Origin of the sequence: Shimia abyssi (genome assembly GCF_003014475.1) — a bacterium.
Classification (GTDB): Bacteria; Pseudomonadota; Alphaproteobacteria; order Rhodobacterales; family Rhodobacteraceae; genus Shimia; species Shimia abyssi.
This window is the reverse complement of the sequence record NZ_PYGJ01000005.1, coordinates 110,761-167,257: the sequence shown is the minus strand read 5'-3', so window position 1 is coordinate 167,257 and position 56,497 is coordinate 110,761. Positions and strand designations below refer to the sequence as shown.

The following is a 56,497-nucleotide window of genomic DNA, read 5'->3' as shown; positions in this document are numbered from 1 at the left end:
GCCGCTGTCGATATGAACTTCGATCTGATCCCCAACCGCATCCAGAATGGCTGGTAGGGCGCGGATCGAGCTGAGGGCGCTGTCCAGTTGGCGCCCGCCGTGATTGGAGACGATAATTGCGTCTGCCCCGACATTAAGCGCCTGTCTGGCGTCTTCGGCGTCGAGGATCCCTTTGATGATGAACTTGCCGTCCCACATTTTGCGGAATTTGGCGATCTGTTCCCAGTTCAGGGATTGGTCAAAGGCTTGCGCCGTCCATGAAGACAGTGAGCTGGCATCATCGACGCCTTTGGCGTGGCCGACGATGTTGCCAAAGAACCGGCGCTTGGTGCCCAACATCCCAAGGCCCCATTGCACCTTGGTCATCATGTTGGCGACAGATTTTGGGGTCAGTTTGGGCGGGGCGGAGAGGCCATTTTTTATGTCTTTGTGGCGCTGACCCATCAGTTGCAGGTCGACGGTGATCACGATGGTCGAACAGCCTGCGTCTTTGGCGCGCGCAAACAGGCGGCGCATGAAGTCTTCGTCTCTGAGGGTGTAGACCTGAAACCAATAGGGTTTGGTGGTGTGTTCAGCCACATCCTCGATTGAGCAGATCGACATGGTGGAGAGGGTGAAGGGTACGCCGAATTTTTCGGCGGCGCGGGCGGCTTTTATTTCGCCATCCGCATCTTGCATTCCGGTGAGGCCGACCGGCGCGAGGGCAACCGGCATCGAAACATCTTCACCAATCATTTGTGTGGCAGTAGAGCGGCCCGTCATGTCGACGGCGACACGTTGGCGCAAGTAGATGTCGTCAAAATCCGAGGTGTTTTCGCGAAAGGTTTTTTCGGTCCAGCTGCCGGATTCCGCATAGTCATAGAACATGCGTGGCACGCGGCGTTCATAGATGCGTCTGAGGTCTTCGATGCAGGTGATGGGTGGCATTTGCGGAATTTTCCCTCGATATTGGTTAAGTTCCTTTACCAATGCGGGGGTGTTTTGGCAATATCCGTGATGAAATAAGGGACCCGCCGCGCCGATGGGGCGCAGCGGTGGATTTTGATAGGCGGATCAGATTGTTTCGACCTTGCCGGAATAGACTTCGACAATGTGCTTGTCGGCCGCCGCCGCGAGTGCAGTTATTTCGGTGTTTTGGTCTTCGGAAAGGAGGCCGTTGTCAGGCGCGTTGTTAATGACAGACAATGCCTGATCGCGGGCTTCCTCAAAGGCGCCGCGTCGGTTGCTGGCCTCGTAATCATCGCGGCCCACGCGCTGGAAGATACGCGGCGTGAACTGATCGCGACATCCGGTGACGGTGTGATCAGCGTCAAGGAAATGCCCCCCCACGGCGACGTTCATCATGCCATCGAAATTGAGCGCCTCGTCTGAGATTTCAGGAACACGCAGAAAACGGCGGATCATGGCGCCGATTTCATTGTCGAGTACCGCCTGAACCGGGCTGAACACAGTGGCGCATTCCAGCTGGCCGATGCCACCGAGGATGTCGGCCCCGGAAAGCGCGACGGTTTGCATGAGCATGGCGCGTTCTGCCATGGATTGGTGATCGGCATCCGGGGTATCGGACCCAGAACCGTAAGTGTGCGCCATTAGGCCGTAGCTTTTGCAAAGCTGGATTGAGAGAGAGGCTGCCTGAAGCGCCTCAACGCTGGATTGCAGGGCGCTGCCAGTGCGCATGTCGAGTGCGAACATGAGAGGTGTGGCAATCACGGGCAGGCCGGGCGAGAGCACATGCGCCATGGTGATCATGCCGATGATTTCGGTCACGGCCATGAGTGTGAGAGACGGCGCCGAAAGCGGCGCGGTGCCACCCGCGCTGGGCAGCGAACAGGCGTGCACGGGCACGCCGAATTTGCCACAGGCGATGATCACCTCGGTGTCCATGTATTTGAACTCGAGCGGCGAGAACGAGCAGGTGATCGTGCTGGTCGACGGGTGCGCGCGCAGCTGATCTTCGCCCCCGGCAGCAATGGCGGCGATTTTCAACAGGTAGTCGACGTTTTCCTTTTGGTAGGGCTGCATCCATACATGTTTGTTGGTGTAACCGCTGATGCGGGCATATGAGTGGATGTCTGCCGTAACCTCTGGCACGCCATGCACAAAGGGGTGTGCGATGAACCCAACCTGATCGAGACTGTCTGCAACGGCGGCAATCTCGCCCACTGCTTTCAGGTCCATGTTGCGGTACGAGGCGTCGCGCGGGTCGACATAGCCATGCCCGCCAGTGCCGGTGCGTAAGATGAACCCCTGATCGGCGCGGGGGATCTGCATGTCAAAAGCGCGGGTTTTTCCCGCAAGCGTGGTGGTTTTGGGGGTGGCTGCCAAGGACTCGTGTACGAGGGCGCGGGGCATGCGCAGGCGGCCCGCCTCTGACCCTTCACGTGCGCCTGCCTTGATCAGCGCGGCGTGCGCCTCGGGGTGGACGATCATGACACCGTAGTCTTGGAGAAGGCGCAGAACGCGTTCTTTGAGAAAGGCCATGCGGTCGCTGTCAAGAAAGCCGAACCCGGCGCGGGGGCCGATGACGTGTTCAAGAGAAAAGGCGTCAGCAGACGCGCGGCTGGTGGGTGGGTTTTTGCGACCGCGACGTTTGCGGGGGGTGGTGTCGGTGTGTTGCTCCATCTCATATCCTCCTAAATCGAAAGAAGAGCTGGCACACACCGATTACGCTCACTGCCTGCCGACTTGAGCGAGACAAGGATAGCGGATGGGCGTTGTCGATCAAGGATTATTGCGCAGACAAGCGCGGTTTGGCGTTTACTTAGACCGAGTGCGCGCCGTCTGCGAGGGTTTTCACAAAGGCGAGCACATCGGAAACCGGCTTGCCTGCGCCAATCTGACCGACGATGGCGGAGCCCACCACAGCGCCGTCCGCGACAGAGGCGATGGCGGCGGATTTCTCGGGCGTGTTGATGCCAAAGCCAACAATCACGGGCAGGTCGGTGCTTGATTTGATGCGCGCAACCTCGGGGCCAACATTGGTGGCCTCAGCCTCGCCCGCGCCGGTGATGCCTGTGATCGAGACGTAATAGACAAAGCCGGAGGTGTTTTGCAGGACGGTCGGCAGGCGTTTGTCGTCTGTTGTCGGGGTGGCGAGGCGGATGAAGTTGAGGCCCGCTGCCTGTGCAGGAATGCAAAGTTCGTCGTCTTCCTCGGGGGGGAGGTCGACCACGATCAGACCGTCAATGCCCGCGGCCTTGGCATCGGTCAGGAACGTGTCGACACCGCGGCTGTAGATCGGATTGTAATAACCCATCATCACGATCGGTGTGGTATTGTCGGTCTTGCGGAACTCGGCAGCCAGATCGAGGGTTTTTTGCAGGGTCATACCACCCTCGAGCGCGCGTTGCCCGGCGAGCTGGATTGTGGGGCCGTCGGCCATTGGATCGGTAAAGGGCAGGCCCAATTCGATTACATCGACGCCAGCGTCAGGCAAGCCTTTGACGATCTCAAGCGAGGTGTCGTAGTCCGGGTCACCCGCCATGACATAAGCCACAAAGGCTTTCTTACCGGCGGCCTGAAGCTCTGCGAATTTGGCGTCGATACGTGTCATCGGCGTGTCCCTTTGTCTGCTTTGCCCCCATGTGCCGGAAGCGGCAGGGGAAATCAATCCCGTCGGGACCGCATGGAGCCGAAATCAGAAGGAATGGTGATAGCGCACTGTCAGCGTGTTCACGCCCGGATTGACCGAACTGAGGGCCGCATTGGATTTATGCTGAAACCCGAGCGAGATGGCCGACTTTGGGTTGAAGCGGTATCCAAAGGCGAGAAGGCTACGGAATTCGAGGGTTTGACCGAGATCGTTGTTGGAGCTGCCCTCAAAAAAGGCGCCGGGCATGAAGGTAAGTTCGGCGAACCAGTTTTCGTTGAACTGATACTTGTTCACAAGACCAACACCGAAAAAGACGTTTTCCTCGGAATCTGCGGCAAGCACACCGCCAAGGCCGATCGTGAAATTGCCACGCTGATCAAAAGGTTTGAGATGGTATTCCAAATCAATGGCAGTGGCATCGCTGGCGTTGCCATCTGAGTAATCCGAATATCCAAGTCCGACGATAAATTCCTGACCGGCGGCCTGTGTTGCGAGCAGGGCGGCGGCAAACGTAAGTGCGAGGCGTTTCATATTCTGGTCGATCCGTTCCGCGTAGTGAGTTGTTGCGATATGTGCACAGAAAACGGGTGTAACAAAGAGAATTTCAGTGAATATCACGGAAAGTTAAACAGTGTGGCGAAGAGGTGGGCTATGATTTACCTTAGGTAGAAGGTGGCTCAACTCCAATCATCCAATGGGTGCCAAACCGATCCTGGACCATACCAAAGGCCGGGGCAAAGAAGGTTTGCGCGTACGGCATGGTGATTGTACCGCCCGCTGACAATTGTTCAAAGATGCGCTTGCCCTCTTCGATGGTTGCCACTGGGTGATTGACCGACACGGATTGTTGCGGTGCTGGTTCTGATCCGGGGGGGAGGTCAGAGGCCATGAGGCATGTGTGCTCGCCAACCATGATATGCGAATACATAACCGCATCTGAGGTCGGTAAACCTTCAGATTTGGGCGCGTCTGAATAGCGCAGGATCTGCACTTCGGTTGCGCCAAACAAGTCAGCGTAAAATGTCATTGCGGCCTCGCATGTGCCGTAGAATTTGAGATAGGGAATGAAACTCATGCTTGGTGTCCTCCTTGGCTGAGTTTAACACACCGCTTGCGCGCGCCCCAAACACTGCATATTAGCAGCGCGAGATGTATTCAGGAGGCCGCAATGGGTTTCAAAATGGGGATCGTGGGACTGCCTAATGTGGGCAAGTCGACACTGTTCAACGCGCTGACCAAAACCGCTGCGGCGCAGGCGGCGAATTTTCCGTTCTGCACCATCGAGCCGAATGTCGGTGATGTGGGTGTGCCGGACGCGCGACTGGACAAGCTGGCCGCGATTGCGGCGTCCAAGCAGATCATCCCAACGCGGATGACTTTTGTGGACATTGCCGGGCTGGTCAAGGGTGCGAGCAAAGGCGAGGGGCTGGGCAACCAGTTTCTGGCCAATATCCGCGAAACGGACGCGATTGCCCATGTGCTGCGCTGTTTTGAAGACGGTGACGTGACCCACGTAGATGGGCGCGTTGATCCGGTGGCGGATGCCGAGACCATTGAGACCGAGCTTATGCTGGCCGATATCGAGAGCATCGAGAAGCGGCTTCAGGGGCTGGTGCGCAAGGTGCGCGGCGGTGACAAGGAAGCGCTGTTACAGGAGCGTCTGCTCAAAGAGGCGCTGGCGGTTCTGGAAGAAGGCAAGCCCGCGCGGGTGGTTGAGGTGGACGACGAAGACGCCAAAGCCTGGAAGATGCTGCAACTGTTGACCACAAAGCCGATCCTGTATGTTTGCAACGTAGGTGAAGCCGAGGCGGCAGAGGGCAACGCATTTTCGACGCAAGTGGCCGAAATGGCCGCAGCGCAGGGCAATAGCCACGTGATTATCAGCGCCCAGATCGAAGAAGAGATTAGTCAGCTTGAAGCCGATGAGGCCGAGATGTTCCTGACTGAGATGGGTTTGGAAGAGGCTGGGCTGGACCGTTTGATCCGTGCCGGTTACGAGCTGTTGCATCTGGAAACTTACTTCACGGTTGGTCCCAAAGAGGCGCGTGCCTGGACGATTAAGCAGGGTACGCTGGCCCCGCAGGCCGCAGGCGTCATTCATGGGGATTTTGAAAAAGGATTCATCCGGGCCGAGACCATCGCCTATGACGACTATATCACCTGTAACGGTGAGCAGGGCGCCAAGGAAGCAGGCAAGATGCGGGCGGAAGGCAAGAGTTATCTCGTCAAAGACGGGGATGTGATGCATTTCCTGTTTAATACGTAAATCGCGGCACTGGTTTTGTTTGAAGCGGCTGTGTGCAGGGCACCTTCGTTGATGGGCGTAACGCCCATCTGACAGAGGTGGTTATCCCATGGTCTTTTGCGCGTCGCGTTCCCGGATAGCGAGGACCGAAGAGTAGGTTGAGACCGAATAGGGCACCAGAAAAGTCAGGCAGATTTTGACGATTTGTATATCGGTTACAGAACCGGTCAACACGGCGTCGCCATGGTTTAACATCCCCAATACGATACCAACAACGATCGCCACGCTTGCAGCGCGCCGAACGACGGAACGCCGGCGCGCGATGGCAAAGAAGCCATCTTTGGAAGTGAGATCCATGGTGTTTGGCATCGCGCTGTTCCCGGCTCAGACCCTTTTGACCTGTAATTTGGTTTTAAGGTCTGTACGGCAGAAGGCGTGCAGAAAGCAGGTTTGTTCAGAGATATCCAGCATCTCTTGGGCGGTTTCGTCGCTTTCGCCGGTTTCAAGGTAGACATGGGTCTCGATCGGGTCCGCCTCTCCTGCCTTGCCGGTGCCACCCGAGGCACCGCCGAGTGAGAAATGCGTGTCCTGGACGATGCGATAGTCGGGCAGGTCGAGGTTTAACATCGACACGAAGCGTCCAAACTGGGTCATGAAACAAAAACCGATGCCCGCCGAGATCAGCGTATTGGCGTCTGGTGCGCGGCCGTCTTCGGAGCTGAGAAAGCGGAAGGATGTGCCGTAGGGCGAATACTGCATCTGTTGGATGTCTTTGATCCCATCCTCGCGCAGCACAGCGACGGCGCCGATGTTTAGCCGCCTGTCTTGTTCATCCGATAGAGAGGAACCGCCGGCGGTGGTGCCTTTGACTACATCCTTTTTCGGGGTCTTTCCAACCGGTTGCATCAGTGTGAGTTCCGCCGGAGACGGGATAGACTTGGCAAAGTGGTTGCCGGGGTCGGGGAACAGCGCGCCGTCGAGCTCTGCGACCTTGGCCGTTGGCAGTTCCTGCCCATTCTTGCCCAGTTTGAACAGGCTTTCCAGCTGGCCGCGCATCAGCCCGTTGAGGGGAGAGGCGTAGGTTGCATTGATGAGGAATTCGTTGAGCGCGGCATCGTTGAGATCACAGTCGATCTCGACCTGAAGGTCGATGTTTTCCGCGCCACCAATCATGGTGCGTTTCATCATGGAACCTTGCATGGTGTAGTAATTGTCCTGGATCAGCTTGAGTTTGCGGATTTCGATCCCCTGCAATTTGGCCAATGCGAGGATTTCGTTCATGAAGCTGGCGACCATGCCAGAGGACAGAAAGGCCAGCGGGCAGGGGGCCGCGTCGTGACCGTTGAGATAGGGTCCTTCATCGCTGACCAGGCGCCATGTGTCGCCGGTTTTGGCGGATCGGATCAGCGCCTCCTTTTGAAAGCCCGACAGCGAGCGCACCCATGTACGGAGCGCGTCGCCCTTGCGGTTTTGTGGCGCGTCGATGCCAACCGTGTCGGCATTTGCGACCTTGAAAAAGGGCGGCAGGCCGCTGTTACCGATGATGTTTTCGCCAAGTGTAGCCATGTTGCGTCATCCCGTGTTTCATCGCGCCCCGGATCGGAGCGTTGGTATCGTGGTGTTGATTAAGAGCCATCAGGGCCTGTCTGGCATTGGCCCGATGTTTACGATGTCGTATTTCTCATTCAGTGCCGCCATTTTGGCGTCGTCTTCAAAGTCCGCTTCGTCCATCTGTGCCATTTCTGCGAGGAACTGATCAAACCCAGAGGGTTGATAGATCATCAGCATACGGGCGTGGGTGCATCCGTTGGCCATCATGCAGGCATGGGGCACGCCGGGCGGAACATGCAAACAAGTGCCGGTTGGGGCGGCCATCCAATCGCCATCCACAAAGAAATCCACCGTTCCTTCGAGAATATAGAATGTCTCGGCATGGTGGCGGTGCAGGTGCAGGCCCAACCTGAAATTGGCTTTCAGATTGTCCTCCATCAGTGTGTATTGCCCGCCTGTGTCAGCGGCGGAGACCTTGACAAAGGTATGATCCGCCGACCAGTCGTAATTCGGGCCACCACCCGGCGGAACAAGGGAATAGCGCTGGGCCATGGTCAGAGGTTCACCTTGCCGCCATCGACGTTCAGGGTTTGCCCGGTCATGAAGTCACTGTCGGATGTGACGAGGAACATCAGGGATCCCAGCAGGTCTTCGGGCGTCATTTCGCGCTTGATCGAGCGGGATGCAACCGTTGGGCCGCGCGCTGGATCAAAACCAGCATGGCCTTGAAGCGCCTCGGATTCTGTTAGGCCCGGTGCGATGGCGTTGATCTGGATGTTCTTGTCACCAAGTTCGCGCGCATGGCCGCGGGTCAACGCAATCACCGCGCCCTTGGAGGCGGTGTAGTGCGACAGGCCGGGAGGCCCATAATAAAACGTACCAGAGGCGATGTTCACCACCTTGCCGCCACCTGCGCGCAACATGGCGGGCACAACAGCCTTGGTCGCCTGATGCACGCCGCGTGCATTGACTGTCATCACCTTGTCAAACTCGTCATTGTCGATCTGCATGAACGGCTTTGGCTGCAATGCGGCAAAAATTGAGGCGTTATTGACAAGAATATCAAGGCTTCCGAACTCTTGCTCGGTCGCGGCCACCATGGCGTTCAGATCATCGTCCGAAGTGACATTAACGCTGAGCCCGATGGCAGAGCCGCCATCGGCCTTGATCGCGTTGACAGTATCGGCGGTGTCCAGCACGTCGGTCACAACCACGTTGGCCCCTTCGTTGGCCATATGCTTGGCCATCACCGCGCCAATGCCACGGCCAGCGCCCGTAATGACGGCGGTCTTTCCTTGCAAACGTCCCATGTTGTCCTCCCGGTTCAAATTTCGATTTCAAGAATATTTGCGACTTCGGTCCAGCTTTTGGCACCGTTTTCGCGTAAGTCGTTGGTCAGGTCTTCGGGCACCCAGTCTATCAGGCACTTCTTGAAGTTTGGCAGCGCTTCTATCCGGGCGAACCACTTTTCCACGTTTGGGAGGCGTCCGTTTTCCCACATGCCGCGCATGGACATCATCGCGAGTCGGTTGACATAGGGTGTCATGGCGATGTCTGCGATTGAGAATGTGTTACCGACGAGCCAGTCGTTGCCGCCCTCAAGTGCGGCTTCCATTTTCTGGAGATAGCTGTCGTAGAGTTTTACCTTTTCCGCAGCACCAGGCGCGTCAAACCCAAAGCGCGTGTAGCTGTCTTTGAGGTCTTTCCAGTTTGAAGTCACCGACATGGGCGGTGTAGAGGCGAGGAATTTTTTGACACCTTCCTCACCGAGATTTTTCAGCACGGTATGGCGGTGTGAGCAGACAAAGGTCACGGCGCCACAGGCCGGGTGAAGATCTTCGTCCACGGCTTTGGTCCAATAGCGCGCCTGAGCACGTTCGACCGGGTCGGTGGGGTGTACGCTGGTGTCGGGGGCGAGCTGGTCCAGATATTCGCAGATCACGGTCGAGTCGACGATCACCGTGCCGTCATGCACCAAGGTTGGCACAACGGATTTCGGGTTCAGCTTCTGGTATGCGGGGTCGAACTGCTCTCCTTTGAGGATGTCGATATAGACGCCGTCCCAGTCGAGCCCCTTTTCGGCCATGGCAAACCGCACCTTGGCGGCGCAAACAGACGACCCGTGATGATAAAGTGTAAATGTCATAGCTGCACCGTAACCCATTTCAGTTCTGTCATAGCTTCCATATCGGCGTCTGTGCCTTCGCGACCTACGCCGGATTCGCCATTGCCGCCAAAGGGCACGTGGGCCTCGTCGTGGATGGTTGGTCCGTTGATGTGGCACATGCCCGCGTCGATATTGCGGGCAAAGTGAAATGCCTTTTCTATGTCATTGGTAAAGATGGCCGAGGACAGGCCGTATTCCGTATCGTTTGCTTTAGCCAAACCTTCCTCGTAACTATCGATTGGATAGATCGACGTGACGGGGCCGAAGGTTTCCGTTTTGCAGACAGTCATGTCTTCGGTGACGTTGGTGAGCAGGGTAGGCTGGCAGCGGTTGCCCTTCCATTCGCCGCCATGAACAGTGGCGCCTTTGGCGCGGGCATCCTCGATATGGCTGCGGATCCGGTCACGTTGGCGCGGTGAGATCGCCGGAGCAATGACTGTGTTGGGATCGCGCAGATCACCCATTCCGATTTTACCAATCATTCCCGAGAACCGTTTGACGAATTCGTCATAAAGCGGCCGCTCGACGTAAAAGCGGCTGGACCCGATACAGGCCTGTCCGGCGAACATGAAGATCGAGCGCGCCGCCAGCGGCATCACCTTGTCCAGATCCGCATCGGCCAGAATGACTGTGGGACTTTTGCCGCCGAGCTCTAATGTGTTCGGCGTTTTATTCTTGGCGCAGATTTCGTTGATGTGCTGACCAACAACGGTGGAGCCGGTAAAGGTGACAAAATCCACGTCCTTGTTGCCGGTCAGGTTGTCGCCAATTTCGGAGCCAAGGCCGGTCACGACGTTGTAGGCCCCATCGGGGAATCCGGCTTCGGCGATGATTTCAGCGAAGATCACCGTGAGATGGGGGGCCATTTCCGAGGGAAGGTGCACGACTGTGTTGCCCACGGCCAACGCGTTAGCGACCAAGCGGGTGGTTTTGATCAGGGGCACGTTGAACGGCGTGATCACGGCCACCACGCCCAGAGGTTCGCGGATCGACATCGAGAATTTGCCGGGCGCGTCCGAAGGGATGGTTTCACCGCGCACGTTGCGGCACAGGCCGGCGGCAGCGCGCACCATGGTCAGCCCTTTGGTGAATTCAAACATTGCCTTTTGAACGGGCGAGCCGATTTCGTCGATCAGGCAATCCACCAGATCCTTTTGACGCGCTTCCATTAGTTCGGCCACGCGCAGCAACCAGCGTTCCCGCTGGGTGGGCGTGGTTTCTTTATAGGCCGGGAAAGCGGCCTTGGCTTTTGCAACTGCGTTGTCCATATCTGACGCAGCACCTTTAGCAGCGTGGAGATAGAGGCTGTCATCCAGAGGGTTGAGAACTTCGAAAGTTGCGCCGTCTTTGGCATCAACCCACGCCCCGCCGATAAAGTGCTGTAGCGTTCTTGTTTCAGTTGTTGTGTCCATAAGACGTCTCCTGTTTCTAGCCGCCGACAACTTTTTCCGGCAGGTACAGTGCGATTTGTGGGAAGAGGATGAGCAGACCAATCATGCCCGCCATGGCAAACCAGAACGGCCAGATACCGCGGAAAATCTGGCTCATGGGAACCTCGGGGGCGATGGATTTCACGATGAAAACGTTGATCCCGACCGGTGGGCTGATCATGCCCATTTCAAGCACGATCACCACGATGATGCCGAACCAGATAAGGTTCCAGTCCAAGGCGATGGCGATGGGGATCACCACGGGGATGGTCAGAACAAGCATCGCCATGGCTTCGAGGAACATTCCTAGGAACATGTAGATCAGCACCACGATCAAGAGGATGCCAATTTCGCCGATAGGCAGGGATGTAAGGATCGTGACAAGCTGTGCGGGCAGTTCGGTCAGCGACATGAAGGGAATGAAAACAAAGGCGCCGATGATAATCATGAACACGGTGGCGGTGGCATTCATGGTTTCCAGAATCACGGTTTTGGATGCCTGCCAGTTAAGTGAGCGGCGCCCCAGCGCGACGAGGAATGTCAAGAAAGCGCCAACGGATGAGGCCTCGACCGGGGTGAAAAAGCCGGTGTACATGCCGCCGATTGTGGCCAGCACCACGATCAGGATGGGCAGCGCGTTCCAGAGCGATGCGATCTTTTCACGCCGCGCAAACCGTTCGCCGCGTGGGCCGGCCTCGGGGTTGCGGCCCACAGTCCAGTAAATCGCGCCGATGAACAGAAGTGTGAGGATGATGCCGGGAAAGACACCGGCCATGAACAGGCGGCCGATCGACTGTTCTGTCAGGACCGCGTAGATGATCATGCCGCCTGATGGTGGGATCAGAAACCCAAGTGTGCCACCTGCTGCGACGGAGCCTGTGGCAAGGCTGTCGGCGTAGTTGTAGCGCTTCATTTCCGGCAAGGCGACACGGCCCATAGTGACGGCAGAAGCCAGAGACGAGCCAGAAAGTGCAGCAAATCCAGCGCAGGCGGCAATGGTGGCCGAGGCCAATCCGCCGCGCAGATGCCCCATCCAGCGATAGGCCGCTGTGAAGAGATCATTGGACATGCCCGAGACACCTGCAAGGTTGCCCATCAGGACGAACATCGGGATGACCAAAAGGTTATAGTTTGACGCGGCTTCAAAGGTTTCGCCCGCGATATTAGAATACGCGATTTTCAGCCCGCGCGCCCATGCCTGATCTTCGGCCATGCCGACCATCATGAACTTGTTGGCGTTGGCGATCACGGTGCCCACGAACCCGACGCCCAGCATTGAGAGAGCAACAGGCATGCGTAAGGCAAGCAGAATGAAGAGTGCGAGAAGGCCAAGCAGGCCGAGTGCGGTCATGCTGATCACAGTGTGTCTCCTGTGATGCGCAATGATTGCACGGCGTTGCTGCGCAGCAGTTGCCAGATGTCGAGCACCAGTACGACGGCGTAAATTGCGGCCGAGGCGGACAGAAGATAGTAGAATGGTTCAAACGAGATCAGCAGCTGTTGGGTGGTCTCGCCAAATTTACTGGCGGTGCCCCCGGCGTGCCAGAGCCGCCACGACATGAACGCCAGCAGGACGATCCCCATGAGCTTCATCAGGATCATCGACCATTTGGCGAACGCAGCCGACATGCGCGATTCAAGTACTTCAATCTCGATATGCGCCCCGGTGCGCGCGCCCAAGGGTATCGACAGAGCAACGATCACAACCAGTGACAGGATCAGCAGATCCTCGGCGCCGACAATGGGAGCGTTCAACGCCTTGCGCATGATCAGGACGTTCCAGACCGAATACCCGGTCATAAAGATCAGCGTGGCGCCGCCGCACACCAGCGACACCCACGTCAAGCCCGTGTCGAGCAAGCGGATCGGGCGGGGCAGATTGGAATCTTGTGACATCGTTCCTGCTCTTTTCAGACTAGTGAGAAATCGGGGCACCATTTCAGGATGCCCTGTTGATAGCTTTCGCGGGCCTCAAAGGCGGCGGCCCAGCGACGAATGTTTGGATAGTTTTCGAAAGAAAACCCGCAACCAACAATCACGAAATAGAGCGGGATCCACGAGATATCTGCCAGCGAAAAGCGGTCGCCCATGATCCAGTCGCGCCCTTCCAGAGTGACTTCCAGTTTAGTGAAGCACGCGCCAAGGATCGCTTTGGCCTTGTCAAAGTCGCTGGTGCTGAAGCTCTTGTCGCCCGCGTGCTTTCCGTGGAAATCCTTTAGTTCCTGGTTCTTTTGCAGCGCGTCGTATTTCGCCTGCTCTTCGGGGGTTTTTTTGATCTTTGCCGCCATCTTGGTGGCGTAAACATAGGGTTTGCAGGCCGGCACATGGATGGCAGCAGCCAGATGCAGCCATTCCATCATCTCTTCGTTGTTCTCGGCCCGTAAAGATGGCTTTGGATAGGTGTCGTCGAGATAATCAATGATGTCGTTGGACTCGATATGGACCACGCCATTGTCGACCAAAGTTGGCACCAGGCCATTCGGATTAATCCCGAAATACACGTCAGTGATGTTCTCTTTCTTTTTCAGGTCGAGATGATGGCTTTCCCAATCCAACCCCTTTTCAATCAGGGTCATGCGAACGCGCATTGAACAATTCGAAATCGCACCGTGATAGAGGTGCAGACCTTCAAAATCTTCGACTGATTTGTTGGTAGGAACGATGACAACCATTGGTTAGCTCCCTTTTGGAAATATACAGCGAGACGCGAAAACGTTCTGGAAATTGGTTGCCCACAACCGAATGCCAAAATGTTCTTTTGGAGGACACACCGGGCCGAAGCCCGGCGTTTCAAAGTGCAGGCGCTACTGGTTCAGCGCTTCGTAAATTTCCTGTGCGTTGGGAATTCCACGCGCTGCGTAGTCCTCGTAGATTTCGGCCATGCCCACTGCGGCAGCGGCCTCCATCTTGGCGCGTTCTTCCGGGGACGCCACGATCCATTTAACGTTCAACTCTCCGGCGGCGATTTTTTCGTCTTTCCATTCCAGCGCCTCAAGATCAGCTTCGTGGAAAGCGCGTGCGAGTTCTCTTGAGAAGGGAAGGCCCGAAATCTCGTCAATGATTGCTTGGTGCTCGGCGCTGAGACTTTCGTAACGCTCTTTGTTCATGACGTAGAACACAGGGTTGAATGTCGCAGGTGTGTTTACGACAGCATATTCTGCTACTTCATCAAGGTTCCACGGCGGCATGATGTTGTTGATCGACGAAATCGCCCCATCGATTGTTCCAGTGGAAAGAGCCGTGTAGTGTTCTGTCGGGTCCATCTGAACAGGAACCGCGCCCATACCTTTCATCACCGGCGTCGTCATAGAGGCCCAAGGGACGATTTTTGCTCCCTTCATTCCTTCAATGGTCGAGACGTCTCGGTTGGCGATGATCATTCCGCCGGCAGGGTTAGCGATCCCGAGAACCTTCACGTCGGACCACTCATCGGCCATGTACTCGTCGAAAACGCGCCACATGCGTTCCGTCGAGTCGGGACCGTCGACCGCCTTGCCCGGAAGGATCGCCAGCATCGTTTTGGGGAAAAGGGTCGGCGTGGTGGACGCGATACCGAACGTAATATCGGCGACACCTTCAACGGCGCGTTTGTATTGTTGGACCGGACCTGCGCCAAGCTGGCCTGCGGCATAAAGTTTGATCGTGATCTCGCCATTGGAGCGTTCTGTCAGTTCGCTTTCGAACCAAGCCAATGCCTTTGTGACGGTCTCGTGGCTGGGCGGTACGAAAGTCGCGACGGAAAGTTCCTCTGCATATGCGGATAGGCCCGTCAGGCTGAATACGCTGGCAAACGCGGTGGCAAATTTGAACGTGCTGAATGTCATTTGTTTCCCCCTCTTGTATTTTGCACCCCGAAGCCAACTCCGGGGTGCTAATGCTGCGCTTATTGGTTCAGCGCGCCGTAGATCTCGCGGACATTAGAGATGCCGCGGCCTTCATAATCGGCAAAGATCGCTTCCAGACCTTGGGCGACCGCGGCGTCCATCTTGGCGCGTTCCGCGTCTGTGACGACCTTCCACTCGTAGTTTTTGTCGGTGGCCTCTGCGATCAGTTTCTTTGAAACCTCATCCGCACCGTCAAACGATTTTGCCAATTCCAGCGACATTGGCAGACCGGCGACTTCGTCTATGATGGCGCGATGTTCGTCCGAAAGGCTCATATAGCGCTCTTTGTTCATCACCGCGTAGGTCACGGCGAAGGTTGTGGGCACGTTTTCGACAATGTAGCCGGACACGTCCCAGAAATTCCAAGGCGCAGTGATGTTGTTATAGGACGCCGTTGTCGCGTCGATGGTTCCTGTCGAAAGGCCGGTGTACATTTCCGTCACAGGCATTTGAACCGGCACAGCACCCAGTGCTTCGATAATGGGTGTGGTCATGGCGGCGAAGGGAACAATCTTGGCCCCTTTCATACCGTCCATAGTCGAAACATCGCGGGTTGCGGCAAAGAGGTTACCGGCGACGGTGCCAACGGCCAGAACTTTGACGTCTTCATATTCATCCGCGAGATGCTCATCGAAGATATTCCAAAGGGCGCGAGTGGATTGATCGGCGGTCTCGGCGGCTCCGGGAAGGATGCCGAGCATCGTTTTTGGGAATAGTGCCGGAGTGTAGCCCGAGACACCAAAAGTGATGTCCGCGACCCCCTCGACGGCGCGTTTGTATTGCTGCACGGGGCCAGCGCCCAGCTGTCCGGCAGGGTAAAGCTTCATGGTCAGGGTGCCGCCTGAGCGCTTGTCGATCTCTTCGGCGAACCATGTGAACATGCCAGTATTGGTGTGGTGCTGTGGGGGCAGGAAAGTGGCAACGCTGAGTTCTTCGGCAGTTACGGCTTGGGTCGATATGCCAAGCCCAACAGCGAGCGCGGCGGTGAGCGTGAAACGTGAGAATGTCATAATGTCCTCCCAGACGTGATGCTGTCGGTTTATGGGATCCCAATTTTGCGTAGTGGCAAGGGTTCCTAAGCGCCGACTCGATGTCTCTGTTACCCTAATTACCATCTTGGGATCCCAAAACAAGAAGAATCTTGCAAATTTGGAGTGATCATCGCGCCTGATCCTTAATTGGGATCCATTTTGTGACCACAAGTGTGGGCTTTACAATTGATTAGGCTGTCTTGACTTTGGGATCCCATGTGTGGTCAATGAGGCATGGAATCCATTGACACAGAATTGGCCGCCCGCATTCGACAAGACATCATAATGGGTGTTTTTAAGGAGGATGAACGCCTTTCAGAGGCGCGGCTATGCGAAATTTACGACGTCTCACGTACACCAATTCGGTTGGCTCTCAGGCTGTTGGAGCGAGAAAAGCTCATCCGCCGGGGGGAAGGGCGTGGCTACACGGTTTATGTGCCCACGGTTGAAGAGATTTTGCAGGCGGTGCAGGTTCGTGGTCATCTGGAAAGTCTGGCGGCGCGGCTGATGGCGCAGTCTGAGCACAAGGCACAGCATTTGCCACATATGGCGCGCGCGATTGAAACGATCGACAAAACCGTGCGGCAGGCAGATTTTGGTGATGCTGCCAAACGACAGGCGCAGGCGGCGAACAAAGTGTTCCACTCAACCATCTTGAACGCCTGTGGCAATGAGTATGTTGGGTTTACATGTGATCAGATCAGCCATCTTCCGATGTTGGCAGTTGGATCGATGGTGTTTGATCGGACCACAAGCGAGTCATCTGATCAGATGGAGCGGGGCCTGTTCCGGCTGCATCTTGGGAATGCCCAACATCAGGTTATTTTTGAGGCCATTGAAAAAGGTGATGCAGTGCGCGCGGAAGGTATGATGCGAGAGCATTCTCATACCATGGTTGACTATATCCGTACCTTCGAGCGCAAGGATGACAGTCTTTCGGTGGCCGATCTGATTGCGTATTCCGGGGCAGAGCCTTTGACGTTTGGGCAATGACCGCGCGCGGCTGGATTGACCTCAGGACGCTAGGGTCAGACCCTTGTAGATCAGGCGTAGTGCGATCAGCGAGACGAGGATCCTGAAAACTCGCCGAAACAAGGTTTCTGACACGTGATGTGTGGCGCGTTTTCCGAGCGACGTCCCGACAAACCCGGCAAGCGTTGCACCGATGATGTGCGGTATGTAGTCGAAATAGCTGAAGCCAAAGCTGACATATCCTGTCACCTTCATGACATCGAGGGTCAGCAGGCACGCCGCCAGCGTTCCGGTCACTTGTAGTTTAAGCAGATCGGTGCGCAGCAAGAGCGGTTGAAGCACGCCTCCGACGCCGAACATGGCGCCAAGAAAGCTGTGGGTGACGCCAACTAAGAAAAAGGGGTGGCGGAGCGGGATGTTGATGCGCCCTTTGGGTAGCCAGATAAGGACCAAGAGAACGCAGCCTAGCGCGGTGGAGATCACCGCATCTGGCAGCACGACAAATGTTCGGGTGCCGAAATAGACGCCGAACAGGCATCCAACAACAAAGGTGCGTACGATCCGCCAGTCGATATGCCGCCAGAAATAGTAAATCCGTGCAGAGAGTGACCCGGCTGCGAAAGCGGATTGCAATGGAACCGCCGCTGAGATCGGCAAGACAGAGACGCTGGCGATCAGCAGGATGTAGACTCCGCCGGTGGCAAAAGCCGCGTTCACGAAAGACGCGATCAGGCTGGCGAGTGTGATAACAACAAATGCGGTGTCCACGTCGCGGAGCTCCTGTATTGGTCTTGCAGGCCTGTTAGCGCATCAGGTCCGGCAGCCACGTGGCAATCTCGGGGACGAGGAACAAGAGCAGCAACCCGGCCAGCATTGAGAAGATAAACGGCGTGACACCGATAAACATCTTGGCCAGATCAACATCGGGTATGACCGCCTTGACCGTAAACACATTCATGCCGATAGGGGGGGTTATCAACCCCAGTTCAACAACCAAAATAATGATGATGCCGAACCAGATCATGTCAACGTCAAGCGCGGACAGGGAGGGTAGGAAGACCGGCACAACCAAAAGCAGGATACCCAAGGATTCAAAGATCATCCCAAGCAGGACGCAGATCACACAGATCCCCAAAACCAGCTGGGTCGCAGAAATGGCGCCTTCGCCTTCGACCAATGCGACAAGTTCAAATGGCATACCAGTAATGTTCACGAATTGGGCCAGCATCATGCCGCAGAACACGATGGTAAAGATCATACCTGTCGTCTTAACCGTGTCTGCAAACACATGAAGCAGTTCGGGCCATGTGCGCAGGCGTCCGCGCGAGATGGCAAAGATGAACGCAAAGAAGGCCCCCACGGCGGCGGATTCTGTGGGTGTGAAAATGCCGGTGTATATGCCGCCCAGGACAACCATGAACAATAGAACAATTGGCCATGTTGCCTTGGAGGCGCGCAGTTTTTCAACCCAGGTCGTCGCGGTGCCGGGCGGGCCGGAGTCAGGAAAGATGCGCACAACAATCGCGATACCCACCAGAAATAGGCACACCAGCATTAGGCCCGGTACGATGCCCGCGATAAACAGTTTGCCGATATCTTCGCCCACGATAATGCCATAGATCACCATTGGCACAGAAGGGGGGATCATAATGCCCAGCGTTCCGCCCGCCGCGATTGTGCCGGTCGACAGCGCATCATTGTAGCCAAAACGCCGCATCGGGGGCATGGCGACGCGGCTCATTGTGGCAGCTGTTGCCAGTGAAGAGCCGCTGACTGCGGCAAAGCCGGCGCAGGCGAATACTGTGGCCATGGCTACGCCGCCCTTGAGCTTGCCGAGCCACGCATAAGAGGCCTCGTAAAGCTCGTCAGATATGCCTGCGCGGTGGATGAATGTGCCCATTAAGATAAAGAGAGGTACGACAGACAGGCCCAGGTTCATGGTCATTTCGATGATCCATTGGCCAGACACCGCGACGGAGGCATCCAGGCCGCGATAGGCCGCGAACCCGACAACGCCGACTACAAGCGTGGCGTATCCCAGTGGGACACCGATGAAGCTCAGGAACAGGACGACGGCTAAGCCGATAAGCGCATTGGTCATGATGGGCCTCTAATCTGCTGGCTCGTGGCCGATTTGGCCTTTGGTGAAAACCTTGAAGCCCGCCAAAAGCGCGATGGCGACAAATACAATCAGCACAGAGATGATCCAGCCAAACGGGATTTCCAGACCTTCGGTCACGTCCTCGTATTCGAACGCATCACGAACGGCGACGATCAGCACCCAAAGTAGGAAAGCGGTGCCAAGTGTGTTTGAGATTGCGTAAACCAGTCGATAAAGGCGCGTCGACAGCCGGTCGATGAAGGGTTCAAAGATTGAGACGACAACGTGGGTGCCATCGCGGCTGACCAGAATGAAACCGGCAAACACCGTCAGTGTCAAAAGGATCTGCGTCATCTCAGCGCTTCCGGAAATCGGTGCAGAAAACACGTAACGCATGAACACGTCTACCACAGTGATCAGCATCATCATGGCGAGCAGAATTGATCCAATGATCAGGCCCGCCTTGCTGAGCGTATCGATGATCTTGTCAAACATCCGCCTGTCCCTTTTTGATGCGTTGATACGTACCGGGCCAATCGTGCCGAAAGGCCCGGTCTGTCATCATCAGTTGGCGTTGACGGTGCTCAGGCGCTCGACCTCGGCGCGCATGAAGTCCAGCGCGGCCTGACCATCGACTCCCATATCTGCGACCTTGGCAATCCACGCATCGACGACCGGTTTTGACGCCTCTTGAAGGCTGGTCATAAGAGCGTCAGAGGGCTGAATGTATTCAACCGTCTGGCCAAGCTCATCACGCCCGGCCAGCGCCTGTTCTGTGACCTTTGCACCCACCATGCGCGCGAGGTGTTCACCGGACAATTCGGTCAGGACCTGCTGATCCTCGGGCGACAGCCCGTCCCAGACACGCTGGTTTATGAAATGCGAGAAGTTGATCGAAAAGGGAGACTTTTCAAACTGAACACAGGATTTCGTGTAGGACGCAATCTTGAATTGCAGAACCGAGTCATAGGTGATGCCGGTAAAGGCTTCGACTACGTTGCGCGACACGATCTCGTGTATTTGCACCGCCGGGCCATTGACGGTGGCGACATTGAGGTTTTTTAGCATCTTGTCCAGATTGCCCTTGAGCGACCAGACCTTGCGTGAAGACAGATCTTCGGCGCTCTCGATCTTTTCGTCCGTCACTGAACAGAGCGCGCCGCCGCCAAAGTGATACATGCCCAGAAGGTGCACGCCGCGCCATTTCTCGGCGTCAGAGAAGTATTTTTGATAGGTATTCCAGAGGGCGACTGACGTGGCCTCGGAATCACCCTGATGCACCCATGGCATCAATCCGACATGCGCGCCGGGATTTTTGGGGCCGAGATAGATATTGGCGAGGAAGCCCGCATCCGCGGCACCTTTGCGAACGGCGTCCATGACTTTGGGAGGTGGGGCAACCGATTTGGGGGTGAATTCGATGGTCAGGCGACCGTCTGATTTGTCATGCACCTGCGTGGCCCAGTCCCGCATGACATCCCAATAAAAATGGCTGGGCGGCACAAAGATATTGAACAGAATTTTGGTTTCAGCTGCGGCTGAAAGCGGCGACAAAAGCGCCACGCTCAAGCCCGCCAAAAGCGTGCGTTTCATCGATTTCACAATCATTTTTTCCTCCTCCAGATGGTCCGTAGTAATGTCGCGCCTTGTTATGTCGTTGTGTTCGGTTTGCGCCTTGGCAGGATCTTTGGATCCTTGCCTTTGGCATCGTTTTCGTCCCAATAGCCGATCAGAACGCCCAGCTTTTCCTCCATGCCGGTCATTTTGATATTGTGGGGCTCGCTCCAGGTTTCGCGCTGTCGATAGTGCAGCGACCAGTTGCCCAGCCGCTTGAACATGGACTGTCGAATATCTTCGTGATCTGGGTTGCGACCCAGATCTGTCATTTCATCAGGGTCATTCTTGAGATCGAACAAAACCGGCGGGTAGCCCGGTGCATGGACGTATTTCCAGTCTTTGGTCGCAACCATGTAAGAGCGGCACTCAAGCGGCTCTTTGCCGGTTTCGGGGCGGAAGACCTGACAGGAATAGTCATATTCGCTGATCACGAAATCGCGCCATTCAGGGGTGTCGCCGTGCAGTTTGGGAAGCAGCGAACGCCCTTCCAGAATGTTGTAGGGGATCTCGCCACCATAGTATTCGACAAAGGTGGGGAGCAGGTCGATCAATTCGACAAGCGAGGCGTCCGTAGTGCCACGGGTCGCATCAGCCTCGGATTGGGGGTCGCTGATGATCAGGGGAACCTTGACCGACGGATTATGGAAGTAATCCTTGTCGCCCATCCAATGGTCGCCCATGTAATCACCGTGATCCGAGGTGAACACGATCATTGTGTTCTCTAGCAAGTCACGTTGCTGCATGAAGTCAAACAGGATCCCAAGCTGATCATCGATCTGGGTGATCAATCCCATATAGACAGGAATGACCTTTTCGCGCGCCTCGTCGCGGCCAAAGGTTTTGCCCGCAACCCGCTCCATGAAGTGTTTCATCAATGGGTTGGTGTCTTCCAGCTCGGCGTCGGATTTGACGGCGGGGATCACGTCATCAGCGGAGTACATATCGTTGTAGGGAGCGGGCGCGACGTAGGGCCAATGTGGCTTAATATAACTGAGGTGCAGCAACCAAGGGGTTTCGCCGTCATCCTCGGCCAGAAAATCCATGGCACGTCTGGTCATGTATGGGGTTTCGGAGTCTTCGTCGGAGACCCGAGCGGCAAGGTCTACACGGTCATTGAAGAAACCGGAGCGGACGCCCTGCTCAGTTTCTACGGAGTTGGCGGCCCAGTGCCACGGGTTGCTGTCTTCGCCATAGCCTTTGGATTTCAGGTATTCGTTATAGGGCAGACCGGGGCGTACCATGGTGTCGGGGTGAATACCGTCGTCGCGTTCATATGCTTCAAACCCTGCTTGGGCGTGATTAACGCCTATGTCGCTCTCGGGATCAATCCCAAGGCGTTGCATCCCTTCTGTGTCGGGTTTCATATGGGTTTTGCCGACCAGCACGGTGCGCACGCCAAGCGGATTCAGATGGTGGCCGATATTACGCTCACCAATGCGAAGGGGCGCAAAGTTTGAGTGCGCGCCGTTGGAGGACACATAACGCCCTGTATACACGCTCATTCGGGATGGGCCGCAAATCGGAGATTGGCAGTAGGCGTTTGAAAACTGTACGCCCCGTGCGGCCAGAGCATCTATGTTGGGGGTTTTGATCGACGGGTGCCCAGCACAGCCGAGGTAGTCAAACCTGAGCTGGTCGCACATGATGAACAGGATGTTTTTGCGGGCCATCTACTCGTCACCACGGTGATGCTGCCCGAGGTGATGTTGCGCGTATCTGCTCTCGCGGGCGTCGCAATTTTCGATCAGTGTCCTCTGTTCGTGCGCGCGATTTGTCATTGTCGCGGATGAATTTTGCATTCTGTCAACGTCCTCCTCCGTCGTGTCTTTGTCAGGATGCGCAGTCTTTCGTGCGGCGATACCAAGCCGGCCGCGATAGCGGCCGTTCCGACAAGCACTAATCCCGAGATTAGAATCGGGGATAAACAGTCATATCGCACATATGGGATCCCAAAACAAACAATATTGAAGAAATATTCACAAAAATGGAAAATGAATTGATTTTGGGATCCCATTTTTGTATTGACAGGGATAGCGGATGCGCTGTGTTGGTGTGGAGCCAAGCGGAGCAGGCCGTAGACATCTCGGGTTGAGCAAAAAGGGGAACTGAAAATGCACGCGGAATTGCGAAAGCACCCTGAGTACTTTCAGAAGGAGGTGGTTCAACTCGCGGATAATGTGTACCAGGCCTTTGGGTTTGCGGCCTCTAACGTCTATATGATCGTCGGACTGGATGGCGTTATTATTGTAGACACGACCGAGACCACAACGGCGGCCCAGAACATCCTTGCGGAATTTCGCAAGATCACGGACTTGCCGGTGAAGACGATAATTCTTACCCATTCTCACCGTGATCATGTCTCTGGCGCGAGTGTATTTGCGGAAGGCGGCACACCGGAGATACTGGCAAGTGCGAGAAGCTCTGAAGATCCGCTTATTGTTGCGACCAAGCATCCCAGGGCGGCCAAGGCCATGCAGGCGCGCACCAAACGTCAATTCGGGATCGGTCTGTCCTATCCGGATGAGATTATTGGTATCGGTGTGGGTCCCGGCGATCGCCCATTGAAGGGCATGGGAGCCGGAATTTTGCCGCCAACCCGCAAGATCGGTGATGAAGGTGAAACCCTGACGAGATGTGGGATCGAGTTGGAATTGGCGATCGCGCCCGGAGAGACGCCGGATCATTTGGTCGTCTGGTATCCTGAAAAGAAGGTTCTGTTCTGCGGGGACAATTTTTACCGTTCTTTCCCAAACCTGTATGCGATCCGAGGCACCGAATACCGCGATTTTGACACCTGGGCTGATACGATGGATCAGCTTATGGCGTTTGCGCCGGATGTTCTGGCACCGGGGCACACCAAAGCGGTCATGGGAGCAGAGCGGATTAACGACGTGCTGACCGACTATCGTGATGCTATTCGTTACATCACGAGTGAAACCCGCAAGGGCATGGATGCCGGTTTGACAATGGATCAGCTGGCGAAGAGTGTAGAACTGCCCTCTGAGTTGGCTGAAAAGCCGCATTTGCGCGAGTATTATGGCCGGGTGGCTTATGCTGTGCGCGCTTATTTTGTTGGGACAATGGGTTGGTTTGACGGCAATCCAACATCGTTGAATCCGCTTGCTCCGAAAGAGGAAGCTGAACGTTTCATTGGCTTGGCTGGGGGTGGAGAGGCGGTGTTGCAAGCAGCACGGGACGCGGCTGAAAAAGGGGATTTTCAGTGGTCTTTGCAACTTGCCGATAGGCTGATCTCGACTGGGCGACATGCTGAAGAGGCCACCGCTTTGAAATCCGAAACGTTGCTGGAATATGCGAAGATCCAGATCAACTGTCCGACGCGTCACTATTACATTCAATGCGCCAAGGAGCTGTCTGATGCAGCTGACTGAATTGGGATAGTACTCGTGGATAGAGCCGTATTGACGGCTTTGGGTCAGAAGTCATTGGCCCTGCGACGGTGTTGTTTGGGTACAAGAATACTAAGTGAACGCTGCTTGGCGTTTGGTCCTGCTTGAAAGTGGTACAGGAACCGTGTTGATCTGCTGCAAAACGCAATAGTGGGGACGGGGCGATTTTCAGCAGGGACCAGATGCCGGACGGCGGGGGATAGCGGCGTGTCGGCTGTTTTGTTGATTGAGCAGGCGCTTAATGGGCTGCAGTTTGGTGTGATGCTGTTCCTGATGGGGGCGGGTCTGACGCTGATCTTTGGGGTCATGGGGTTGATCAACCTCGCCCATGGCTCGCTCTATATGGTCGGCGCCTTTGCTGCGGCGGCTGTGGCGGGGGCGACGGGATCGTTTTTGCTGGCGCTTGTGGCGAGCCTTGTGGCGGCGGCAATTGCCGGGGTGCTGGTCGAGGTGCTGGTGATCCGGCGGCTCTATGACCGGGATCATCTGGATCAGGTGCTGGCGACCTTTGCGCTGATCCTGATCTTTTCAGAGGGCACACGGTGGGCTTTTGGTTCGTTTCCGTTGTTTCTAGACCGGCCCGAGTGGCTGGCGGGCACGGTGATGTTGCCGTTTGGGATCGAATACTCGCTATATCGGTTATTCATTATTTTGGTGGGCCTGGCGGTCGCGGCGGGGCTGTTTTGGATGATCGCCTATACGCGGATCGGGATTCAGATCCGCGCGGGCGAGAATGATCGCGAGATGATCGGCGCCTTGGGTGTAAACATCTCGGCACTATATACGCTGGTGTTTGCGCTGGGCGCAGCGTTGGCAGGATTTGCGGGCGCGATGATCGGGGCTATCCAATCGGTACAAGTGGGCATGGGCGAACCGGTGCTGATCCTGGCCTTTGTGGTGATCGTGATCGGTGGGATCGGCTCGATCAAGGGTGCGCTGGTGGGCGCGTTGCTGGTTGGGCTGACGGACACGCTGGGCCGGTTACTGTTGCCGCAGTTTTTCGAGCTGTTCATGGAGCCGGCGGCAGCGACATCGGTTGGCGCATCGCTGGCATCGATGGCGATCTATATCCTGATGGCGGGCGTATTGCTGTTTAAGCCGTCGGGCCTGTTTGGGAGCACAGCGTGATGCGGCGCGAGACCACGTTGAACGCCGCATTAATGGCGGCCTTGTTGGCGTTTCCATTGTGGGCCTATGCGGTGGATGAGCCGTTTCTGATCACGCTGACCACACGTGCGGTGGTGTTTGCGATTGCGGGCGTTGGGCTCAACTTTGCGTTGGGGCTGGGCGGATTGGTTAGCTTTGGACATGCGGTGTTTTTTGGGATTGGCGGCTATGCGATGGGTATTCTTGCCTTTCACGCGCAGAGCTATACACCAATAATAGACGGCTGGTTGGTGATTGAAGGCACTAAGTCGATGCCGTTGATCTGGCTGGTGGCGGTGATCGTTTCGGCGATTGCGGCGCTGGGTTTGGGGGCGTTGTCGCTGCGCACCAGCGGAGTTTATTTCATCATGATTACGCTGGCCTTTGCACAGATGTTTTATTTCTTTGCCATCTCGTGGCCTGCCTATGGTGGGGAAGATGGGCTGTCGATCTATGTACGCAACGGGCTTGGCGGGCTGAACACGATGGACCCGATCCAGTTCTATGCCATCTGTTATACATGGTTGGTGGTGGTGCTGTTCTTTGTGTATCGCGCGGCCAGATCGCCCTTTGGGCTGGCGCTGAGCGCGGCGCGGCAGAACGAGGCGCGGGTGCAGGCGGTTGGTCAGGTGCCCTATCGGCTGTATCTGGTGGCTTATGTGATTTCGGGGGCAATCACCGGGTTGGCAGGTGCGCTGTTTGCGGACCTGAATCGGTTTGTCAGTCCAACCATGTTCAGCTGGCAGACGTCGGGCGAGATCATGGTGTTTGTCATCCTTGGCGGGGTGGGGCGCGTGTTTGGGCCCGTGGCCGGGGCGGTGCTGTTTATCTTGCTAGAGCATGTTTTGGGTGGGCTGAGCGCCTATTGGCATGTGTATTTGGGGGCAATTCTGTTGGGCGTGGTTCTGTTTGCGCGTGGGGGGCTTTTTGGGCTGATCGCGGGCCGGGAGGTTGCCCATGACTGAGCCGATCCTGAAAGTTGAGGGTATTTCAAAGAGTTTTGGTGCGGTGCAGGCGAGCAAGGATGTGAGCCTTGATTTGCGAATGGGTGAGATTCACGCGTTGATTGGACCCAACGGGGCGGGCAAGTCTACCTTGATTGCGCAGATCACTGGTGGATTGGTGCCGGATCGGGGACGCGTTGTATTTGGTGGACAGGATGTGACCGGGTTGAGCACGGCGGCGCGGGCGCGGCTGGGCATGGGACGGACGTTTCAGATTTCGGCGCTGGCGATGGAATATACGGTGCTGCAAAACGCGGTTCTGGGTGCTCTGGGGCAGCGCGGCGGTGTGTTTCGGTTTTTCCGGCCCGTGATGAAGGATGCGGCGTTGCTGGACGCCGCGCGGGCGGCGTTGGCGCAGGTGGGGCTAAGTGATGTGGCTCAGGTGCGCACGGCTGAGCTTTCTCATGGGCAAAGACGCCAGTTGGAGGTGGCAGTGGCGCTGACCCTGAGGCCACGCGCATTCCTGATGGACGAGCCTATGGCGGGGCTGGGCGCAGATGGAACGCAGGTGTTGACCAAGTTTTTGGATGAGCTGCGCGCACAGGCGCCGATACTGTTGGTGGAACATGATATGGACGCGGTGTTTGCGCTGGCCGACAGGATCAGCGTTCTGGTTTACGGCGAGGTGATTGCGACCGGAACGGTGGACCAGATCAGAACAAATTCGCTGGTCCGCGAGGCTTATCTGGGCGAGGAGATCGCACCATGAGCCTGCTGCAAGTGGAAAACGTGTCGGCGTTTTACGGACCAAGCCAGGCGTTGTTTGATGTCAGTTTGACGGTCGAGGCGGGGGAGGTCGTGGCGCTGATGGGGCGCAACGGGATGGGTAAATCAACAACGGTGAAGGTGATCTGTCGGTTGCTGCGGCACCGCGACGGGGTGGTGCGGTTTGACGGGCAGGATCTGGCGCGAGTGCCGTCTTTTCGGGCGGCGCGGGCTGGGATTGGGCTGGTGCCCGAGGGGCGGCGGTGCTTCACAAACCTGAGCGTGCATGAAAACCTGATCGCCGCCGCGCGGGCCGGAGCGTGGGGTTTTGCAGCTGTCGCGCAACTGTTCCCACGGCTGGAGGAGCGGCGGGATCAGGTTGCCGCATCTTTGTCGGGGGGCGAACAGCAGATGCTGGCGATTGGGCGGGCGCTGATGACCAACCCAACACTGCTTATTCTGGATGAGGCGACCGAAGGGCTGGCCCCGGTGGTGCGTCAGGAAATCTGGGCGGCAATTGCACGATTGAAAGCCGAGACCGGGCTGGCGATCCTTGTGGTGGATAAGTCGGTGGCCGAGTTGCGGCAGGTGGCGGACCGGGCGGTGATCCTTGAGAAAGGAGTGGCAGTCTGGGATGGCGGCTTTGACGCGCTGAGCGCGGATGTGACGGACCGGTATCTAGGGGTCTGAATTCTGGACATGGGAGAGTATGGGACGCCGTAAGGCGGATGGCGGTATTGTCCCAGGTGAGTGATACGGGAATTTATGGGCCGGGCGAGGTGTGGTCGGTCTGAAATGGGTGAGAACGGGGAATTTTGTCAATCTTGGCACTGCGAATCACTTTGGAATGATAGTTTTAGCGGCGAAAACTGCGATAATTGGAAGGTCGATCGTCTTTGCTTCCGCAATTTTCCAGAAAATCTGGGAATTTATGGGACTAGCTGGGTGCATAGTGAGTATCTGCGCCTAGGCACTATATATCGCAAACCTTTGCGATCTGTGCACCATATATGCGTGATTTCCAGAGAATCGAGCGCCTTTAAAACCATGTAAGGCGGCTTTCGGAGTTAACTAAGGCAGGTCGAAGGCAAGATTTTTCTTGATCCCCATGAATTCCCATGTCATCCCTATATGCAAGATGAGGACGGGAACATAAGGGGCGATTAAGACCCCACAGAACTCCAAAGTCAGGTTTCATACAGGCACCCGCTTTCATCGAATTAGAGAGATCCGGCGCGCGGGCGAGCAGACATCCCCCCAGGTGGCGCGCGCAGCTGGACACCCGCTAGAGCGGGACGAGGGCGGCGAATTGATCAGTGGCAGCAGATCAATTCGCCGTTTTCCTTCCTACCCTCTGGCAAAACGGGGCGATTTTTGAGAAAGGAACCGGCACGCCGTGGCACGCAGGTTCAGAGGCGAAAGCGACCATAAGGTCGACAGCAAGGGCAGGGTGTCTATCCCGGCCTCGTTTCGCCGTGTCATCGAGAGTTGCGACCCGGACTGGACCGATGGTCTGCCCCCGCGCCTGATCCTTGTTTATGGTGGCGCAACCCGCGACTACATCGAAGGTTTCACAATCGAAGCCATGGATGAAGTCGACGAGAAAATCAGTAAATTCCCGCGCGGATCCGCCAAGCGAAAGGCGATGGAGCGTCTCTATTCGGCGCAATCGAGCGAGATCGTCGTGGATGACACAGGCCGGATTGTCTTGCCCGCCAAGCTGCGCGAAAAGATCGGGCTGGATGGGCTGGCGCGGTTTGTCTCCTCGGGGGACACGTTCGAAATCTGGAACCCTGAAGCATATGACGCCTCGATTGATGCGCTGGACGAGGACGGGTTCGATCCCGACCTAGACCCGTCGATCTATCTGGATGGTGATCTTGGCTGAGATGGGGTCTGACGCACCGCATATTCCCGTACTTATCGACCCCATTTTGACGCGCTGTGCGCCGATTAACGGCCGGTGGTTGGACGGCACGTTTGGTGCGGGTGGTTATACCCGCAGCCTGTTGGATGCGGGTGCCGACAAGGTGTATGGCGTGGATCGTGATCCGCTGGCGTTTGAGATGGCCGCCCCGTGGGTTGGCGATTATGGTGACCGGCTGGAACTGGTTGCGGGTGTGTTTTCCAAGATGGATGAATACGCGCAGGATTTGGACGGCGTTGTTCTGGACCTTGGGGTCAGCTCGATGCAGCTTGATCTAGCGGAACGCGGGTTTTCGTTTATGAAGGACGGTCCGCTGGACATGCGTATGAGCCAGGACGGAATGTCGGCAGCGGATATCGTGAATGACGCCGAAGAGGCGGAGATTGCTAATATCCTGTTTCACTATGGCGAAGAGCGGGCAAGCCGCCGGATTGCCAAGGCGATTGTGCGGGCGCGCGGTGTTGAGCCAATCAAGACCACGTTGCAATTGACGGAAATCGTTGAAGGATGTTTGCCAAGGTCCAAGCCGGGGCAAAGCCATCCGGCGACGCGTAGCTTTCAAGGTCTGCGGATCGCGGTGAACGACGAATATGGTGAGTTATTTCGCGGATTGATGGCAGCAGAGCGGGCGCTGAAACCCGGTGGATTGTTGGCCGTGGTGACGTTTCATTCGATTGAAGACCGGATGGTCAAGCGTTTCATGCAGGCGCGCGCGGGGCGCAAGGGCAATGTGAACCGCTATGCGCCCGAGGTAGAGAAAGACGTTCCGGCCTTTGAATTGTTGACACGCAAGGCTGTGGGGCCGGATGACGCGGAGCTGTCGGTGAATCCGCGCTCGCGCTCGGCCAAGTTGCGGATTGCGCGGCGCACGGATGCGCCGTCTGGTGATATTTCGGGTAAAGAATTGGGTATGCCGACGCTGGAGGCTTCAGCGCGGGGGGGAAGACGGTAATGCGTACAATCTTGTATATGATCGCCGCAATGGCCGTAATCGGCCTTGCTGTGTGGGCCTATCAGGAAAATTACCGCACGCAGAACGCGATTGCCGAAACCCATACAATCCAGCGACAGATTGGCGAGGCACGCGCACGGCTGGCGGTGTTGAAGGCCGAATGGGCCTATCTGAATCGCCCTGAGCGTCTGCGCGATCTAGCCGAGATAAACTATGACGACTTGCAGCTGTTGCCGCTGCGTCCGGAACAGTTTGGAAAAATTGATCAGGTGGCCTATCCGCCAAGTGACTTGCAGTTTGACCTGAGCGGCGCAGTGGATGTCGCCGCAGAGGAGGCGCGGCCATGATCCGGAAACCGCTGCGACCGCTGGCGTCGATTTTGAAGGCGCGCGATGCAGGTGAAAACCCGGATGTGATCGAGCGCGAGAATATCCGCCAACGCCACGAAGAGATGCGCGATAAGGCCCGTTCGCGGGCCGAAGGGCGCTTGTTTATAATGGCGATCCTGTTTCTTGGCGGGTTCATCACAGTGGGCGCGCGCATGGGCATTGTGACCTATTCCGAAGCGGTTGAGCCGCGCACGAACTATTCCGCGAATAGGATTGTCGCACAGCGGGCCGATATCGTGGATCGTCAGGGGCGTTTGCTGGCCACCAACCTTGAGACCAGCTCGCTTTATGCGCAGCCGCCGCACATGATCGACAAGGAACGTGTGGTCAAGGAACTGGTTGAAATCTTTCCCGATCTTGATGAAGAACGTTTGATCAAGGATTTTACCGGCAAGCGAAAATTCGTCTGGATTCGCAAGAAACTAAGTCCTGAGCAGAAGCAGGCGGTGCATGACATTGGCGATCCCGGCTTGCAGTTTGGCGACCGCGAGATGCGGCTTTATCCCAATGGCAAACTGGCGGCACACGTATTGGGTGGTGCAAGCTTTGGCAAAGAAGACGTGCACGCCGCCGAGGTGATCGGTGTTGCGGGAGTGGAAAAGCAGTTTGATGATGCGCTGCGTGATCCGTCAAACGGTGGCAAGGCGTTGACGCTTTCGCTGGATTTGACGGTGCAGGCGGCGGCGGAGCGGGTGCTTTACGGTGGTATGAAGCTGCTCAATGCCAAAGGCGCGTCGTCGGTTTTGATGGATGTGCACACAGGCGAGATTATCTCGATTGTCAGCCTGCCAGATTTTGATCCGAATGACCGTCCGCGTCCGCCAACCCAAGGCCACGCAGCTGACAGCCCGCTGTTTAATCGCGCCATTCAGGGGTTGTACGAGCTTGGCTCGACCTTCAAGATTTTCACAGCTGCGCAGGCGATGGAGTTGGGGCTGGCAAATCCTGAGACGTTGATCAAGACGGCGGGGCCGCTTCGTTGGGGCAAATTCAAGATCCGTGATTTCCGCAACTATGGCTCGCAGCTGACGTTGACCAAGATTATCGTGAAATCGTCAAACATCGGTACGGCACGCATGGCGCAAGTGATTGGTGCCAAGCGGCAGCAGGGTTTTTTGCGCGATCTGGGATTCTTTGAACCGACGCCTGTTGAGGTGGTCGAGGCACGCGGGGCTCAGCCGATGTTGCCCAAGAACTGGTCGGAATTGTCAACGATGACAATCTCTTATGGACATGGCATTTCGGCAAGCCCGCTGCATTTGGCAGCTGGATATGCGGCAATTGCCAATGGGGGTAAGCGGGTTTTGCCGACATTGCTAAAGCGGGATACGCCACAGGATGGGCCACGTGTGATGTCTGAGGCGAGTGCGGCACAAGCGCGGCGCATGTTGCGGTTGGTCGTGACCGAGGGCACGGCGAGCTTTGGCGACGTGCCGGGCTATGCGGTTGGCGGCAAGACCGGTACGGCGGACAAACCAAAGGAAAACGGCGGCGGATATTATGAGGATAAGGTGATCGCCACTTTTGCCTCGATGTTCCCGGCGCATGATCCGAAATATGTTCTGATCGTCGCATTGGACGAACCGGTTGAGACATCCGGGCCGGAACCACGCCGCACGGCTGGTTGGACAGCGGTGCCGGTGGCGGCAGAGATGATTGCCCGGGTTGCGCCATTGTTGGGACTGCGGCCTGACGTTGAACCCGGGGCGCTGCCTGATATAACGCTGACATCAAACTAAGCCGAAAAAGGGCAGAGCAGATGGCGGGACCGGTGAGACAGCTTTCAGACCTAGGACTGACGGCTGCAAGAGGACTGAATCCGGACATAACCGGGCTGGCTGTGGACAGTCGCGAGGCGCGCGACGGATATCTGTTTGCCGCATTGCCGGGGACGCGGGTACATGGTGGCGAGTTCATTAAATACGCACTGCGCATGGGGGTAGAGGCGGTTTTAACCGACGCCGAAGGTGCGCGGATTGCCGAAACGGAACTGGAGGAAGCCGGGGTTGCGGTGGTAATCGCCGAAGATCCGCGCCAGACACTTGCTTACACTGCGGCGCTTTGGTTTGGCGGGCAGCCGGGGATTATGGCGGCAGTGACAGGCACCAACGGCAAGACGTCGGTGGCGACGTTTCTGCGCCAAATCTGGCAGGCGCTGGGGCTGGAAGCGGTCAATCTGGGCACAACTGGGGTTGAAGGTGATTTCGAAGCTCCGTTGAAGCACACCACGCCCGAGCCGATCACGCTGCACCGCACATTGGCGGCGTGCAGCGCAGCCGGTGTCGAATTTGCAGCGATGGAAGCCTCCAGTCACGGTTTGGCGCAGCGGCGGCTGGATGGCGTGCAGTTGCGAGCGGCTGGGTTCACGAATTTCACGCAAGATCACCTGGATTATCACGATAGCTTTGAAGACTATTTTGACGCAAAGGCGGGGCTGTTTGCGCGGGTCCTGAGTGAGGACGGCGTGGCGGTGATTAATATTGATGATCCGCGTGGCGTAGATATGGCGGCGATTGCCAAGGCGCGAGGCCAAGAGGTGATCACGGTGGGGCGCGATGGCGCGGATCTGGCACTGCTGGGGCAGCGATTAGACAATACCGGGCAGGATATCCGATTTTCGTTTCGTGGGCGCAGCTATCAGGCGCGGCTCGAGCTGATCGGTGGGTTTCAGGCTGAAAATGTGTTGCTGGCCAGCGGGTTGGCGATAGGATGTGGGGCTGAGCCCGAACGGGTTTTTGAAGTGCTGCACGAGTTGACCACGGTGCGGGGGCGTATGCAGTTGGCGGCGACGCGATTGAACGGCGCGGCGGTGTTTGTGGATTATGCCCATACACCAGATGCGGTGCAAACCGCGCTGCGGGCGATGCGGCCGCATGTGATGGGGCAGTTGGTGGCGATTGTCGGCGCGGGCGGAGATAGGGATGCCGGCAAGCGGCCGTTGATGGGGCAGGCAGCGGCGGAAAATGCCGATGTGGTTTTTGTGACCGACGACAATCCCCGAAGCGAAGATCCGGCCAGCATCAGGGCTATGGTGATGGCGGGTGCGCCGGATGCGACCGAGGTGGGCGACCGCGCCGAGGCGATTTTGCGCGCGGTGGATGCGCTTGGGCCGGGGGATGCGTTGCTGATTGCGGGCAAGGGCCATGAGAGTGGGCAGATCATAGGGGACGATGTATTGCCCTTTGACGATTGTGAACAGGCAAGTGTTGCTGTGGCAGCGCTGGATGGGGGGCTGGCATGAGTCTTTGGACGTCGAGCGACGCTATGGTCGCGACCAGTGGTCGCGTCACACGGGAGTGGGTTTGTAGTGGGATATCGATTGACACGCGCACCATTGAACAGGGCGATCTGTTTGTTGCGCTGACGGCGGCGCGGGATGGGCACGAATTTGTCGCACAGGCACTGGAGAACGGCGCGGCGGCAGCTTTGGTGAGCCATGTGCCTGAAGGGGTGCCCGAGGATGCGCCGCTTTTGGTGGTTGACGACGTGATGGGGGCATTGGAGGCGATGGGCCGCGCGGGACGCGCACGCACAGAGGCGCGCGTTGTGGCTGTGACCGGGTCTGTTGGGAAAACTTCAACCAAAGAAATGCTGCGTGCGATGCTGATCCGGCAGGGGCGGACTCATGCCAGCGTTGCGAGTTACAACAACCACTGGGGGGTTCCGCTGACGTTGGCGCGGATGCCGCGCGACACCGAATATGCGGTGATCGAGATTGGCATGAACCATCCCGGAGAGATAGAGCCACTGGCGCGCATGACCCGTCCGCACGTGGCGATGGTAACAACCGTGGCGGCGGTGCATCTTGAGGCGTTTGACAATGTCGCCGGGATCGCGCGCGAGAAGGCGGCGATATTTGACGGGCTGGAGCCCAGAGGTGTGGCCGTTCTGAACGCCGATATCGAGACGGCGGCTGTGCTGCGTGCGCATGCGCAAGACGTAGGCGCTTTGCAGGTGACGTTTGGTGAAACCGCGACAGACTGGCGGTTGGAGGCCGTGACACTTTCCGGGGACACCACAGTCGCACAGGCAGAAGTGCATGGGGCCCCATTGGTGTTCAAGATTGCCAGTGCGGGCGCGCATTTTGCCATGAACGCGCTAGGGGCATTGGCCGCAATTGAGGCATTGGGCGCGGATCTGGCGATTGCGGCGAGCGAATTGGGCCGTTGGGTGCCATATGCCGGCCGTGGGGTGCGAGAGACGATCTGGCTGGACCCCGTAGAGCGGGAGCAGACACTAGAGCTGATTGATGACGCGTATAACGCGAACCCGACCTCGCTGGGCGCGGCGCTGGATGTGCTGGCGGCGGCGGCGGTTAAAGACGGGATTGGGCGGATTGGCAAAGGGCGGCGGATCGCATTGGTCGGAGATATGAAAGAGTTGGGGCCGCAAGAGGTGGAGATGCATTCGGGGCTGGCCGCGCACCCGGCAATGGCCGCGATTGACGTGGTGCATTGTGTGGGGCCGCTGATGCGGCATCTGCATGACGCGCTGCCAGAGACAAAGCGCGGCCTTTGGACCGAGACGAGCGATGAGTTGGCCGCACAGATGCGGCATCTGGTGGATGCAGGCGATTGTTTGCTGGCCAAGGGATCTTTGTCTATGGGGTTGGCCAAGGTGGTTGACGCTGTGCGCAAACTGGGTCATCCCGCCCCGCAAAATAAGAACGAGGACGCCTGAATGCTCTTTTGGTTGACAGAACTGTCGGATGGCGGGGATTTCTTTAACCTGTTCCGCTATATCACTTTCCGCGCGGGTGGGGCGTTTATGACAGCGTTGCTGTTCGGCTTCATCTTTGGCCCGCCGTTGATCAATGTGCTGCGCCGCAAACAGGGTAAGGGACAGCCAATCCGTGATGACGGGCCAGAGGGGCATTTCGTTAAAGCCGGAACGCCGACAATGGGCGGGTTGCTAATTGTTGGGGCATTGGTCACGTCGACCATGCTTTGGGCACGGCTGGACAATGGATTTGTGTGGCTGGTGCTGTTTGTGACGCTGGCTTATGGGTTGATCGGGTTTGCCGATGACTACGCCAAGGTGTCCAAACAGAACACCAAGGGTGTGTCTAGTAAGCTGCGGCTTTTGCTGGGTTTTGTCATCGCTGGCGTGGCTGCGGCATGGGCGACCAGCCTTCAGCCGGATGCGTTGCAATGGCAGCTGGCCTTGCCCGTGTTCAAGGACACGTTGCTGAACCTTGGATTGTTTTATGTGCCATTTGCGATGTTTGTCATTGTTGGTGCAGCCAATGCGGTTAACTTGACTGATGGGCTCGATGGGCTGGCGATCATGCCAGTGATGATTGCGGCGGGGACGCTGGGGGTTATTGCCTATGCGGTTGGGCGCGTCGACTTTACCGAATATCTGGATGTGCATTACGTGCCGGGTACGGGTGAGATCCTTATCTTTGTCGCGGGTTTGATTGGCGGCGGGCTTGGTTTCCTTTGGTATAACGCGCCGCCTGCGGCTGTGTTCATGGGGGATACCGGATCGCTGGCGCTTGGCGGCGCGCTGGGGGCAATTGCGGTTGCGACCAAGCACGAGTTGGTTTTGGGCATTGTGGGTGGACTGTTTGTGGTTGAGGCGCTGAGCGTGATCATTCAGGTGCTTTATTTCAAGCGCACCGGCAAACGTGTTTTCCTGATGGCGCCTATCCATCACCATTATGAAAAAAAGGGTTGGGCTGAGCCACAGATCGTGATCCGGTTCTGGATCATATCATTGATCCTGGCGATGATTGGGCTGGCGACGTTGAAGGTACGATAAGGTGGGTATTGGGGGCGCTGCCCCCGCCGCCCGTTGGGCGCCTCCCCCGAAGTATTTTGGGCAAGATGAAGGTGCATGTGTTGCGCATCTGAACAGCTGAAGCGAGCAATTTGGATGGTTTTGTGGGGATGACGGGATGATTCCAGTTCAAGGGTACAAGGGCGCGACGGTCGCTGTGTTGGGGCTGGGTCGGTCTGGATTGGCAGCGGCGCGTGCGTTGCGTGATGGTGGCGCGCAGGCGCTGTGCTGGGATGACAATCCAGCCGCACGGGAGGCCGCGGAGGCTGAAGGGTTTGAGTGTGTGGATCTGTTGCGCCAAAGTGCGTTTGAGGACGTTGCCGCATTGATCGTCAGTCCGGGTATCCCACATTTGTATCCAGCGCCAAATCCCGTTGTGGCGGCAGCCATGGACGCGGGTGTGCCTGTCGACAATGATATCGGGTTATTCTTTCAGTCATTTGCCACACAGGCTTGGGATAATTTTGACGTCATGCCCAAGGTTGTTGCGGTGACGGGATCAAACGGCAAATCGACCACATCCGCCTTGATCCATCACGTATTGGAGGCGGCGGGGCGGTCGGCGCAGCTGGCCGGAAACATAGGGCGCGGTGTGCTGGATATTGATCCGGCAGTGGACGGGGATGTGGTGGTGCTGGAGCTCTCGAGCTATCAGACCGATCTGGCCCGCGCAATGACGCCGGATATCGCGGTTTTCACAAATCTCTCGCCAGATCATCTGGATCGTCACGCTGGTATGGGTGGTTATTTCGCGGCCAAGCGACGTTTGTTTGCCGAAGGCGGGCCGGATCGCGCTGTGGTGGGTGTGGATGAGGTAGAGGGGCGCTACCTGGCGGGGCAGTTGACGCAGAACCGTGCGGATGATCGGGTGATACGGGTTTCGGTGGATCGCAAGCTGACCGGGCCGGGATGGCATGTTTTTGCGCGCAAGGGTTTTTTGAGTGAATGGCGCAAAGGGCGCCAGATAGGCTCGATTGACTTGCGCGGTATCAAGGGGCTGCCCGGAGCGCATAACCATCAGAATGCCTGCGCGGCGTATGCCGTGGCGCGGACACTGGGGCTGGCGCCGCGTGTGATTGAGGCGGGTTTTGCCAGTTTTGGTGGCTTGCCGCATCGCTCACAGATCGTGGGCGAGGCGGGTGGCGTTACTTACGTGAATGATTCCAAGGCGACAAACGTGGATGCTGCGGCCAAAGCGCTGGGGGCGTTCAAGAAGATACGTTGGATTTGTGGCGGGTTGGAGAAAGAAGGCGGGGTGGGCGATTTGGCCAGCGCGGCTGGTGAAGTGATCAAGGCCTACGTGATTGGGCGCGAGGCGGCTGGGTTTGCCATGCAGCTGAACGGAGTTGAGGCCGAAGTGTGCACCACGATGCAGCAGGCCGTGGCACGAGCAGCTCAGGAGGCACGGGCGGGTGAAACGGTTCTATTGGCACCGGCAGCGGCGAGCTTTGATCAGTATGACAGTTTTGAAAAACGCGGTGAGGATTTTGTCGCGCAGGTTCTGCGCGTTTTGAGCTAGGCGCGTTTGGACGCGATGGCTGTGCCAGCGGCCCAGCCGGATGACCACGCCCATTGGAAATTGTAACCACCAAGCCAGCCGGTGACATCAACGGCTTCTCCAATTGCGTAAAAGCCCGGAAGGGTTTTGGCCTCCATGCTACGTGATGAGAGCGCGTCTGTGTTGATGCCGCCAAGGGTGACTTCGGCAGTCCGGTAGCCTTCGGTGCCAGTGGGGCGCAAGGGCCAGTTTTGCAATTTGTCAGAGAGCGCGCGCAGGGACGCGTCTGATTGATCGGCGAGGTTGCCGCTCAGTGCCCATTCCTGTGCCAGATAGTCGGCGAGTTTTGTGGGCAAGAGCTGGGCCAGTACAGTTGAGAGATTGCGGCGGCCATCGGTTTTGCGTTTGTCTCGAAGGGCTTGAAATGCGTCGGTGTCTGGTAAGAGGTTTACGGATATGTCCTGCGCTTCGTGCCAATAAGAGCTGATCTGTAGCATGGCAGGGCCGGAAAGGCCGCGATGGGTGAAGAGCATGGCTTCGTCAAAGTTGGTGCCGCTGGCGGTTGCCCGTACGGGTAGCGCTGTGCCAGAGAGCGATTTGAACGGGTTGTCGGAGAAAGTGAACGGCACGAGGCCCGCGCGGGTGTCGGTGACGGGTAGATCGAATTGGCGGGCAATGTCATAGGCAAGGCCGCTCGCGCCCATTTTGGGGATGGATTTGCCGCCTGTGGCCAGTACCAGGTTTTGAGTTTGCAGCGACTGGGTTTTGCCATGGCTTTGAGTGGTGACGTGAAAGGCGGTGCCGTCATGGGTGACGTTGGTGATTGCGGTGTTCAGGCTCAGCTCCGCGCCCGCAGCCTGCATTTCGGTGCGCAGCATGGCGATGATGTCTTTTGCGGAGGTGTCGCAAAAGAGCTGGCCAAGGGTTTTCTCGTGATAGGGGATATTGTGGCGGGCCACGAGGTCGATGAAATCCCATTGCGTGTAGCGCGACAGGGCTGATTTGCAGAAATGCGGGTTCTGGCTGAGGAAGTTATCCGGGCCAGCATACATATTGGTGAAATTGCAGCGCCCGCCACCGGAGATGCGGATTTTCTCGCCCGGGGCTTTGGCATGATCCAGAACTAATGTGCGACCGCCTGTGTGAGCAGCGCACATCATGCCAGCAGCGCCAGCGCCCAGAATGATTGTATCGTAAACCATGCCGGCGGGGTGCCTGATGTTTGCGGGGGCGTCAAGCGGGTGGTAGGTCGGACAATATTGTCCGACTTACGGGCGGTCAGCCCAGCTTGGAGTGGGTGCCGTCACACGTGGGTTGGTTTGCCGAGTGTTTGCAGCCGCAAAAGAAGACCTTTTTGCTGTCTTCGGCTGTGTATTTTACCGGCGTAAACCCGGTGTCCTTGTGTGAACCGTCGCAGAAAGGCTGTTTTGAGGATTGGCCGCAGGCGCACCAGAAGTAGGATTTCCCGGCTTCGACCTCGACCGGGATCGGCGATTTTTGGGCGATGATGGGGGCGTCATGCATGCTGGTTTCCTTTTTGGTTGGATGGCTGAGAATAAGGGTGAGCGGCGCGAGAGGTGGTTGATCAGTGGTTTGGCGCGGTCCAGCGGGGTGCTTTTGCTTGCGCTTCAAGTGGCGGTGGAAGAGCCAAGGTGCGAGGAGTTTGTCATATGTCGCAGAGGCAACGTGATAAACCCCCGGCAAGCCGGTTAGCCAGGCGAGAGGGCGATAGCGGGGCATTTGCCACCACAGAATGCGGAATGCATCGAGGCCGACATGAAGTTCGTTGCCATGCAGGACATGTAGTCGCCTGGCGGCGGTTTCAGGGTCAATACCCCATTCAAGGCGCGCGTCGGTGTTGAGATCATCGTAGCGCACGGGGATGTCGCGCGCACCAGTGTAACGGGCGTAGTGGCAGATCTCTGCGTCGCAGATCGGGCAATCGGCGTTGTAAAGGACGCGGGTTTCGGGGGGCATTTGAGCCTCTTGGATGTGTATCATCAAGGATACGGCGGGCGAGGGGAGGTGGATCAGTAACGGTGCGCGTTGCAACACGTTGCGGGCTGGGCAAGAGTGACCATGGGAGGGGCCATGCGGAAATTTATTGAACACACCAAAAATCGCTGTGTATGGAGCTGGGCCGGGCTGGTCGCGACGTGGCGGTCTGAGTTTTCGTTTCGCAGCTGGGTCTGGGTTAATCTGGTTTCTGCGGGGCTGGCGCTGTGGTTGCCGTTGAGCACGGGGGAGAGAGCGCTGATATTGGCGCTGGGGGTGTTGGTGCTGGCGGCGGAGCTGTTCAATACGGCGATTGAACGGGCGGTGGATTTTATCTCGACCGAGAAACACGAACTGGCGCGGCTGGCCAAGGATGCGGGCAGCGCGGGTGTGGCGATGACGGCGATTGCGGCGGGGGTGGCTTGGGTGGTTGTGTTGGTGGGGATGGTCTAGGGCGTGTCCTTCAATCTCCGAGCGAGAAGTTTTCTATTGATCCATCGCCAAGCGCCGCTCGTCGCTCCTCAATCCTGGATTGGGCCGAGACGTATCTGGCGGAAGCATAGCTTGGATGAGAAATCGATATTCTAATTGTCTCAAGATCAATTTGTTCGGACGGCGAAATTCGATTCCCGATGTCGCGCGCGTAATCGAACAAGTGCGCGACCATCGCTCGAATGACCTCCAAATCGTAAGCCAGATCTCCACGGACTGAATCGATTAACAATCGATGGCGATCCGAAACTTGCCCAATCGTTCTTGAACGCGCAACTTGGTATCTTGAGAATATTGTAGTCATCCATTTTCTGGTTACTTCATCAGATAACTCTATGCATTCTTTGAGTACGCCTACAGTTGCTTCGTCGATTTCCAGCCGACTTCGGACGATATCGGAATTGTCAGGGTCATTAAGGAAGATCTCTTCTTCCAATGCTATACCAGTTCCGTTTTCTGCGATCTCGTGAAACCTTGAAAGTGCCAAAGGCAGAAGTGCTTTGGAAGCGAGCAGAGATTTCTTCCTCGTTTCATCAAAAATGCGGTTTTGGTTGGCGATACTGGTGAGAACACCTGCCACTGCAATACCTGAACCGAGAAGGGCCACTAACGCGCTGATACCGTATGTCCAATACTTTGTGTATTCGTCGGATAGTTCAGCCTCAATTGCGATTATGAAGCAAACGCCAAGAACTGCGCCCAAGAACCCGCCAATTGAGAAATTTCGAAGAACACCATTTTCAAAGCTATTCATTAGTTCACCCGGTGGTTAGTAGGGCTCCGCCCGTGCATTTCGGAAACGCTCCACTGGAGCGTTTCTCATTTCGAAATGCACCCCCAAAGATCATACTCCCCCGCTTCGTCTACTTCAACGCGAACAATATCTCCGACCGACAACCCGTCCGTTCCCTCATCGATAAACAGGTTCCCGTCGATCTCGGGGGCGTCGGCCTTGGTGCGGCAGGTGGCGATGCCTTCGGCGTCAATGTCGTCGACGATCACGTCCATGACCTTCCCGACTTTGGCGGCGAGTTTGCCCTCGGAGATGGCCTGTGCTTTTTCCATGAAGCGATCCCAGCGGTCTTGTTTGACCTCGGCCGGGACGTGATCGGGCAGGGCGTTGGAGCGCGCGCCGTCGACGTTTTCGTATTGGAAGCAGCCGACGCGGTCGAGCTGGGCCTCGTCCATCCAATCCAGCAGGTGCTGGAATTCGGCTTCGGTTTCGCCGGGATAGCCGACGATGAAGGTGGAGCGCAGGGTGATGTCTGGGCAGGTGGCGCGCCAGCGGGCGATTTCGTCCAGCGTTTTGGCGCCAGCCGCCGGGCGGGCCATGCGGCGCAGCGTGTCGGGGTGGCTGTGCTGGAAGGGGATGTCGAGATAGGGCAGAACGGCGTTGTCAGGGTCGGCCATGAGCGGGATCAGGTCGCGCACGTGGGGGTAGGGGTAGACGTAGTGCAGGCGGACCCAGAGGTCTTTGGCCGTGCCCAGTTTCCCCAGTTCGCGGGAGAGATCGGTGATATGCGAGCGGACCTCGCCGTCTTTCCACGGGTGGGTGGAATATCTGCGGTCGAGCCCGTAGGCGGAGGTGTCCTGCGAGATGACCAGCAGTTCCTTGACGCCGCTTTCGACCAGCTTTTCCGCCTCGCGCAGGATCGCGTGGGCGGGGCGGGAGGCGAGTTTGCCGCGCATGTCGGGAATGATGCAGAATTTGCAGGCGTGGTTACAGCCCTCGGAGATTTTGAGGTAGCTGTAGTGGCGTGGCGTGAGCGAGACTGAGCGCGCCGGGAGCAGGTCGACAAAAGGGTCCGGATCGGGGGGCACGGCAACATGCACGGCGTCGAGCACCTGTTCATATTGGTGCGGGCCGGTGACAGCGAGGACCTTGGGGTGCGCGCCGGTGATGTATTCGGGTTCCGCGCCAAGGCAGCCGGTCACGATGACCTTGCCGTTTTCCTGAATGGCCTCACCTATGGCCTCAAGGCTTTCGGCCTTGGCGCTGTCGAGAAAGCCGCAGGTGTTCACGAGCACCGCATCGGCGCCGGAATAGTCCGGCGACACACCGTAGCCTTCGGCGCGCAGGCGGGTGAGGATGCGTTCGCTGTCGACCAGTGCCTTGGGGCAGCCGAGCGAGACCATGCCGATCGTGGGCTGACCGGGGCGGCTGGTGGGCGCGACTTGGGCGCGGGCGAGATCGGGGCGGAGTTCGGGCGGATTGCTGGACATGGGGGGCATATAGGGGATGCGGACGGGTTTGGGAATTGCTGAAATGACCGGAAGGGGAAAGGTAGGGTTGAGTTGGTATGGATGGTGAGACCGGTATGGGTGAAAAGAATGAAAGCGGGCTGAAACCGGCGAATGAGGAACCTTGGTATGTGTTGATGACTCTTTACGAACAACGAGAGTGGGAGGATCTTGACTGGGAGCTTCATGAGAAGAACTGGCGGGTTTGGAATGAGGGGCTTAGCGCCGAAGAACAGGAGAGCGCGGCAGAATCGACTGGGATAGACGTGGCGGAGTTGCGAGGCTGGGATGAGGCGAAAGTCGAAATTGCGGACAGACATGCGCTGATCTGGAAGGCGCGCGATGGTGCGTCGGACTATCCCGGTCGGCCGTCTGTTAAGGGCGAAATTGACCGGTCAAAAACCACCGCTAGGATCTATTTCGCCACGTTCATCGCTGACGCTTTGTTCGCCTCCGCCAGGCGTTGACCCAGCAGGGGCTGACGGTTGAAGCGCATTTCTTTTTTTGCGCAAGATGCGAGCGGCGGAGGATGATGAGCAAGGTGCCGCATTGGCTGTTTCGGGTGTTCTCGAATTATGGGAGTCGATAGTCTATCCGGTTTGGTGGTTAGTTGGGTGTTAGGCGATGGGGGTTGCGGCATTCTGGGGGTGTTTTGCGAGCACGGGCGGTGGTTGGGTGGGCACGGCGATGGAGCTGAGTTTATACAATCTTTTTCCGATTTTTGGCTTTGGGCGACTGTATTTGAGAGACGTGATTGAGGTGTCTCCACCGTCCTTGATCACTTGGTCGGGGTCTCAGAAGGTGCTCAGCCTGCCAATGTTGTTCCTCTTTGGCCTACGCGCGCGGTTTCGGTTGCGGTGACGGGAGTTTGAGTTGCCTGATTGTGGCGCGCGCGGATAGGCTGGAGGGACAGGCAGGTTTGAGGAGTGTGGTATGCGGTTGATCCGGGTGTTGTTGGGGGCGGTTGTTGTTGTCGTGGTTGGGTTGATCGCGCTGGTGGTGTTGCTGCCGGGTGAGAAGATCGCACAGCTGGCGGCGGATCAGGTCAAGGCGCAGACCGGGCGGGATCTGGTGTTTGAGGGCGATGTCGGGATCAGCTGGTATCCGGTGTTTGGGGTTTCGACCGGGCCGGTGTCGCTGAGTAATGCGGATTGGTCCGAGGCAGGACCGATGTTTGAAGCCGAGAGCGCGGCGATTGGCGTGGATGTGATGGCGGCCATTACCGGGGATATCCGTATTACTAAGATAGAGGCGGTGGCGCCTGTTGTGCTGTTAGAAAAGGCGGCGGATGGGCGGGTGAACTGGGAGCTGTTCCCCGCCGGGGGAGAGGCGGCGCCGGGTGCGTCCACGGCCACGTCGCAGCGTCAGATTTCGCTGGAGTCGCTGACCGTCAAGCGTGCGCGGCTGAGCTATGTGGATCATGGCGGGGATCGGTTTGATCTGGACAACCTTGATCTGGCTTTGGCGTGGCCGGGGGCCGATGCGCCGGCAGAGCTGTCGATGACGGCGCGTCCGGCGGGGCATGACGTGGATGTGACGGCAACTGTCGGGCAGTTGAGTGCGTTGATGAATGGCGATGTGTCGACATTGGTGACTAAGGTCACGGCCATTGGCGGGACCGTGGATTTTGACGGGCGCGTCGGGATTGCACCAGAAATGGCGGGGCGGCTTGTGGCAGATTTGTCAGATGCCACGGTGTTTATGGGCGCGCTAGGGCTGGGCGGCGGTGTGCCGGGGCCTGCGCGGTTTGAAGGTGATGTAACCCTGACGCGGGATTTGGCGGTCAGCCTGCGCAAAGGCGTGATTACCGGGCTGGGCAACGCGGTGCAGGCCGAGGCGGATGTGGCGCTGGGTGGGGTTAAACCGGTTGTGACGGCGAATGTCGTGGCTGGACGTTTGGCACTGGGGGGCGCCGAGGGAGAGGCAGATGCCCCGGTGAGCGGTGCAGGCGGCTGGTCGAAAGCGCCGATTGACGCCAGCGCGCTGGCCCTGATTGACGGGCAGATCGAGTTTGGTGCCGAGGCGATTGATCTGGGTGATATGGTGATTGGGCGGACACGGGCAACGGTGAAGATCGACAATGCCCGCGCGGTGGCGACGCTGCACGAGTTGCAGGCTTATGACGGTGTGGTGACGGGCTCGTTCGTGGCCAATAACCGCAGCGGGCTGTCGGTGCGCGGGGATCTGAACGTTGCGCAGATCGCGCTGAAGGGGCTGTTGGGGGCAAGTGCTGGCATAGATCGGTTCACCGGCAAGGCGGATGTTGTGGCCAGCTTTCTCAGCTCGGGCGCGTCGCAATATGACATTATGAATGCGCTGAGCGGGTCGGGCAATGTGGCCGTGGGGCGTGGAACCATCGAGGGGATCGATCTGGACAAGCTGTTCCGGGGTGACACCAGCGGTGGCACGACCGTTTTCGACAGTATGAGTGCGAGCTGGTCCATCAAAGGTGGCGTGTTGCGCAATGAGGATCTGTTGATGGAACTGCCACGGATTGTGGCTAGCGGTATAGGGGACATCGGGCTGGGGCAGCGGGTGTTGGATTACACTTTTACACCAAAGCTTCGCAGCGAGGATGGATCGGGGCTGGCGGTGCCGGTGCGGATTGATGGCAGCTGGGACAACCCGAGGATCGCGCCGGACCTGGATGCGCTGTTGAAACAGAACCTTGATGAAGAGCGCAAAGCCCTGGAGGAAGAGGCTAAGAAGAAGCTGGAAGAGGAGCTGGGCATCGTCAAGGAAGAGGGGCAATCCACCGAAGATGCGGTCAAAAAGAAGCTGGAGGAAGAAGCCAGCAAGGGGCTTTTGAAGCTGCTGGGCAACAACTGAGGAACGTGTCAGAAGGGGGGATGTTTCAAGCCGCCCAAACGCCTCCTCGCATATCGACCTTGATCCTGTTGACGGGCATTTCGGTGCTGTCGTTGAATATGTTTCTGCCGTCACTGCCAAACATCGCCGCTGAATTTGGTGTATCGTTTGGCATGGCGAACCTGTCGATTGCCGGGTTCCTTGGGGTGACGGCCGTTTTGCAAATCATTATGGGGCCGTTGTCTGACCGATACGGGCGACGGCCGGTTTTGCTGGCAGGGCTGGCCGTGTTTGCGATTGCGTCAGTTGGGTGTCTATTGGCGCGGGATATTTGGGTATTTCTGTTTTTCCGGGTTTTACAGGGCGCGATTGTTGGCGGGATGGCGTTGAGCCGCGCAGTAGTGCGGGACATGTTTGACGAGCGGACGGCGGCCAGTCAGCTGGGCTATATCTCGATGGTGATGGCGATTGCGCCAATGACTGGTCCCATGATCGGCGGGTTGCTGGATCAGACGTTTGGCTGGCGCGCGAGTTTTGTTTTTTTTGTGCTGGCCGGGTTTGGGTTACTGGTTTTGGCGTGGCGCGATTTAGGGGAGACCAACACGTCACCCACCAAGACAATCCTGAGCCAGTTCAAAGCCTATCCCGAATTGCTGCGGTCGCGGCGATTTTGGGGATATTCCATCTGCATCACGTTTTCGCTGGGCGCGTTTTATATCTATATCACCGGCGCGGCGCTGGTGGGGGCGGCGGTGTTTGAATTATCCCCGGCGGCGACCGGGCTGGCGGTGGGGGCAATCACTATGGGGTTTGCGTTTGGCAGTTTCCTGTCGGGGCGCATGTCTAAACGCTACCCGGTGTTTGTGATGACGCTTGCGGGGCGCATTGTTGGCGCGGCGGGATTGTTGCTGGGGCTGACACTGGTGCTGAGCGGGATTGTGACGCCGATTTCGTTTTTTGCACCGGTCATTTTTGTGGGTGTGGGCAATGGTTTGACTCTGCCGGCGGCCAATAGCGGAGTGATGTCGGTGCGCCCCAAGCTGGCGGGCAGTGCGTCTGGCATGGCGGGTGCCATGAGTGTTGCCGGGGGCGGTTTGCTCACATGGGCGACTGGGTTGCTTTTGACGCCCGAAAATGGCGCGGTCATGTTGCTGGTTCTGATCCTGACCTCTGTGGCCATTTCGCTATTGGCGGCGTTTTATGTGCGTTGGGTCGACATGCGAGAGCCTGTGCAGGCTTGACCCAAGCCCAATCCTGTGCGAGCCAGTGGCCATGACACAGAGCTGCACTAACACGTTTGTCTATTATCCCCTGTCCACATAGTGGCGGGGTGATTGTGATGTTCAACCGCCGCGTTTGGCGGGGTTGAGCGACGCAGCTTTCAATCAAATTTGATCCCGACCTGCGCGGCCCCGAGATGGGAATATTGTGATGGGTTTAGGAAAAAGGCCGCGTTTGGGGCTGATTGGATTTGGTGGGTTTGGCCGGCTTATGGCGGGTGCGCTATGCCCGCACATGGATATTCTGGTCTGTGATCCGGCCTATGTGGGCGCAGTGCTGGACACAGGCCAGGCTCTGCCGATGGGTACGCTTGAGGATGCTGCGCAATGTGACATCGTTGTATTATGTATCCCGGTGGCACGGGTGCCGCATCTGTGCGCGCGCCTTGCGCCATTGTTGAAGCCGGGCACGTTGGTTGTGGACGTTGGATCGGTCAAGGTCGAGCCGATGCGGGTGATGGATGAGCTGCTGCCGAGCCATGTGGATATAGTGGGCACTCATCCGCTGTTTGGGCCACAAAGCGCACGTGACGGCATTGCCGGACACAAGATTGCCGTGTGCCCATTGCGCGGGGTGCGGTGGCGCTCTGTGGCGGGGTTTCTGCGTCGTATCGGGTTGGACGTGATTGTGACCACACCCGAAGCGCATGATCGCGAGGCGGCGATGGTGCAGGGGCTGACCCATCTGATTGCGAAGGTCTTGGCCGGTATGGGGCCGTTGCCGGAGCGAATGACTACGGCGAGTTTTGAGCATTTACGCGCGGCCATCGGCATGGTGCAGGATGATCCGCCGACGGTTTTGCATGCGATAGAGACCGCGAACCCCTACGCTGCCGACATCCGCAGCGCTTTTTTCGAGCGGGCAGAGCGGTTGCGGGTGCAGTTTGACGGGGTTTGAGTGTTGGCGCGAAACAAAAAAAGGCCCAGACATATGTCTGGGCCTTTGATTGATTATTACCAAGCGGGGCGGATCAGCGTTTGCGATCGCGGCGCGAACTCATCGGTTGGAAGGCGACGCCGACATGGGCCTCGCAATAGGGTTTTCCTGCTTGGACAGGCAGGCCACAGAACCAGAACTCATCTGTTGCAGGGTCGCCAACGGGCCATTTGCAGGTCCGTTCGGTCAATTCCATCAGCGAGAGCTTTTTGGCTGTCTTTTCAACTTCGTTGACCTTAGCCAAAGCCTCTGGGCTGATTTCGTTGGCCGACGGCTGCGGCGGCAAGGGTTGGCCTGCGGGAATGATCGCCTTGCGCAATGATTGCGCGGGTTTTGGCGGCACGGCCGGTTCGGTTTTGGGCTCTGGTTTGGATTCTGCGACCTTTGGCTTGGGCGCGGGGGGCGCCTTGGGCTTGGGCGCCGGCTTTGGCTTGGTCTCTACCTTAGGCTTGGCATCGGCTTTGGCCCCACCGGTCGACCGGTTGGACAGCCCGAGACGATGCACCTTGCCGATCACGGCGTTGCGCGTCACACCGCCTAGTTCTTTGGCGATTTGGCTGGCCGACTGGCCTTCGCCCCATAGTTTCTTCAATAGCTCTACGCGCTCGTCGGTCCAGGACATTACTGCTTCCTTAGCTGTCGCACGTCGCGCCCCTTGAGAATGCTTGCCGGCGATGCCTGACGCCATGCATTTCAAAAGGTCACGAAATGCATGAAAAAGCGACCCCGTCGGAGCCGCCTCTGCAAATCTTGATCAGGGGCCTATTCTAGCCACCCCGCCCTGAGTTACAAGGCCGAGAATCACTTCTGGAAGAGCAGGATCAGGCAATGAATGATTTAGAGATGGGCGTCCGTCGTTTTGGCCGGGTAAACTGGTTAGGCATGTGGACGCTGATCAAGCGCGAGATCATGAGGTTCTGGGCCGTTTGGACGCAGACATTGCTGGCGCCACTTGTCACGGCGGGGCTGTTTGTTCTGATTTTCTCGATCGCCATCGGGCCGTCACGGGGCGATGTGATGGGTGTGCCGTTCACTGTTTTTCTTGCACCCGGTATCATGACGATGACCGTAATCCAGAATGCCTTTGCCAACACGTCGTCCTCTCTTGTGATCTCTAAGGTGCAGGGCAATATTGTGGATACTTTGATGCCTCCTTTGTCGCCAGCGGAAATTGTAATTGGGTATTTGGTAGGTGCGACGGCGCGTGGATTTCTAGTCGCGACGGGTATTGCCGCCGGGTTTGTTCTTGTGCTGGGTATATCCATTGCAAACCCAATCTGGTTGATCGTGTTCATAGCCTTGGGCGGTGCACTGATGGGCGCTATTGGGATCGTGGCTGGTGTTTTCGCCAACAAGTTTGATCAGATGGCGGCGATTACAAACTTTATTGTCACACCGCTCGCGTTTCTGTCTGGCACGTTCTATTCGGTGTCCGCCCTGCCGGAGAGCCTACAGGTGATTACGCGGTTCAACCCGATCTTTTACCTGATTGACGGCGCACGTTATGGAATGATTGGTGTTTCTGATGGCGCGCCATGGTTTGGACTGGCAGTCGTGGTCGGTGCGCTGCTTGTGGTTCTGGTATTGGCGTGGTGGTTGTTTAAAACTGGGTATCGGCTAAAAAGCTGATACCGGGCAAGGGGTTAACGCCAAAAGGCGACCCACTCGATCAGGTCAAAAAACTTGCGTGCCAATAGCATAGTCGCATCGCCACTGTTGAAAATCAGATCTGCGCCAAGACCGGCGAGGATCAGCACAGTGAGAAAGACAGCGATTGGATTGGTCATGACGCACTGCGCCCCCGGGGTTTGTAGTAGTCAAAGCAGATATGCCTGACCCCCCCCGGAGGCGCAAGAGAGGTTTGAAAAAGTGTGTCTTAGATGCGGCCCATCTTGGAGGCGACGTCGGCCATACGTGCCGAAAAGCCCCATTCGTTGTCATACCATGCTAGAACACGCACGAGGCGAGAGCCCAAAACCTTGGTCTGGTCAGCGGCAAATGTTGAGCTTTCGGTGGTGTGGTTGAAATCAACCGAGACCAGCGGTGCTTCGTTATAGCCCAGAACACCCTTCATTGCGCCAGCGGCGGCTTCGGCCATAACCGCATTCACGTCTTCAGCGGTGACGTCTTTGGAGGCGGTAAACGTCAGATCGACGGCTGAAACATTTGGAGTTGGTACGCGAATGGCGGACCCGTCAAGCTTGCCCTTGAGTTCTGGCAGCACCTCGCCAAGCGCCTTGGCGGCACCGGTCGACGTAGGGATCATGGACATTGAAGCGGCACGGGCGCGGTAGAGATCCGAGTGGCGACGGTCTAGCGTGGGCTGATCGCCGGTATAGGCGTGGATCGTTGTCATGATGCCATTTTCGATTCCAAATGCGTTGTTCAGAACCTTGGCCATCGGAGCGAGGCAGTTTGTGGTGCATGATCCGTTGGAGATCATGTTGTCATTGGCCTCGAGCTGGTCGTCGTTCACGCCAAACACAATGGTCTTTTGCACGTTTTTAGCGGGTGCCGAGATCAGGACTTTCTTTGCGCCACGCTCGAGGTGCTTGTTGGCCTTTTCGCCGTCGTTGAAGTTGCCGGTGCATTCCAGAACGACATCAACACCTGACCAGTCTAGCTCGTCCATATCGTAGGTCGAGAACATACGGATCGGACCTTGACCAACATCAAGTGTACCGTTGCGGGCGATTACTTCGTTGCGGAAGCGGCCATGCACACTGTCATATCGGATCAGGTGTGCGGCTGTGTCCAGCGGCCCGGTGGCGTTTACTTTGACGACGCGCACGTCTTCGCGCGCTTCCTCTGCGATGTGCATGAGGGTGCAGCGACCGATACGGCCAAATCCATTGATACCTACGGTGACGGTCATGACAATCTCCTGAAATCGCGAAAGCTGCGGATGCTGATGTTGTGTTTCCTATAGTGGTCTTGCTGCAATCGCGAAAGATAAAAGCGCCCAAAAAAGAAAGTGTTAGCGATAAATGTGACGGTTTGGCGTTCGGTTGCGCTAACGATTATCCACCGGTTTCGCTAACGGTGAACCGCCATTGCTGCAACTGGTTAAGCGGCGATGATTCGCCGCAAAATCTGGCGGTTCTGCCACAGTGCAGCATTGACGCCATGCGTAGCGCTCAAAAGCTGGAAACGGACATGCATTTGAGTTAGACCACTTTCAATCGGTGTTTTGAACCAAGGCGCTTGGTTAAGCGCCATGTAGAAAGTGGATTGCTATGACTTATTCCAAGCGCCCTGTCAGACGAAGCTGTATCACAGGCGGTTTCTTGGGATTGATCGCTGGAGGCCTTGCCAGCACTGTATTCGCGGATGGCCACACGGCCAATGCGCCTCTGGAAGCACCATATCGCCACCAGTTTAACTTTCCCACTGGTGTGACGCTGGACAAGGGCGAAGCAGACGCGACCGTCGGTTTGTTGCACACGATACCCGGCTCTACAAACGCCGCGGGCGGTACCGGCAACCAGGTCTATTTCTTTGGTTTTAACTATGGGATTTCCGACAGGTTCCAGCTGGGGTTCTCGCAATCCGCCTTTCAGGATCCGCCTCCCACACCGATCAATGGCGCGCTGAACCCGATCCGGGTCCGCTCGAATGCGTTTCACGGCACCTTTCGTGTTCTTGACAATGAGCAGTGGAAAATCGCCGCCGAAGCGTCGATTGAACACGCGTTGCTGCGCAATCTGACCGGTGTTGCCGGGACAGAATATTCGGGCGCGATCGGGAGTGTTTATGTTCCGATCAGCTATGCGCCGAGCCGCGAATGGTTGCTGACAGCAACGCCGGGTGTCAGTTTTTTGCCTGACTCGATTGGCGGCACACGGCTTTATGGAACAGTTGCGTCGATGGGATTTGGCGCCACTTGGAAGCCCACTCAACGCTTTGCGGCTTATGGGTCGGTCAACGTGCCGCTATCAGGCAACAACACAGTAACCACAGCTGGAACCGTAGATCAGGTGCCGGTCTGGACTGTGGGTGCGCGGTTTAATGCGACACCCAAAGTTGCGCTGGATGTCTTCTCCACCAATGGCATGGGCATTACCCCGGCCACCCGTGTGCTGACCTTCTTCCCGGACGGCGACGAAGCGTTGGTCGGTGCCATGGTCACATATACGCCGGGCGAGCGTGAAGGCTATCGGCCCAACTATCGCGGCCTGTCTGGCGAACCGTTGAGCAAACGACAGCAAGAGCTGCAAATTGACGGGATCACGCTGAGTTCGCCTGATACATTGAGCCCGGGGCGGGTTGCCCTGACCGGGTTTGCTGGTTCGGAAAACAGCTGGTCAGGAGGTATTCAATTCAGCCCCGACTATGATTTTCAGATTGAGGCGGCCTATGAACAATGGTCGGATGACGGCTCGCTTGGGCGTCCGACGGTGCCGGGCTTTGCCGAAACCTGGGTTGTCGGCGGAACGATCCGCCTTATGGACCAAAACAACGGCAGCCCGTTCTCATTGGCTGGTAAGGTGCTGATGGGGCGCGAGGAAAACAATGGCGACGGCACGTTCTTTGCCAGCGTCCCGATGTCTTATAAGGCCAATGACGGCTTTGCGCTGATGGCGGAACCTAAGGCTGCGGCATGGGGGAGCACTGAATCCTTCGGTCTGGGTCTTGGCGTTAATGCGTCACCCATAAGAGGGCTGAGCGCGTTGGCCGAGATCACACCGGTCACCGAAGGACCAAATTCGCTGGTTTGGGCCGCGGGTGTACGCTGGCGTCCGGCCAATACCGGCTTGAATTTGGAGTTGAGTGCAAGCAACGCTGTTGGGCGCTATGGCTACGGCACCATGGTGGCGCAAGACGACGTCAAGATCAGCCTTGGCGCTACGCTCGTGCTTGACGGGCGCGGTCTGAAGTTCTGGTAAAACGCCCCGACGACATGCCATTCGGCCGGTGTGGCCGGGTGGCGCAATACGCAGAAATTTGGCACGATCCGCGAGTAAACTGGCGCGACCTGCGAGACAAATCCTTCTGAAGCCACACTATTTTCCTTCTGTATCCATTCGGAACAGCAGGAGAGATAACGTGGAATTGATCGTGGATGGGCAGCGACACGAGGTGGATGTCGAAGATGACATGCCGCTGCTGTGGGTGCTGCGCGATGAGCTGAACATCAAAGGTGTGAAGTACGGCTGCGGAATTGCGGCCTGCGGCGCGTGCACGGTGCATATCGCAGGTCAGGCCGTGCGGTCCTGTCAAACTTATGTGTCAGATGTGGATGGACCCGTGACCACGATCAACGGGCGGGGTCGCCCAGAGGCGCTGCACGCGGTGCAAGAGGCCTGGATCGAGACACAGGTTGCTCAATGCGGTTATTGCCAGTCGGGGCAGGTGATGCAGGCGGCGGCACTGTTGTCGGACATTCCAAACCCGAGTGACGCGGAAATCGACGAAGCGATGTCGGGCAATCTGTGCCGGTGTGGCACCTATCCACGCATTCGGGCAGCAGTGAAGCTGGCCGCTGCCAAGGCACAGGGAGCGTGACCCATGGGTAAAGTTGGCAAGATAGCGCGTCGTTCGTTTCTGATCGGTTCTGCGGCTCTGGTCGGGGGCGTCGCGTTTGGGGCGTATAAGGTGAAGACACCGTATGACAATCCATTGGAAGACGCCGTTTCGGCGCAAGGGGCGACGTTTAACCCTTGGGTCATGATTGACACGGACAAGATCACGCTGGTTGGTCCACATGGCGACAAGGGGCAGGGTGTAGCACATGCGCAGGCTGCACTGATCGCCGAGGAACTGGACCTAGAGTTTGGACAGTTCGAGATCAGTTTTGGCGCACCTGACAAGGCCTATTGGAACCGTGCACTGGCGGATGAAGGCGTGCCGTTCATGTCGTCGGACGCGAGTTTTATCGCCGAAAGCATGCGCGACGTGATGGGGGGTATGGTTAAGCTAATGGGGATGCAGATCACCGGAGGCTCGACGACCATTCCTGACAGCTTTGATAAGCTGCGCATGGCTGGTGCAGTTGCACGTGAGACGTTGAAGGCGGCGGCGGCGCAGAGAGCGGGCCTTGATGTTGCGCGACTGAGCACCAAGGGCGGACATGTCGTGCTGCCGAGTGGTGAAAAGCTGTCTTATCAGGAGTTGGCCCCAATCGCGGCGACGATAGACCCTGTTACGGACGTTACGCTGCGCGATCCAAAGGCGTGGCGGTTGATCGGCAAGCCGATGCAACGGATGGATGTAGTGGCCAAGTCGACCGGCACACAGACTTATGGGATCGACCTTGAGATTGATGGCGCGGTTCACGCAGCGGTTAAGGTGAACCCACGACAGGGTGGCGCGCTGAAGGGCTTTGACGCGACCGACGCTTTGGCGATGCGTGGGGTGTCGAAGGTTGTCGAGATAGCCGGCGGTGTAGCTGTGATTGCGGACAACACATGGCGCGCGTTTCAAGGGGCCGAGGCATTGTCGGTCGATTGGGGCGACGCGCCATACCCGGCGGAGCAGGCAGATCATTGGAAAGTGATCGAGGGGTCATTCAATGAAGAGCAGCTGGACAAGACGTGGCGCGATGACGGCGATGTCGTCGCGGGGCTGACAGAGGGCAGCCTGGTGTCGACAGAGTATCGCGTACCCTACGTCGCACACGCGCCGCTGGAGCCGCTGAACGCCACGGTACTGGTTGAAGAGAATGGTGTCACCGTGTGGACAGGCCATCAGATACCGCGCCAGTTGCAGGTGCTGGTTGCAGCCATCACCGGGCATGTACCTGAGCAGGTTGCGTTTCACAACCAATACATGGGCGGCAGTTTCGGGCATCGGCTTGAGTTTGAGCACATCAAACAAGCAACCGAGATTGCCAATCAAATGCGTGGTACGCCGGTCAAGCTGACTTATTCGCGTGAAGAGGATTTTGCCCACGACTTTCCCCGCCAACCGGGGATTGCCCGTGCGAGCGGTACAGTGCGCGACGGCAAGGTTGAAACGCTTGATTTGCAGATTGCCATGCCTTCGGTTGTTGCGTCGCAGATGGGGCGGGCGGATATTGCGGTGCCGGGGCCGGACAGTCAGATCGCAGCGGGCGCGTGGAACAACCCTTATGCCATCCCAAATTATCGCATGAGGGCGTATCGCGCGCCGGAATTGGCGCCGGTGTCGTCGTGGCGCTCGGTGGGTGCGTCGGCCAACGGGTTCTTTTTCGATTGCGCGTTGGATGAGCTGATCCATGCGGCGGGTGCCGATCCTATGGCAGAGCGTCTGCGGCTGATTGACCATGACCCGAGCCGCAAAGCTCTGGAAACGGTGGCTGAAATGTCAAACTGGGGTGCACCGCTCGAGGCTGGTCAAGGCAAAGGGGTGGCCTTTGTCGAAAGCTTTGGCGTGCCAACCGCAGAAGTGGTGCAGGTACGCGCCACGCCGGATGGCATTCGGATCGAAAAGGTCTGGGTCGCGGCGGATGTTGGAAAGGTTGTCGATCCGGTGAACCTTGAAAACATGTTGCAAGGCGGAGTCGTGTTCGGCCTAGGTCACGCAATAAACTGCGAGATCACTTATTCAGACGGGATGGCCGAACAGTCGAATTTCGATAGTTTTGAGGGATTGCGGCTGTATCAATGCCCTGAAATCGAGGTGCGTGCCCTGGAAAACGGTGCCAAGATACGCGGCGCAGGAGAACCGCCTGTTCCGCCCGCTGCGCCTGCCTTGGCCAATGCGATTTATTCTGCAACGGGGCAGCGCATTCGCAGTTTGCCTTTGTATAGCCACATCGACTTTGTCTGACGCTCAGCGTCATTGTGGCGCTGAACTGCATCAAAGACTGGCGCGACCCTCGCGGGTTAGCGCCAGTTTGCTTTTACATGATACAATCGACCTCTTTTTTCCGGTCACACAGCACGATAGGATTTTGCATAATCGCAGGGATTGGAGCGCGGGAATGGTGCAGGTCAGACGAATTTTGCATGTCGAAGATGACCCGGATATTCGGGAGATTGCCAATCTTGCGCTGGCCGAACTGGGCGGGTTTGACGTTTTGCAATGCGAAAGCGGCGCTGTTGCGCTGAGCAAAGCCGAAGCGTTTGCGCCGGATGTGATTGTGCTGGACATGATGATGCCGGGGATGACCGGGATTGAAACCTTGGCGGCGTTGCGCAAGATCCCGTCTTTGGCCCAGACCCCAGCCATTTTCATGACCTCCAAGAACGTCGCAACCGAACATCAGGATGTCATACAAAACGAGGCGGCAGGTGCCATTCAAAAGCCGTTTGACCCTGTGACCTTGCCGGAGCAAATCCGTCGCATTGCCGAAGCGTCCTAGCCGCGCGCGACGGCGGCGCGCAGTTCGTCCGTGAGCAGCTCAGTTGCCAAAAGAATATCAACCAGCGTTTTGCCTGTGGATTTGTTTTGGCGGGCCGTGTCGATAAGTTGCTCCGTTATCTCAGCCTGTCGGCCCATTGCGGTCAGCCCATATGTCGCGCCGATCCCGGCAAGCTTGTGGACGGCGAAATACAATTGTTCGAGCGTTTGGGGGCATGGGCCCTTGGTCAGTAACGTTGCTGTTAAATCTTCAAGCTCTTCTTCGCGTTTGGGTAATCCGGCGACAAAACGGGATCTGAGAGCGGCAAGAGCGGTATGGTGATTTTTGGCCATTTGACGATCCGCTCTGTATTCAGCGTGTTTCGGACATCAGCGGGATCTCGACATAAAAGCGGGTGCCCTCACCAAGTACGCTTTCATAATCGATGTAACCCTGATGGTCGGACACGATTTGCTGGACAATCGACAAGCCCAGGCCTGTGCCATCGTGGCTGCGTTTGTCTGAGCCATCAACCTGAGTGAATTTGCCAAAAACCAGATCGCGTGAGTTCTCTGGAATGCCTTCGCCAAAATCTTTGACTTCCAGTACCGCTAAGTCGCTGTCGCGTTTAACGCAGAGTTCGATGCGACCGCCCGCAGGCGAAAATTTTGCTGCGTTAGACAGCAGGTTGTTGAGGACCTGCATCATGCGTTCGTAGTCAGCCAAAACCGTCAGGTCGGGCTCAATTTTTGTAAGAACAACGTCCACATCGTATTGATCGGCATAGGGCGCAATAGACTGGCGGGCTTCCTCGAGTAGGTCAGACAGGTCCAAAGGCGCAAAATTGTAAGTCATCTTGTCGGATTCCATCTTTTGGATGTCCAACAGATCGTTGATCAGTTTACTAAGACGCTGGCTGTTTTTGTGCGCGATGTTCAGCATCCGCGTTGCGCTTTCGGGATTGTCGGACAAGTCCGCATCCCGCAATAGGCCAAGCGCGCCGTTGATGGATGTGAGTGGCGTGCGAAGCTCATGGCTTACGACGGACACAAATTGCGACTTAACTTCATAGGCGTCGCGAG

55 protein-coding genes and 1 pseudogene (2 of these 56 running past the window's edge) are annotated in these 56,497 nt (G+C 57.3%); 25 read left to right on the top strand and 31 right to left on the bottom strand.

Annotation, left to right across the window (positions count from 1 at the left end; all coding sequences use genetic code 11):
• The 5 genes from CLV88_RS10815 to CLV88_RS10795 form a co-directional block, all read right to left on the bottom strand.
• Nucleotides 1-927: the 5' portion of an alpha-hydroxy acid oxidase gene (locus tag CLV88_RS10815; protein ID WP_106608404.1), read on the bottom strand. Its footprint begins 240 nt before the window's first position; only the first 927 of its 1,167 coding nucleotides appear in the window; the start codon lies at nt 925-927; its stop codon lies beyond the left edge, outside the window.
• 126 nt (nt 928-1,053) lie between these two features.
• Nucleotides 1,054-2,622 (bottom strand): trimethylamine methyltransferase family protein, encoded by a 1,569-nt coding sequence (locus tag CLV88_RS10810; protein ID WP_106608403.1) that lies wholly within the window; start codon nt 2,620-2,622, stop codon nt 1,054-1,056.
• A 139-nt stretch (nt 2,623-2,761) separates the two neighbouring features.
• Entirely contained in the window at nt 2,762-3,553 is a 792-nt protein-coding gene (trpA, locus tag CLV88_RS10805) for a tryptophan synthase subunit alpha (protein WP_106608402.1), read from the bottom strand.
• An 84-nt stretch (nt 3,554-3,637) separates the two neighbouring features.
• Nucleotides 3,638-4,123 (bottom strand): acyloxyacyl hydrolase, encoded by a 486-nt coding sequence (locus CLV88_RS10800; protein WP_106608401.1) that lies wholly within the window; start codon nt 4,121-4,123, stop codon nt 3,638-3,640.
• Between the two features lie 130 nt (nt 4,124-4,253).
• On the bottom strand, nt 4,254-4,667 hold the full coding sequence (locus CLV88_RS10795; RefSeq protein ID WP_106608400.1) for a VOC family protein: 414 nt from the start codon (nt 4,665-4,667) through the stop codon (nt 4,254-4,256).
• Nucleotides 4,668-4,760: 93 nt separating this feature from the next.
• Between CLV88_RS10795 and ychF the strand changes: the two genes are divergently transcribed.
• Nucleotides 4,761-5,858 carry a redox-regulated ATPase YchF gene (gene ychF / locus CLV88_RS10790; protein ID WP_106608399.1) on the top strand — a complete coding sequence of 366 codons (1,098 nt, stop codon included), beginning with the start codon at nt 4,761-4,763 and terminating at the stop codon, nt 5,856-5,858.
• Nucleotides 5,859-5,939: 81 nt separating this feature from the next.
• Here ychF and nrtS read toward each other — a convergent pair whose 3' ends face one another.
• The 11 genes from nrtS to CLV88_RS10735 form a co-directional block, all read right to left on the bottom strand.
• Nucleotides 5,940-6,206, bottom strand: a complete 267-nt coding sequence (gene nrtS, locus CLV88_RS10785) for a nitrate/nitrite transporter NrtS (RefSeq protein WP_207797048.1) — start codon at nt 6,204-6,206, stop codon at nt 5,940-5,942.
• A 15-nt stretch (nt 6,207-6,221) separates the two neighbouring features.
• On the bottom strand, nt 6,222-7,403 hold the full coding sequence (locus tag CLV88_RS10780; protein ID WP_106608398.1) for an OsmC family protein: 1,182 nt from the start codon (nt 7,401-7,403) through the stop codon (nt 6,222-6,224).
• Nucleotides 7,404-7,472: 69 nt separating this feature from the next.
• Nucleotides 7,473-7,940, bottom strand: coding sequence for a cupin domain-containing protein (locus CLV88_RS10775; RefSeq protein WP_106608397.1), 468 nt, complete (start codon nt 7,938-7,940; stop codon nt 7,473-7,475).
• 2 nt (nt 7,941-7,942) lie between these two features.
• Nucleotides 7,943-8,698 carry an SDR family NAD(P)-dependent oxidoreductase gene (locus CLV88_RS10770; protein ID WP_106608396.1) on the bottom strand — a complete coding sequence of 252 codons (756 nt, stop codon included), beginning with the start codon at nt 8,696-8,698 and terminating at the stop codon, nt 7,943-7,945.
• A gap of 14 nt (nt 8,699-8,712) precedes the next feature.
• Nucleotides 8,713-9,534 carry a glutathione S-transferase family protein gene (locus CLV88_RS10765; RefSeq protein ID WP_243403631.1) on the bottom strand — a complete coding sequence of 274 codons (822 nt, stop codon included), beginning with the start codon at nt 9,532-9,534 and terminating at the stop codon, nt 8,713-8,715.
• Nucleotides 9,531-10,967: an aldehyde dehydrogenase family protein gene (locus tag CLV88_RS10760; RefSeq protein WP_106608394.1), complete on the bottom strand. Its 1,437-nt coding sequence runs from the start codon at nt 10,965-10,967 to the stop codon at nt 9,531-9,533. The genes CLV88_RS10765 and CLV88_RS10760 overlap by 4 nt, the downstream gene beginning before the upstream one ends.
• Before the next feature lie 16 nt (nt 10,968-10,983).
• Complete coding sequence (locus CLV88_RS10755) at nt 10,984-12,342, bottom strand: TRAP transporter large permease (protein ID WP_207797049.1); 1,359 nt, start codon at nt 12,340-12,342, stop codon at nt 10,984-10,986.
• Nucleotides 12,342-12,881: a TRAP transporter small permease gene (locus tag CLV88_RS10750; RefSeq protein ID WP_165798863.1), complete on the bottom strand. Its 540-nt coding sequence runs from the start codon at nt 12,879-12,881 to the stop codon at nt 12,342-12,344. The genes CLV88_RS10755 and CLV88_RS10750 overlap by 1 nt, the downstream gene beginning before the upstream one ends.
• Before the next feature lie 14 nt (nt 12,882-12,895).
• On the bottom strand, nt 12,896-13,657 hold the full coding sequence (locus CLV88_RS10745; RefSeq protein ID WP_106608391.1) for a glutathione S-transferase family protein: 762 nt from the start codon (nt 13,655-13,657) through the stop codon (nt 12,896-12,898).
• A gap of 132 nt (nt 13,658-13,789) precedes the next feature.
• Entirely contained in the window at nt 13,790-14,809 is a 1,020-nt protein-coding gene (locus CLV88_RS10740) for a TRAP transporter substrate-binding protein (RefSeq protein ID WP_106608390.1), read from the bottom strand.
• A 59-nt stretch (nt 14,810-14,868) separates the two neighbouring features.
• On the bottom strand, nt 14,869-15,879 hold the full coding sequence (locus CLV88_RS10735) for a TRAP transporter substrate-binding protein (protein ID WP_165798862.1): 1,011 nt from the start codon (nt 15,877-15,879) through the stop codon (nt 14,869-14,871).
• A 255-nt stretch (nt 15,880-16,134) separates the two neighbouring features.
• On the opposite strand from CLV88_RS10735, the gene CLV88_RS10730 reads away from it, so the two are divergent.
• Nucleotides 16,135-16,893: a GntR family transcriptional regulator gene (locus CLV88_RS10730; RefSeq protein WP_106608388.1), complete on the top strand. Its 759-nt coding sequence runs from the start codon at nt 16,135-16,137 to the stop codon at nt 16,891-16,893.
• A 21-nt stretch (nt 16,894-16,914) separates the two neighbouring features.
• Here CLV88_RS10730 and CLV88_RS10725 read toward each other — a convergent pair whose 3' ends face one another.
• From CLV88_RS10725 to CLV88_RS10705, 5 genes are all read right to left on the bottom strand, one after another.
• Nucleotides 16,915-17,640: a sulfite exporter TauE/SafE family protein gene (locus CLV88_RS10725; RefSeq protein ID WP_165798861.1), complete on the bottom strand. Its 726-nt coding sequence runs from the start codon at nt 17,638-17,640 to the stop codon at nt 16,915-16,917.
• A 34-nt stretch (nt 17,641-17,674) separates the two neighbouring features.
• The gene (locus CLV88_RS10720) at nt 17,675-18,973 is read right to left on the bottom strand and encodes a TRAP transporter large permease (protein ID WP_106608386.1); all 1,299 of its coding nucleotides are present in this window, start codon (nt 18,971-18,973) and stop codon (nt 17,675-17,677) included.
• Between the two features lie 9 nt (nt 18,974-18,982).
• Nucleotides 18,983-19,468, bottom strand: a complete 486-nt coding sequence (locus CLV88_RS10715) for a TRAP transporter small permease (RefSeq protein ID WP_106608385.1) — start codon at nt 19,466-19,468, stop codon at nt 18,983-18,985.
• Nucleotides 19,469-19,537: 69 nt separating this feature from the next.
• Nucleotides 19,538-20,581 carry a TRAP transporter substrate-binding protein DctP gene (dctP, locus tag CLV88_RS10710; protein ID WP_106608384.1) on the bottom strand — a complete coding sequence of 348 codons (1,044 nt, stop codon included), beginning with the start codon at nt 20,579-20,581 and terminating at the stop codon, nt 19,538-19,540.
• Between the two features lie 41 nt (nt 20,582-20,622).
• Nucleotides 20,623-22,260, bottom strand: a complete 1,638-nt coding sequence (locus tag CLV88_RS10705) for a sulfatase-like hydrolase/transferase (protein ID WP_106608383.1) — start codon at nt 22,258-22,260, stop codon at nt 20,623-20,625.
• A gap of 441 nt (nt 22,261-22,701) precedes the next feature.
• On the opposite strand from CLV88_RS10705, the gene CLV88_RS10700 reads away from it, so the two are divergent.
• The 13 genes from CLV88_RS10700 to murD all read left to right on the top strand — a co-directional run bounded on the left by CLV88_RS10700 (nt 22,702) and on the right by murD (nt 37,420).
• A complete protein-coding gene (locus CLV88_RS10700; protein ID WP_106608382.1) occupies nt 22,702-23,979 on the top strand; it encodes an alkyl/aryl-sulfatase in 1,278 nt (425 codons plus the stop codon).
• A 225-nt stretch (nt 23,980-24,204) separates the two neighbouring features.
• Nucleotides 24,205-25,125 (top strand): branched-chain amino acid ABC transporter permease, encoded by a 921-nt coding sequence (locus CLV88_RS10695; protein ID WP_106608381.1) that lies wholly within the window; start codon nt 24,205-24,207, stop codon nt 25,123-25,125.
• On the top strand, nt 25,125-26,108 hold the full coding sequence (locus tag CLV88_RS10690; RefSeq protein ID WP_106608380.1) for a branched-chain amino acid ABC transporter permease: 984 nt from the start codon (nt 25,125-25,127) through the stop codon (nt 26,106-26,108). The genes CLV88_RS10695 and CLV88_RS10690 overlap by 1 nt, the downstream gene beginning before the upstream one ends.
• Entirely contained in the window at nt 26,101-26,856 is a 756-nt protein-coding gene (locus CLV88_RS10685) for an ABC transporter ATP-binding protein (protein ID WP_106608379.1), read from the top strand. The genes CLV88_RS10690 and CLV88_RS10685 overlap by 8 nt, the downstream gene beginning before the upstream one ends.
• Nucleotides 26,853-27,542, top strand: a complete 690-nt coding sequence (locus CLV88_RS10680) for an ABC transporter ATP-binding protein (protein ID WP_106608378.1) — start codon at nt 26,853-26,855, stop codon at nt 27,540-27,542. Before CLV88_RS10685 ends, CLV88_RS10680 begins: the two co-directional genes overlap by 4 nt.
• Nucleotides 27,543-28,248: 706 nt before the next feature.
• Nucleotides 28,249-28,740 carry a division/cell wall cluster transcriptional repressor MraZ gene (mraZ, locus tag CLV88_RS10675; RefSeq protein WP_106608377.1) on the top strand — a complete coding sequence of 164 codons (492 nt, stop codon included), beginning with the start codon at nt 28,249-28,251 and terminating at the stop codon, nt 28,738-28,740.
• Nucleotides 28,724-29,731: a 16S rRNA (cytosine(1402)-N(4))-methyltransferase RsmH gene (gene rsmH / locus CLV88_RS10670; protein WP_106608376.1), complete on the top strand. Its 1,008-nt coding sequence runs from the start codon at nt 28,724-28,726 to the stop codon at nt 29,729-29,731. Before mraZ ends, rsmH begins: the two co-directional genes overlap by 17 nt.
• Nucleotides 29,731-30,078, top strand: a complete 348-nt coding sequence (gene ftsL / locus CLV88_RS10665; protein WP_106608375.1) for a cell division protein FtsL — start codon at nt 29,731-29,733, stop codon at nt 30,076-30,078. The genes rsmH and ftsL overlap by 1 nt, the downstream gene beginning before the upstream one ends.
• Nucleotides 30,075-31,859, top strand: a complete 1,785-nt coding sequence (locus tag CLV88_RS10660; RefSeq protein ID WP_106608374.1) for a peptidoglycan D,D-transpeptidase FtsI family protein — start codon at nt 30,075-30,077, stop codon at nt 31,857-31,859. The genes ftsL and CLV88_RS10660 overlap by 4 nt, the downstream gene beginning before the upstream one ends.
• Nucleotides 31,860-31,879: 20 nt before the next feature.
• A complete protein-coding gene (locus CLV88_RS10655; RefSeq protein WP_106608373.1) occupies nt 31,880-33,361 on the top strand; it encodes a UDP-N-acetylmuramoyl-L-alanyl-D-glutamate--2,6-diaminopimelate ligase in 1,482 nt (493 codons plus the stop codon).
• Nucleotides 33,358-34,800: a UDP-N-acetylmuramoyl-tripeptide--D-alanyl-D-alanine ligase gene (locus CLV88_RS10650; RefSeq protein WP_106608372.1), complete on the top strand. Its 1,443-nt coding sequence runs from the start codon at nt 33,358-33,360 to the stop codon at nt 34,798-34,800. Before CLV88_RS10655 ends, CLV88_RS10650 begins: the two co-directional genes overlap by 4 nt.
• Nucleotides 34,801-35,883, top strand: a complete 1,083-nt coding sequence (gene mraY / locus CLV88_RS10645) for a phospho-N-acetylmuramoyl-pentapeptide-transferase (RefSeq protein ID WP_106608371.1) — start codon at nt 34,801-34,803, stop codon at nt 35,881-35,883.
• A gap of 136 nt (nt 35,884-36,019) precedes the next feature.
• A complete protein-coding gene (murD, locus tag CLV88_RS10640; RefSeq protein ID WP_106608370.1) occupies nt 36,020-37,420 on the top strand; it encodes a UDP-N-acetylmuramoyl-L-alanine--D-glutamate ligase in 1,401 nt (466 codons plus the stop codon).
• Here the strand turns inward: murD and CLV88_RS10635 are convergent.
• The 3 genes and pseudogenes from CLV88_RS10635 to CLV88_RS10625 form a co-directional block, all read right to left on the bottom strand.
• Nucleotides 37,417-38,601 (bottom strand): BaiN/RdsA family NAD(P)/FAD-dependent oxidoreductase, encoded by a 1,185-nt coding sequence (locus CLV88_RS10635; protein WP_106608369.1) that lies wholly within the window; start codon nt 38,599-38,601, stop codon nt 37,417-37,419. The genes murD and CLV88_RS10635 overlap by 4 nt on opposite strands.
• Before the next feature lie 76 nt (nt 38,602-38,677).
• Nucleotides 38,678-38,923, bottom strand: coding sequence for a CDGSH iron-sulfur domain-containing protein (locus CLV88_RS10630; protein ID WP_106608488.1), 246 nt, complete (start codon nt 38,921-38,923; stop codon nt 38,678-38,680).
• Nucleotides 38,924-39,073: 150 nt separating this feature from the next.
• Nucleotides 39,074-39,376 (bottom strand): annotated as a pseudogene (locus CLV88_RS10625) (thiol-disulfide oxidoreductase DCC family protein); the annotation flags it as partial.
• A 114-nt stretch (nt 39,377-39,490) separates the two neighbouring features.
• Between CLV88_RS10625 and CLV88_RS10620 the strand changes: the two are divergent.
• The gene (locus CLV88_RS10620) at nt 39,491-39,847 is read left to right on the top strand and encodes a diacylglycerol kinase (protein ID WP_106608368.1); all 357 of its coding nucleotides are present in this window, start codon (nt 39,491-39,493) and stop codon (nt 39,845-39,847) included.
• A gap of 10 nt (nt 39,848-39,857) precedes the next feature.
• Here CLV88_RS10620 and CLV88_RS10615 read toward each other — a convergent pair whose 3' ends face one another.
• Nucleotides 39,858-40,640 carry a hypothetical protein gene (locus CLV88_RS10615; protein WP_106608367.1) on the bottom strand — a complete coding sequence of 261 codons (783 nt, stop codon included), beginning with the start codon at nt 40,638-40,640 and terminating at the stop codon, nt 39,858-39,860.
• A gap of 65 nt (nt 40,641-40,705) precedes the next feature.
• A complete protein-coding gene (gene rimO, locus CLV88_RS10610) occupies nt 40,706-42,109 on the bottom strand; it encodes a 30S ribosomal protein S12 methylthiotransferase RimO (RefSeq protein ID WP_106608487.1) in 1,404 nt (467 codons plus the stop codon).
• Nucleotides 42,110-42,204: 95 nt separating this feature from the next.
• On the opposite strand from rimO, the gene CLV88_RS10605 reads away from it, so the two are divergent.
• The 4 genes from CLV88_RS10605 to CLV88_RS10585 all read left to right on the top strand — a co-directional run bounded on the left by CLV88_RS10605 (nt 42,205) and on the right by CLV88_RS10585 (nt 47,113).
• Nucleotides 42,205-42,594: a hypothetical protein gene (locus CLV88_RS10605; RefSeq protein ID WP_165798860.1), complete on the top strand. Its 390-nt coding sequence runs from the start codon at nt 42,205-42,207 to the stop codon at nt 42,592-42,594.
• Between the two features lie 466 nt (nt 42,595-43,060).
• Nucleotides 43,061-44,956 carry an AsmA family protein gene (locus CLV88_RS10595; RefSeq protein WP_106608365.1) on the top strand — a complete coding sequence of 632 codons (1,896 nt, stop codon included), beginning with the start codon at nt 43,061-43,063 and terminating at the stop codon, nt 44,954-44,956.
• A 20-nt stretch (nt 44,957-44,976) separates the two neighbouring features.
• Nucleotides 44,977-46,176 carry a multidrug effflux MFS transporter gene (locus CLV88_RS10590; protein WP_106608364.1) on the top strand — a complete coding sequence of 400 codons (1,200 nt, stop codon included), beginning with the start codon at nt 44,977-44,979 and terminating at the stop codon, nt 46,174-46,176.
• Nucleotides 46,177-46,366: 190 nt separating this feature from the next.
• Nucleotides 46,367-47,113: a prephenate dehydrogenase gene (locus tag CLV88_RS10585; protein WP_106608363.1), complete on the top strand. Its 747-nt coding sequence runs from the start codon at nt 46,367-46,369 to the stop codon at nt 47,111-47,113.
• A gap of 73 nt (nt 47,114-47,186) precedes the next feature.
• Here CLV88_RS10585 and CLV88_RS10580 read toward each other — a convergent pair whose 3' ends face one another.
• On the bottom strand, nt 47,187-47,774 hold the full coding sequence (locus tag CLV88_RS10580; protein WP_106608362.1) for a GcrA family cell cycle regulator: 588 nt from the start codon (nt 47,772-47,774) through the stop codon (nt 47,187-47,189).
• Nucleotides 47,775-47,980: 206 nt separating this feature from the next.
• Here CLV88_RS10580 and CLV88_RS10575 point away from each other — a divergent pair, with 206 nt between their 5' ends.
• Nucleotides 47,981-48,781 carry an ABC transporter permease gene (locus CLV88_RS10575; RefSeq protein ID WP_243403630.1) on the top strand — a complete coding sequence of 267 codons (801 nt, stop codon included), beginning with the start codon at nt 47,981-47,983 and terminating at the stop codon, nt 48,779-48,781.
• A gap of 14 nt (nt 48,782-48,795) precedes the next feature.
• On the opposite strand, the gene CLV88_RS23020 is transcribed toward CLV88_RS10575, so the two are convergent.
• On the bottom strand, nt 48,796-48,939 hold the full coding sequence (locus tag CLV88_RS23020; protein WP_165798859.1) for a hypothetical protein: 144 nt from the start codon (nt 48,937-48,939) through the stop codon (nt 48,796-48,798).
• Nucleotides 48,940-49,028: 89 nt separating this feature from the next.
• Nucleotides 49,029-50,027, bottom strand: coding sequence for a type I glyceraldehyde-3-phosphate dehydrogenase (gene gap / locus CLV88_RS10570; RefSeq protein ID WP_106608361.1), 999 nt, complete (start codon nt 50,025-50,027; stop codon nt 49,029-49,031).
• A gap of 361 nt (nt 50,028-50,388) precedes the next feature.
• Here gap and CLV88_RS10560 point away from each other — a divergent pair, with 361 nt between their 5' ends.
• The 4 genes from CLV88_RS10560 to CLV88_RS10545 all read left to right on the top strand — a co-directional run bounded on the left by CLV88_RS10560 (nt 50,389) and on the right by CLV88_RS10545 (nt 55,436).
• On the top strand, nt 50,389-52,038 hold the full coding sequence (locus CLV88_RS10560) for a hypothetical protein (protein WP_106608359.1): 1,650 nt from the start codon (nt 50,389-50,391) through the stop codon (nt 52,036-52,038).
• Between the two features lie 160 nt (nt 52,039-52,198).
• Nucleotides 52,199-52,657 carry a (2Fe-2S)-binding protein gene (locus tag CLV88_RS10555; protein ID WP_106608358.1) on the top strand — a complete coding sequence of 153 codons (459 nt, stop codon included), beginning with the start codon at nt 52,199-52,201 and terminating at the stop codon, nt 52,655-52,657.
• 3 nt (nt 52,658-52,660) lie between these two features.
• Nucleotides 52,661-54,901 (top strand): xanthine dehydrogenase family protein molybdopterin-binding subunit, encoded by a 2,241-nt coding sequence (locus tag CLV88_RS10550; RefSeq protein WP_106608357.1) that lies wholly within the window; start codon nt 52,661-52,663, stop codon nt 54,899-54,901.
• Nucleotides 54,902-55,055: 154 nt separating this feature from the next.
• On the top strand, nt 55,056-55,436 hold the full coding sequence (locus tag CLV88_RS10545) for a response regulator (protein ID WP_106608356.1): 381 nt from the start codon (nt 55,056-55,058) through the stop codon (nt 55,434-55,436).
• On the opposite strand, the gene CLV88_RS10540 is transcribed toward CLV88_RS10545, so the two are convergent.
• Together CLV88_RS10540 and CLV88_RS10535 are read right to left on the bottom strand one after the other, a co-directional pair.
• Complete coding sequence (locus CLV88_RS10540) at nt 55,433-55,768, bottom strand: Hpt domain-containing protein (RefSeq protein ID WP_106608355.1); 336 nt, start codon at nt 55,766-55,768, stop codon at nt 55,433-55,435. The two genes, CLV88_RS10545 and CLV88_RS10540, sit on opposite strands and share 4 nt — an antisense overlap.
• 19 nt (nt 55,769-55,787) lie before the next feature.
• A protein-coding gene (locus CLV88_RS10535; protein ID WP_106608354.1) for a sensor histidine kinase crosses the window boundary here: on the bottom strand, nt 55,788-56,497 show its 3' portion. The gene runs 757 nt beyond the window's last position; only the last 710 of its 1,467 coding nucleotides appear in the window; its start codon lies off the right edge, out of view; the stop codon is at nt 55,788-55,790.

Coding starts and splice junctions, on each gene's coding strand:
- CLV88_RS10585 (WP_106608363.1), top strand. CDS start 46,367: ATGGGTTTAGGAAAAAGGCCGCGTTTGGGGCTGATTGGATTTGGTGGG.
- CLV88_RS10615 (WP_106608367.1), bottom strand. CDS start 40,640: ATGAATAGCTTTGAAAATGGTGTTCTTCGAAATTTCTCAATTGGCGGG.
- CLV88_RS10595 (WP_106608365.1), top strand. CDS start 43,061: ATGCGGTTGATCCGGGTGTTGTTGGGGGCGGTTGTTGTTGTCGTGGTT.
- CLV88_RS10590 (WP_106608364.1), top strand. CDS start 44,977: ATGTTTCAAGCCGCCCAAACGCCTCCTCGCATATCGACCTTGATCCTG.
- CLV88_RS10690 (WP_106608380.1), top strand. CDS start 25,125: ATGCGGCGCGAGACCACGTTGAACGCCGCATTAATGGCGGCCTTGTTG.
- CLV88_RS10775 (WP_106608397.1), bottom strand. CDS start 7,940: ATGGCCCAGCGCTATTCCCTTGTTCCGCCGGGTGGTGGCCCGAATTAC.
- CLV88_RS10760 (WP_106608394.1), bottom strand. CDS start 10,967: ATGGACACAACAACTGAAACAAGAACGCTACAGCACTTTATCGGCGGG.
- CLV88_RS10575 (WP_243403630.1), top strand. CDS start 47,981: ATGAATGATTTAGAGATGGGCGTCCGTCGTTTTGGCCGGGTAAACTGG.
- CLV88_RS10540 (WP_106608355.1), bottom strand. CDS start 55,768: ATGGCCAAAAATCACCATACCGCTCTTGCCGCTCTCAGATCCCGTTTT.
- trpA (WP_106608402.1), bottom strand. CDS start 3,553: ATGACACGTATCGACGCCAAATTCGCAGAGCTTCAGGCCGCCGGTAAG.
- CLV88_RS10715 (WP_106608385.1), bottom strand. CDS start 19,468: ATGTTTGACAAGATCATCGATACGCTCAGCAAGGCGGGCCTGATCATT.
- CLV88_RS10580 (WP_106608362.1), bottom strand. CDS start 47,774: ATGTCCTGGACCGACGAGCGCGTAGAGCTATTGAAGAAACTATGGGGC.
- CLV88_RS10810 (WP_106608403.1), bottom strand. CDS start 2,622: ATGGAGCAACACACCGACACCACCCCCCGCAAACGTCGCGGTCGCAAA.
- CLV88_RS10730 (WP_106608388.1), top strand. CDS start 16,135: ATGGAATCCATTGACACAGAATTGGCCGCCCGCATTCGACAAGACATC.
- CLV88_RS10735 (WP_165798862.1), bottom strand. CDS start 15,879: ATGACATTCTCACGTTTCACGCTCACCGCCGCGCTCGCTGTTGGGCTT.
- CLV88_RS10685 (WP_106608379.1), top strand. CDS start 26,101: ATGACTGAGCCGATCCTGAAAGTTGAGGGTATTTCAAAGAGTTTTGGT.
- CLV88_RS10620 (WP_106608368.1), top strand. CDS start 39,491: ATGCGGAAATTTATTGAACACACCAAAAATCGCTGTGTATGGAGCTGG.
- CLV88_RS10650 (WP_106608372.1), top strand. CDS start 33,358: ATGAGTCTTTGGACGTCGAGCGACGCTATGGTCGCGACCAGTGGTCGC.
- CLV88_RS10770 (WP_106608396.1), bottom strand. CDS start 8,698: ATGGGACGTTTGCAAGGAAAGACCGCCGTCATTACGGGCGCTGGCCGT.
- nrtS (WP_207797048.1), bottom strand. CDS start 6,206: ATGCCAAACACCATGGATCTCACTTCCAAAGATGGCTTCTTTGCCATC.
- CLV88_RS10655 (WP_106608373.1), top strand. CDS start 31,880: ATGGCGGGACCGGTGAGACAGCTTTCAGACCTAGGACTGACGGCTGCA.
- CLV88_RS10550 (WP_106608357.1), top strand. CDS start 52,661: ATGGGTAAAGTTGGCAAGATAGCGCGTCGTTCGTTTCTGATCGGTTCT.
- CLV88_RS10800 (WP_106608401.1), bottom strand. CDS start 4,123: ATGAAACGCCTCGCACTTACGTTTGCCGCCGCCCTGCTCGCAACACAG.
- CLV88_RS10700 (WP_106608382.1), top strand. CDS start 22,702: ATGCACGCGGAATTGCGAAAGCACCCTGAGTACTTTCAGAAGGAGGTG.
- CLV88_RS10795 (WP_106608400.1), bottom strand. CDS start 4,667: ATGAGTTTCATTCCCTATCTCAAATTCTACGGCACATGCGAGGCCGCA.
- murD (WP_106608370.1), top strand. CDS start 36,020: ATGATTCCAGTTCAAGGGTACAAGGGCGCGACGGTCGCTGTGTTGGGG.
- ychF (WP_106608399.1), top strand. CDS start 4,761: ATGGGTTTCAAAATGGGGATCGTGGGACTGCCTAATGTGGGCAAGTCG.
- mraY (WP_106608371.1), top strand. CDS start 34,801: ATGCTCTTTTGGTTGACAGAACTGTCGGATGGCGGGGATTTCTTTAAC.
- CLV88_RS10745 (WP_106608391.1), bottom strand. CDS start 13,657: ATGGTTGTCATCGTTCCTACCAACAAATCAGTCGAAGATTTTGAAGGT.
- rsmH (WP_106608376.1), top strand. CDS start 28,724: ATGGTGATCTTGGCTGAGATGGGGTCTGACGCACCGCATATTCCCGTA.
- CLV88_RS10660 (WP_106608374.1), top strand. CDS start 30,075: ATGATCCGGAAACCGCTGCGACCGCTGGCGTCGATTTTGAAGGCGCGC.
- CLV88_RS10720 (WP_106608386.1), bottom strand. CDS start 18,973: ATGACCAATGCGCTTATCGGCTTAGCCGTCGTCCTGTTCCTGAGCTTC.
- rimO (WP_106608487.1), bottom strand. CDS start 42,109: ATGTCCAGCAATCCGCCCGAACTCCGCCCCGATCTCGCCCGCGCCCAA.
- CLV88_RS23020 (WP_165798859.1), bottom strand. CDS start 48,939: ATGACCAATCCAATCGCTGTCTTTCTCACTGTGCTGATCCTCGCCGGT.
- dctP (WP_106608384.1), bottom strand. CDS start 20,581: ATGATTGTGAAATCGATGAAACGCACGCTTTTGGCGGGCTTGAGCGTG.
- CLV88_RS10605 (WP_165798860.1), top strand. CDS start 42,205: ATGGGTGAAAAGAATGAAAGCGGGCTGAAACCGGCGAATGAGGAACCT.
- CLV88_RS10765 (WP_243403631.1), bottom strand. CDS start 9,534: ATGACATTTACACTTTATCATCACGGGTCGTCTGTTTGCGCCGCCAAG.
- CLV88_RS10635 (WP_106608369.1), bottom strand. CDS start 38,601: ATGGTTTACGATACAATCATTCTGGGCGCTGGCGCTGCTGGCATGATG.
- CLV88_RS10560 (WP_106608359.1), top strand. CDS start 50,389: ATGACTTATTCCAAGCGCCCTGTCAGACGAAGCTGTATCACAGGCGGT.
- CLV88_RS10740 (WP_106608390.1), bottom strand. CDS start 14,809: ATGACATTCAGCACGTTCAAATTTGCCACCGCGTTTGCCAGCGTATTC.
- CLV88_RS10680 (WP_106608378.1), top strand. CDS start 26,853: ATGAGCCTGCTGCAAGTGGAAAACGTGTCGGCGTTTTACGGACCAAGC.
- CLV88_RS10780 (WP_106608398.1), bottom strand. CDS start 7,403: ATGGCTACACTTGGCGAAAACATCATCGGTAACAGCGGCCTGCCGCCC.
- gap (WP_106608361.1), bottom strand. CDS start 50,027: ATGACCGTCACCGTAGGTATCAATGGATTTGGCCGTATCGGTCGCTGC.
- CLV88_RS10705 (WP_106608383.1), bottom strand. CDS start 22,260: ATGGCCCGCAAAAACATCCTGTTCATCATGTGCGACCAGCTCAGGTTT.
- CLV88_RS10545 (WP_106608356.1), top strand. CDS start 55,056: ATGGTGCAGGTCAGACGAATTTTGCATGTCGAAGATGACCCGGATATT.
- CLV88_RS10750 (WP_165798863.1), bottom strand. CDS start 12,881: ATGTCACAAGATTCCAATCTGCCCCGCCCGATCCGCTTGCTCGACACG.
- ftsL (WP_106608375.1), top strand. CDS start 29,731: ATGCGTACAATCTTGTATATGATCGCCGCAATGGCCGTAATCGGCCTT.
- CLV88_RS10630 (WP_106608488.1), bottom strand. CDS start 38,923: ATGCATGACGCCCCCATCATCGCCCAAAAATCGCCGATCCCGGTCGAG.